Source organism: Lentzea flava (genome assembly GCF_014648475.1).
GTDB classification, from domain to species: domain Bacteria; phylum Actinomycetota; class Actinomycetes; order Mycobacteriales; family Pseudonocardiaceae; genus Lentzea; species Lentzea flava.
The window spans coordinates 1-57671 of sequence record NZ_BMRE01000003.1 but is presented as its reverse complement, the minus strand read 5'-3'; the positions used below and the strand labels follow the sequence as shown (position 1 = coordinate 57671).

Sequence of the window (57671 nt, the reverse complement as noted above, 5' to 3'; positions counted from 1 at the left end):
TGCTCGCCGTACGGGTACCAGTTGAGGGTCAGCGTGACCTCTTTGGCCTCACCGCTTTGCGCGGTGCCACCGCCGCCACCACCGCAGGCGGCAACCACCAGCAACGCGGGGAGAAGGCCTGCGAGCAGTTTCTTCATGTCCCACCTTTCGCGAGAAGGGTTGTGACGGCGGCGCCACGCCTGCTGGAGTGCCACGGCAGCATCAGCTGCTCGGCGAGGTCGAGCAGGAGGAAGAGGAGGATGCCGACCACCGAGATGACGATCAGGCCTGCGAACAGCATCGGGGTGTCCATGTTGCCGTTGGCCTGCAGGATCACGTACCCGAGGCCTTCGTTGGAGCCGACGAACTCGCCGACGACGGCACCGGTCACGGCCAGCGTCACGGCGACCTTCAGCCCCGCGAACAGGTGCGGGAGCGCGGCCGGGAAGCGGATCTTCACGAACGTCTTGACCGGGCCGCCGCCCATCGTGGCCGCGAGCTCCAGCATCTCGGCGTCGACCGACTTGAGACCGGTGACCGTGGAGATGACGACCGGGAAGAACGCCATCAGCACGGCGACGATCACCTTGGGCTCGAAGCCGAAGCCGAGCCACACCACGAACAGCGGCGCGATGGCGATCTTCGGGATGACCTGCGCGAACAGCAGGATCGGGTAGGCGGTGCTCTCGACGGTCCGCGAGTAGACCATCGCGACGGCCACCAGCACGCCGAGGACGCCCGCGATGACGAAGCCGAGGATCGTCTCGTACGTGGTGACCCACGTGTGGCCCCAGAGGTAGGACCACTTGTCGACGAGGAGGTCGAACGTCCTGGCCGGCGACGGCACCAGGTAGGCCTCGACGAGGCCGGTGACGGTGATGAGGTGCCAGATCACCAGGCAGGCGGCGAGCAGCGCGGCCGGACGCCACGATCGCTCGGCCACACCACGCCAGCGGTCCCCCGAAACCGGTTTCACGGTGCTCCCTACGTCGGAAAGCGCTTTCCCGTACGCTATGTCCGGCTCGCTGACCGGTCAAGGTGGAGGATCGATCCAGCTGGATCAGACCATTCTCCTGTCAGGGCACCGGGGCGTAGACGTTGCCCGCGTGGTCACGTCCGCGCGCCAGATAGATCCGATGATCGCCCGCCTTCAGGAACCGGACGGTGGTCGGCACGTACCGCATGGTGTAGCCGCAGCGGCGCTTGGTGCTGTGGTTCGGCGGGCTGCCGTGCACGAGCATGGCCGAGTGGATGCTGCACGCGCCGCGCTCCAGCTCCACGTCCACGGCGAGCGACTCGTCGACCGAGGTCTCTTGGTTGAAGAACCAGTCGTCGGTGCCGTGGTGGGAGACGGCCGCGAGGTGGCTGCCGGGGATCACGCGCAGGCAGCCGTTCTCGACCGTCGACGGGTCGATGGCGAGCCAGACGGTGATGGCGTCGCCCGCCGGGTCGATGGTGTCGCGCCAGAAGTGTGCGTCCTGGTGCCACGGCACGGGCTTGCCGTCGCCGGCGGGCTTGCAGATGAAGTGCGACGAGAAGAGTGCGATGTCCGGGCCGATCAGCGACTCGACGAGGTCGAGCACGTCCGCGTCCAGCAGCCACTCGAACAGCGCCGGGTCGGTCAGGTGCGGCACATCCATGTGTTCCGGCCGCCGCCCTGCGGGCAAGGCCGCCAGCTTGGCCTCGAAATGCGCCGCCAGGGCCTCGAACTTGGCCGGGGCGAGCACGCTGGAGTGCGTCTCGTAGCCGTCGTTCTGGAACATCGCGTCACCTCACGAGTAGGCCGGTCTCCTTGTCATAGCGCAGAACGCGTGCGGGCGGGGCGTCCACCGTCACCACGGTGCCGATCTCGGGCTCCTCGTCCTCCGGCACGACGTAGCCGATCTGGTCCTCGCCGCAGTCCAGCGTCACCAGCGAGGTCACGCCGAGGTTTTCCACAATGGACACCGTGCCGGTGAAGAGACCCTCCGCGGCGGGCTTCAGGTACTCGGGCCGCACACCCACGATCTCCGCGCCGCGCGGCACCAGGTTCATGGGCGTCGAGCCGATGAAGTTGGCGACGAACGTGTCCGCGGGGCGCTGGAACACCTCGCGCGGTGTCCCGAGCTGCCGGATCCGCCCGGCGTCCATCACCGCGATCCGGTCGGCCAGCGCCAGCGCCTCGGCCTGGTCGTGCGTCACGAACACCGTCGTCAGCTCCAGCTCCCGCTGCAGCTTCTTCAGGAACGTCCGTGCTTCCAGCCGCAACCGCGCGTCCAGGTTGGACAACGGCTCGTCCAGCAACAGCACCTCGGCCGAGGCGGCGACGGCACGGGCCAGCGCCGCCCGTTGTTGCTGCCCGCCGGAGAGCTGGCCCGGCCGCCGGTCCAGCAACGCTCCCAGGCTGAGCCCGCCCGCCGTGCGCACCGCGGTCTCCTGCTGCACCGGCTTCGCGACACCCCGCACCCGCAACGGATAGGCGATGTTCTCCGCCACCGTCATGTGCGGGAACAACGCGTAGTCCTGGAACACCATCGCGACCCGGCGGTCACCGGGCGGCAGCCGCGTGACGACCCGCGAGCCGATCGACACGTCGCCTGCGGAGGCGCCTTCGAGCCCAGCGATCGTGCGCAGCAGCGTGGTCTTGCCACAACCCGACGGGCCGAGCAGGGCGAACAACTCGCCGTCGAGGATGTCGAGGTCCAGCGCGTCCACCGCCCGCACCCCGTTGGGGTACACGGTGGACAGACCGGCGATCGTGATGCCCGCCATCAGCTCTTGATGCCTCCGTGGAATCGGAACCCGTACCGCTTGCTCACGAACAGGTACAGCACGACCACCGGGATCGAGTACAGCAGCGAGAACACCGGGATCACCCTCAGGTTGGCGCTGCCGCCCTCGTCGTACAGGGTGCGCAGCAGCACCGCCGCCGGTTGCTGACCGACGTCGCGCAGCAGCAGGAACGGCAGCAGGAAGTTGCCCCAGGCGTTGACGAACGCCCAGACGAAGATCGTGGCCACCCCCGGCCGCGCGACGGGCAGCACGACGTGGCTCAGCACCTGGCGCGGCGAGGCGCCGAACACCCGCGCCGACTCCTCGTACGAGCGCGGCACGGCGTCCATGAAGTCCTTCAGGATGAAGATGGCGGCGGGCAGCATGCCGCCCGCGATCACCAGCGCCGTCCCGAACTGCGAGTTGATCAGGCCGAGCTGCAGCATCATCACGAAGATCGGCACCATCGCGGCCGTGCCGGTCACCACGGACGACAGCAACAACAGCAGGTACAGCAGCAGATCCCGGCCGGGCATCCGCACCCGCGACAACGCGTAGGCCGCCAGCGCCGCGAGCACGGTCGTCACCACCGTGGCGACCGAGCACAGGATCAGCGAGTTCACCAGCGACGACAACGTGAACGGGTGGTCGAAGGTCGCCGTCACGTTGCGCAGTGTCCAGTCCGGCCACCGCAACCCGAGGCCGGGCTTGGAGTCGAACGGCGCAGAGGCCAGCCACAGCATCGGCACCGCGAAGAACGCCAGCACCATCGTGATCAGCACGTAGAAGCCGATCCGCCGCACCATCCACAGAGGACTCACGCACGCCTCCGCAACAGTCGCAGGTACACCAGCGCGATCACCAGGTTGCCCACCAGCAGCAGCAACGACATCGCGGACGCGTACCCGAGCTCGCCGCCCTCCAGCGCCTGCCGGTAGATGAGCACCGGCAGCACCTCGGACCGGTGGTTCGGGCCCCCGGAGGTCAGCAGGAACGGCGTGAAGTCGTTGGCGGTCCACAGGCTGATCAGCAACGTGTTGGTGAGCACGTGCCCGCGGATGTGCGGGAACACCACGTCCCGCACGGTCTGCCAGCCCGACGCGCCGACCAGCCGCGCGGTCTCGAGCTGCGAGGGCGGCACCGCGGCCAGCGCCGAGGTGTAGAGCAGCATCGAGAACGCCGTGCCGCGCCAGACGTTGAAGATGATCAGGCTGGTCATCGGGTACTCGACCAGCCACGACGTCTCTGGCGAGCCCAGCAGCACGCCGAGCGTGCCCGTGTCGCGGCTGAGGACGGCGAACCACAGGAAAGCCACGACGGTGCCGGGCAGGATCCACGAGAGCAGCACGAGCCCCTCGATCGTCCGCCGCAGCCACCGGTTCGCCGGCCGCAGCAGCCACGCGAGCCCGAAGCCGAGCGCGTTCTGCCCGATGACCGCGGAGAACAGCACGAACAACGCCGTCAGCCACACCGAGTTGGTGAACAGCGGGTCGCGCACGGCGTTGAGCACGTTCTCCAGCCCGACGACCTGCGGGTTCGCCGCCGCGGGCCCGGTGAGCTGGTAGTTCGTGATGCCGATGTAGAGCGTCCACAGCGCGGGGAAGACCAGGAAGATCCCGATCAGCACCAGCGCGGGCGCGACGAACGCGAGGCCGCGCCGGACGCCCAGGCCGGCGCTATCCAACGTTCTCCTCGCCGACCGCCTTCACCAACGCCTCGCGGTAGGCGCGTGCCGCCTCGTCGGGACTCCTGCCGGCCACCACGTCCGCCGTCGCCTGCTGCAACGCCGCCGACACCTTCGGGTAGTTCGCGAGCCCCGGCCGGTAGCGGGTGATCGGCAGGACCTTCTCCGAGATGAACGTCAGCATGGGGTCGCCCTTGAGCACCTCGTCGTTGACGTCCTGGCGCTGGGTCGTCTGCGCGGTGCCCGCGAGCGACTCCTTCACGGCCTCCTTGGAGTTGAGGAACTTCATGAACTCCCACGCCTGCTTCGGGTACTTCGTGTTCGGGTTGATCACCCGCACGCCACCGCCGGACATGCTCACGAAATCCTGCCCGCCCACGCCAGCACCCGGCTGACGAGCGGGGACCAGCGCCCAGCCCACGGCGGTGTCGCGGTCGGCCATCTTCGCCACGCCGTTCTTCGGTTCCACGACGGAACGCCAGAAGTAGTCGCTCTCCAGCAGGATGCCGATCTTGTTCTCGCTGAACAGCTGGAACGACCGCTGGCGCCCGCCCGCCTCCTGCTGCAGCACCGGATCGCCGAGACCGCCGCCGTAGATCTTCTGGTACAGCCCCAGAACGTCCTTCAGCCCTGGCGAATCCCCCTGCCACTTCCCGTTGTCGTAGATGGGCTTGCCGGTGCCGGCCAGCGCTGGCAGCACACCCTGCATGGTCGTGGCCTCGCCCATCGCGGTGCCGGCGTTGAGCTGGATGGGATATACGCCCGGCAACGTCTTCAGCCGCGCGCCCGCGTCGAGCACGTCCTGCCACGACTTGGGTTGCCAGTCGGAGGGCAGCCCCGCCTGCGCGAACAGCTTCTTGTTGAAGAACAGCACTCGTCCGTCCGTGCCCATCGGCACGCCGTACCGCTTGCCATCGAACTCGCCGAGTCCCTGCACGGCCTTGGGGATCTGGTTCCAGCCGTCCCAGCCGGTGTCGCCGACGACCTCGTCCAGCGGCTTGATCTGGCCTGCCTGCGCGAACTCGCCGAGCCAGATGCCGTCGATCTCGATGATGTCGCCACCACCGCCGGTCTTGAGGTCCAGCGCGACCTTGGTCTTGTAGTCCTCGTCGCCGGTGCCGTTCTGCTCGAACCTGATCGTCGCGGTGACGCCCTTGGCCTTCTGCTGCTCGGTGAACTTCGGGATCACCCAGTTCCGCAGCCAGTTCGCCCCTCTGGCGTTCTTCCCGCCCTCGGCCGCGTTGGCGACGATCGTCAGCGTGATCTCCTTGGCGTCGGCGTTTCTCGCCTGATCACCCTCCTGCGACTGCCCCAGACACCCCGCCAGCAACCCGCACACCGCCAGCAGCCCGAACCCCGTTGTTCGCCGCATCCGTGATCTCCCCACCCAGAGGACCAGCTGGTACGTCAGACCCCAACATGGCACTCGATCACGGGCGCCACAAGCTCTCAGTCCCCTCTCAGCGCGCGCCTGGGAGGCTCACGCGGGAAGGGGGTAGATCATCAATGCAACTGCTCATGGCGGCCGTCCTCGCCGCCTCCACTCTGGTGTCGCCGCAGCTCAGCGGCCCGTTCCCGGTCGGGACGTTCGACGCCCACCTCGTCGATCCCACGCGAGCCGACCCGTTCCAGCCGTCGAAGAACCGGGAACTGATGGTCACCGTCAGCTACCCGGCCAAGCGCAAGGGCGAGCAGGCGCCGTGGCTGGGTCAGGGCCTCGCGACGGCCGTCGACCCGATCATCTCCAGCCCGGACTACCTCGACATCCCCGCCGGGTCGGTCGACTGGTCCGGCACGCCCCGGCAAGCTCGGGTGAATGCTCCGGCGGTGCCGGGCAGATGGCCGGTCGTGCTGTTCTCGCCGGGTCTTCAGACGCCGCGCGAGTTCTACGAGGGCACCGCCGACGACCTGGCGAGCCGCGGCTACGTCGTGGTGACAGTGAGCCACACCCACGAGACGGTGGCCGTGGAGTTCCCCGGCAACCGCGTCGAGTGGGGCCTGATGGCCGACGCCAAGCCCGAAACGATGAAGAAGGCCATCGACGCACGGGTCGCCGACATGCGGTTCGTGCTGACGCAGCTGCCTCGGCTGCACAAGTGGATCGACACGTCCAAAGTCGGCATCGCCGGGCACTCCTACGGCGGTTACACGGCCGGCGAGACGATGGTGCACGACCGCAGGTTCGACGCGGGCATCAACATCGACGGCGCGATGGAGCACACCGGCGAGGGCGGCACCTACGCGCCGGGCGAAGTGGTGAAGAACGGACTCGACCGGCCGTTCCTGCTGTTCGGCGGTGACCTCGGCGAACGGGAGCTGTCGCACGTGGACACGAGCCTGACCAGGACGTGGGCCGACTTCTGGCCCAACCAGCGCGGGTGGAAGCGGGACGTGCACCTCGACGACGGCGCGCACCTCGGCTTCAGCGACATGCAGTGGTCGGTGCCGCAGATCGCCCAGATCTCCCCGGAACGCCGTGCGGGTCTGATCGGAACGATCGATCCGCGGGACGCGCTCGCGGCCCAGCACGACTACGTGGCCGCGTTCTTCGACCTGCACCTGAAGCACCGGGCCACGACGCTGTTCGACCGGCCTCGCCATCCGGGGATCCGGCTCGTGAGATCAAATACTGTGGGGGCGTGACTGCTCGACGCACCCTGCTCAAGACGTTGACCCTGCTCCCCCTCGCCGGTTGCGCGGCCCGGCCCGCGCCACCGGCGACCGCTCCACCGGCGACGACGACCAGCGCGGCACCCGTCCGGCACGAAGCCCTGTACGAGCTGGAGAAGAAGTACGACGCACGGCTGGGCGTCTACGCGGCCGGCGTCGGCACGATCGAGCACCGCGCGGACGAGCGGTTCGCGTTCTGCTCGACGTTCAAGGGTCTCGCCACGGCGGCCCTGCTGCACCGCAACCCGATGACGTACCTCGACAAGGTCGTCACCTACACCGAAGCCGACCTGATGAAGAGCTCGGCGATCACCAGGAAGAACGTCCAGACCGGCATGAAGCTGCGGGACCTGTGCGACGCCGCCGTGCGCTTCAGCGACGGCACGGCGGGCAACCTGCTGCTGCGCGAGCTCGGCGGCCCCGCGGAGCTCACGAAGTACCTGCGCGAACTCGGCGACAACGAGACCCGCATGGACCGGACCGAGCCCGCCATCACCGAGGCCACGCCCGGCGACCCGCGTGACACCGCGACGCCGCGTTCACTCGGCACGGACTACCAGCGGCTCGTTCTCGGCAATGCGCTCGACCAGGAGAAGCGAGCGTTCCTCACCGACCTGCTGGAGCGCTCGGTCACCGGCGCCAAGCGGATCCGGGCAGGCGTTCCGCAGGGCAGCAGGGTCGCTAGCAAGACCGGCACCGGCGACTACGGCACGGCCAACGACATCGCCGTCGTGTGGCAGCCGAATCGGGAGCCGATTCTCATTTCGATCATGTCGAGCAGGTCAGCGGCCGACGCCAAGTACGACGAGGCCCTCATCGCCGAAGCCGCCGCCTACGTCACCAAGACCCTCACCTGACCGAGGACACGTCCGCCCACACGGTCTTCGAGTCCGGGTACCGGTTGTGTCCCCACACCTGTGCCAGACCGTTGACCAGCAACAACCCCCGCTGCCGCCGCCCGAGAAACCCCATCCGTCCAAGTTGGGGGAACCGTCCGGGCGTCCCGTCGTCGACCTCGACCCGCACAACCTCGCGTTCCGGCAGGCGCAGGATTCTGGCACGGCGCGGCGGGGCTGCGTGGTGGTACGCGTTGCTCACGAGCTCCGTGGCGACGACCATCACGTCGACCACGACGTTCTCGTGCATGCCCCTCAACAGGCGGCGAACCTCCGCCCGCACGTCCGCGAGCGGCAGCATTCCCTCCGGTAGGACGAGGTCCAGACGTTCGCTGGACCGTCCTGCTACACCCATCAGCATCTCCCCGTGCCCTGTTAGTTCAAGGCAGGAGGTTCCGTACCCAGTGGCGCGCACATCGAAACCCATCGAACTTCACTCACAACTCCCTCGGCAGATCCGCCCACACCACGGTGCCGCCGTGAGCACGGTCGACACCCCATCGTTCGGACAGCCGCGCGACCAGGACCAGGCCGTATCCCCGCTGCGGACGGGAGACCTTCCGCAGCGGCGGATGGGCGCGGGCGTCGTGCGCGATCTCGATCCGGATCTTCGACTTCCCGATGACGACACGCAGGAACGACGGCTCCGACGTGTACCGGTAGGCGTTGCTGACCAGCTCGTTCACCACCAGCAGCACGTCGGCGACGCAGTCGGCGTTCTCCCCGGTCAGCTCCACCCGGACCCAGCGCCGGACGGTCGCGAGACTCGGCCGCTGCCTGCCCAGGGGCAGGTGGGCCGCCTCACTCTTCCTCGCTGCCTGGTCGCGCGCCAAACCGCTCCTCGAGCTGGTGTTGATCAGTTCTGGCGCGGAGTACCCGAGTGCATCGGCCACCAAACCATCTAGATCGCACCCTCCTCGACGTCCGCGTCGAGCACCTCCGCGACGGCAGCGACCGTAGGCGCGGCGAAGAACGATCGCAAGGAGACGATCGGCCCGTGTTTTCCACGCAGAACTTCGACGAACCTGGTGGCCTTGAGGCTGTCGCCACCCAGGGTGAAGAAGTTCTGATTCCGGCCGACCTCGTTCAGCCCCAGCAGATCCGCCCACAGTGCGGCGATCTCGGCTTCCAGTTCTCCTTGCGGCGCTGCCACTTCCGTGCAAGGTGTGACGAGCGTCGCAACGGCGGTGCGGTCGACCTTGCCGTTCGCGCTCAACGGGATCTCGTCCAGCAGTTCGACGTGGTCGGGAATCATGTGTGCGGGCAGGCGTCCTGCCACGACCGCCGGGTCCACTTCGGACCCCGTCACGGCCGCGACGAGCCGTCCCTGTGCCACGGCGGCCACCGCCTGCGTGACGCCAGGAGAGGCCAGCAGCGCGGCCTCGACCTCGCCGAGCTCGACGCGGTGGCCGCGGATCTTCACCTGCTGGTCGGCGCGGCCGAGGAACTCGAGCGTGCCGTCCGGCCAGTAGCGGCCCAGATCGCCGGTGCGGTACCAGCCGCCGGCGAACTTCTCCGCGGTGCGCTCGGGGTCGTTCCGGTACCCCCGCGCCACACCTGTGCCCCCGATCCACAGTTCACCGGCGACCCAGTCAGGACAGTCCCTCCCGGCACCGTCGACCACGCGGAACCGCTGATTGCGCAACGGGGTGCCGTACGGGATCGAACGCCAGCCCGGTTCCGGGCTCTTCAGTTCGACGTAGTTCGACCAGATCGACGCCTCGGTCGCGCCGCCCATCGCGACGAACCTGGCCTGCGGGAAGCGTTCCGGCAGATCGAGGCCGACCCAGTCGCCGGAGACGAGGACCAGGCGCAGCTTCGTGTCGCCGACGATCGACAGCATCTCCGCCAGTGCGGGCACGGTGTTCCACACGGTCACGCCGAAGCGTTCGACGAGTTCGTGCCACCTCTGCGCGTCGCGGCGCTCGTCCTCGGTGATGGTGACGACCGTGCCGCCCGCACTGAGCAGGCCGAAGATGTCGTACACGCTGAGGTCGAAGTCCAATGCGGACACCGCGAGCACGCGGTCGTCCTCGGTGACGCCGAACTTCTCGTTGATGTCGTCGATCGTGTTCAACGCGGCCCGGTGGGTGATCTCCACGCCCTTCGGTTCACCGGTCGAGCCGGACGTGAAGATGACGTAGGCCAGCGAATCCGGGTGTGCGTGCACCAGCTCGGCGGGCTCGGCGCCGAGGTCGAGCTCCGTGATGACCTGGCCGATGCCCCGCAGCATGCGTTCGCGACGTGCGGGTGGCTGGTCGACGCCGATCGGCACGTACGCCCTGCCCGCGGCCAGCACACCGAGCACGGCGACGATCTGGTCGGGGCCCTTGGGCAACGACACCGCGACCGGTTCCTCGCCGGGGCCGATGGCGGCCGCGGTGCGGAGTGCCCGGTCGGCCAGTTCGCCGTACGTGAGCCGGCCGCCGTCCCATTCGACGGCCACGCGATCAGGGGTTTGCTGAGCACGCCGGAAGAAGTCGGCGTGCAGCGCGCGGTCGGGAACCGGCCCGTCGGTCGCGTTGACCCGCTCGCGCACCTGTCGTTGCGATGAAGGAAGGAGATCGGGGATTTCCGCCCAGTCGCCGGTCGCCAGGTGGTCCACCAGGGACAGGTAGGCGGCGAACATGTCGTCCAGGACGCCGTCGGGGAACAGTTCGTCGACCGCGTCCCAGTTCAGCTCGACACCGCCGGCCGACTCGGTGACCTGGTGGTCCAGCCACACCTGCGGGGTCTGCGACACACCCCAGACCTGCCGGTCGAACAACGAGCTCGGCTGCTCGACCCCCACGCCCAGCGCGCTGGTGAACACGACCGGCATGCCCTCCGGCAACGACCGCATGACCTGCACGGCCGAGACGTCGCGGTGGTCGATGGCCTGCCAGAGCCGTTCGTGCGCGAACTTGGCCCGGTCCAGCCACGTCTCGCCCTCACCGCAGGCCACCAGCAGCAACGACGTGAAGTCGCCCATCACTCTGGTGATGTCCGGGTGGACTTCGGCGCGGTCGAACAGCGTGACGTTCAACGTGAGGTCGTTGCGCCCGCTCCACCTCCCGAGGACCTCGGCGAACGCGGCCATCAGCACCGCGGACGGCGTCAGGCCGTGCTCGCGTGCCCGTTCCACGACGGACTTCCAGCGGCCGGAGTCGACGTGCGCCGCCCGGCGGCTGAAGACCGGGGTGACGTCCGCAGGATCCTTGGCCAGCGGCAGTTTCGGTGCCGGTGGCAGCTCCAGCTCGTTCCAGTAGTCCTGTGAGGACGGTTCGGGCAGGCTCAGGACGTAGTCGCGGAACGACACGCCGATCGGCGGCAGCTCGGTGTCCGGCCGGTCGTAGAGCGTGCCCAGCTCGGCGTAGAAGATGAGGATGCTGAGCGCGTCGAGGATCAGGTTGTCGATGCCGATCGCGACGCGGTCGCCGTCGACGGCGACCGAGAACAGCGGCCACTGAGCAGGGTCGAACACCTTGCGCGACTGGGTTTCCCTGGTGAAGCCTCGTTGGACCTCGAATCGGGGAACGCTGTCGAGGATCCGCTGATCACCGTTCTCGTCGAAGACCGCGCGCAGCATCTCGTGGCGCGCGATCAGGGCGTTGACGGCGTTTTCGAGGCGTTCGACGTCGAGGCCGGCGACCTCGTACTCGCGGTAGAAGTGGCAGCCGACGCCGCCGAGCGTGAACGACTCGTCGCGGCCGAGCCAGTACGCGCGCTGGACGTCGGTCGGCGGGAACGGTTCGTGGCGCTGGTCCGGGGCCGCGTTCAGCTGCCAGGGGGCCGTTGTGCCGCCGGTGGCGAGGGTGGCGGCGAAGTCCTTCAGGACGGGGTTGGCGAACAACGCGCTGAGCGACATCCCGTCGAGGCCTGCCTCGCGCAGCCGGACGATCAGGCGGGTGGCCAGCAGGGAGTCGCCGCCGAGGGCGAAGAAGTCGTGCTCACGGCCCACTTCCCCGACGTTGAGCAGGTCCGACCAGACAGCCGCGACCAGACGTTCGGTCTCGGTCGCGGGTCGGGTGAGGTGTTTCGGGGCGGTGCCGCGCAGTTCGGTGGCGAGGCGCTTGCGGTCGATCTTGCCGTTGGGGGTGAGAGGGAGTTCCGGCAGCACGGTGACGGTGTCGGGGACCATCGCGGAGGGAAGCCGGTCGCGGAGGAAGCCGAGCACGCCGTCGCTGTCGCCCGTGACGGCCGCGGCGAGCCTCCCTTCCGCCGTCACCACGACAACTCCGCCCTGCACGGCGGGATGCGAGGTCAGCGCCGCCTCGATCTCCCCCAGCTCGATCCGGTGCCCGCGGATCTTCACCTGGTGGTCCGCCCGCCCGAGGAACTCGAGCGTCCCGTCCGGCCAGTACCGCGCCCGGTCGCCGGTCCGGTACCAGCCGTCGGTGAACTTCGCCGCCGTGCGCTCGGGATCACCCCGATACCCGCGCGCGACACCCGCACCCCCGATCCACAGCTCACCGGGAACGTGGTCGGGGCAGTCCCGCCCCAGCGCGTCGACCACGCGGCACCGGACGTTGCCGAGCGGCACCCCGTACGGCACCGAAGTCCACTGTGGATCGACGGTGACGACCTCGCAGACCGTCGAGTGGATCGCGGTCTCGGTGGTGCCGCCCAGTCCGGCGAACGTGCAGCCCGGCGCGCGTTCCCAGAGCCTGCCGGGCAGATCGGTCGTCACCCAGTCGCCGCCGAGCAGCACCAGCCGCAGCGGCAGTTCCTCCTCCGCGACCGTCAGCACCATGTCGAGCAACGCGGGCACGCAGTTCAGCACCGTGGCCCGGTGCCGCAGCAGCAGCTCGACCCACTTCGAGGCGTCACGGTGTCCGGTGTCGCGCACGCAGACCACCGCGCCACCGACGGCCAGCGGCCCGAACATGTCGTACACGCTGAGGTCGAACTCCAGCGCGGACAACGCGAGCGTCCGGTCACCCGGCCCGATCGCGAAGCGTTCGTTCAGGTCGTCGATCGTGTTCGCGGCAGCGGAGTGGGTGATCTCCACGCCCTTGGGCTCACCGGTCGAGCCGGACGTGTAGAGGACGTAGGCGAGATCGCCTCCCGTCACCGGATCGATCGGATCACCGAAGACGAGTTCGGTGAGCACGTGTGCGACGCCCGCGGTGGCGAGGATGCGGTCCTTGCGCGCCTGCGGTTGCGTGCCGAGCGGCAGGTAGGCGGCACCGGCGGCGAGCACGCCGAGCACCGCGACGACCTGCTCCGGGCCCTTCGGCAGGTCGATCGCCACGAGATCGCCCGGCTGCACGCCCTGCTGCCGCAGGTGTCCGGCGATTCGCTTGGCCTGGTCGGCGAGTTCGCCGTACGACACGACACCGTCCGACAGCAGTGCCGGTGCGTCCGGGGTCCAGGCCGCCTGGGCGAAGAACGGGTCGTGCAGGCCGCGGGGTTCGCGGTGCACGGCCGTGTTGTTGACCTCGGACCGGATTTCCCGCTGTTCAACGGGAAGCAGCGCGGGCACCGGCGTGGTCCAGGCTTCCGGCGTGACGAGCAGCCAGTCCAGCAGGCCCGCATAAGCGTTGAACATCGCGTCCGGCACGCCCGGCGTGAAGGCGTCCTCGCGGATGTCCCAGTTGACCAGCAGGCCGCCGTTCAGCTCGGTGACCTGCGCGTCCAGCCACACCTGCGGGCCCTGCGAGATGATCCAGGACGCCTCGCCGAAGCAGTCCCTGACCTCCTCGGAGAACAGCTCTCCCAGGCCCAGCGCACTCGTGTACACGACCGGCGCGAGCACGCGTTCGCCGTGCAGCCTCGACAGGTCCCGCAGCACCTCGACGCCGGAGTACGCGCTGTGCGCCACGTCGGCGTGGAACTGGTCCTGGAGCCTCCGCGCGCGCTCGGCGAACGTGCCGGGAAGGCCGCCCTCCCAGGCCAGCAGGATCGATGAGGTGAAGTCGCCGACCAGCTCGTCGACGTCGGCGTGCAGCGGTTCGCGGTCGAACAGCGGCAGGTTCAGCAGGAAGCGCGGCTCGGCGCTCCACGCGGTCAGGGTCTCGGCGAAGACGGCCGCGAGCGCCATCGCCGGGGTGAGGCCGTGGCGGGCGGCGTTCGTCTCCAGCGCCCGCACCTCGTCCGGGGCGAGCCAGCGGTGCCTGCGCAGCACGACGGCCGTGTCCGCGCCGGTCACCGGGAGTTCGGGTGCGCCGGGCAGGCCGGCGAGGCGTTGCCGCCAGTACTCGACGTCCTTCTCGTCCGCGGTGTGCGAGCGTTCCGCGAGATAGCGCGGGAAGCTGTAGTCCAACGGCCGCAACTGCTCGCCCCGGTACGCGCGGGCGAGGTCGCCGAGCAGGCCGCGCAGGCTCAGCGCGTCCGCGGCGATCATGTCGAGGTTGACGTGCACGCGCGTGCGGCCGTCACCGAGCAACGACAGCTGGACGTCGAACACCTCGCCGTTCGCGATGTCCATGTTGCGGTGCGACAACATCTTGCGCAGTTCGTCCACATCGGAGTCCCGGTGGACCGTCAGCCCCGGCCAGCGATCCTCCCCGATGACCTGGGTTCCGTCGTCGAGGATGCGGACCCGGAGCATGCCGTGGCGGGCGATCACCGCGCGCACAGCGCGTTCCAGGCGTTCCGGATCGACGTTCTCGCCGTCGAACTCGTGGTAGAAGTGCGCGGCCACGCCACCGAGCTGCTGGCCGGGCGCACGGCCGACCCAGTAGGCGTGCTGCATCAGCGCGAGCGGGAACGGCGCGGTCTCGTCGACGTCGACCCGGCGGACGTCGTTCGCTGTCGTGGCGCCGAGAAGCGACTGCCACGCGCCGAGTGTCGGGCTGGCGACGAGGTCGGCGAACTTGACGTCGACGCCTTCCTTCCGCCACGCCCCGGCCAGGCGCATCATCGTGATCGAGTCCATGCCCAGCTCGATCAGGTTGTCGTCGGCGCCGACGTCGTCGATGCCGAGCAGGTCCGCGATCCGCGCGGGAAGGTCGTTGTGCACAGCGGGTTCCTTCAGAACGAGACGGGAACGGACAGCGGACCGCGGAAGAACGTGTTGGTCTTCCACTCGACGTCACCGGCGATGCGCAGGGTCGGCGCGAGCGTCACCAGGCCGCGCAACGCCTCCTGCAGCTCCAGCCGGCCGAGTGCCGACCCGACGCAGTGGTGCAGGCCGTAGCCGAACGCGAGGTGCCCCTGCGCGTCCCGGCAGATGTCGAGGTGATGGGGGTTCTCGAACCGGGTCTCGTCGTAGTTGGCCGCACCGATCGACACGAGCACCGGATCGCCCTCGCGCACGAGATGCTCACCGACCTGGACGTCCTCCATCGCGTAGTGGGCGAACATCGCGCTGGAGGCGAGCGGCACGAACCGCAGCAGTTCCTCCACGGCGTTGTCGACGAGCGACGGGTCCTCGACGAGCCGCGCGAACTGCGCCGGGTGGTCCAGCAGCGTGATCAGGAAGTTCGGGATCTGCGCCGACGTGGCCTCGTAGCCCGCGACGAGGATCGCGATGCACAGCAACACGAGCTGCTGCGGCGGCAGACCGCTCTCCGCGAACGAGCTGAGCAGGTCGTCCTTCGGGTGTTGCACCCGTTGCCCGATGAGCCCGCCGATGTACTGCGCCAGCTCCTGGATCTCACGGGCGGAGTCGGTGGACATCAGGGCGTCGTTCCAGGCGCGGAACTGCTCCTGGTCCTCGACGGGCACGCCGAGCAGCTCGCAGATCACCGAGACCGGGATGGGCAACGCGAAATCCCTGACGAGGTCCGGGTTTTCTTGGTGCCGCATCTCGTCGATCAGCTTGCGGACGAGCTGCCGGACGTGCTCGCGCAGGCCTTCCACACGGCGTGCGGTGAACGCCTTGGCCGCGACCGAGCGGATCGCCGTGAGCTGCGGCGGGTCCATCGACACGATCCCGGCGGGCACGCGGTCGAACACCCTGGGCGCGTCGCGTTCGTGGGCGAGCGCGCGGCTGAACCGCCTGTCCCCCAGCACGAGCCGGGCTTCGGCGTGCCGGGTGACGAGCCAGGCGGGTTCGCCGTGCGGCAGCTCGACCCGCGTGAGTCCGTCGGCGTGCAGCGCTTCGGTGTACTCGGGCGCCAGTGCGAGGTTCGTGAACTCGTTGAACGGATACTTCACAGTGCTTTCCTGTCGACTTTGCCGACCGCTGTGCGGGGGAACTCGGTCACGATCCGCACCCGGTCGGGAAGCTTGAAGTCGGCCACGCCGAGGGCCTGGAGGTGTTCGACGAGGTCCCGCCGGGTCGGCGCGGTGCCGTGCGGGATGACGACCGCGCAGGTGCGTTCGCCGAGGTACTCGTCCGGCACGCCGACGATCGCGACGTCGTGCACGCGGGGATGGCTGAGCAGGAGGTTCTCGACCTCCTCGACGGGGATCTTGTCGCCGCCGCGGTTGATGACGTCCTTCTTGCGGCCGTCGACGACGAGGTTGTCGCCGACGAACTTCACCAGGTCGCCGGTCTTGTAGAAGCCGTCCTCGGTGAACGAGCCGTGGTCGCCGTCGAAGTAGCTCGTGATCGTGTACGGGCCGCGCACCTGGAGTTCGCCGTCCACGACCCGGATCTCGTCATCCGGTGACATCGGCCGTCCCTGCGTGGTCACCTTGACCTCGTCGGGATCGTCGAGCCTGGTGAAGTTCAGCAGTCCCTCGGCCATGCCGTAGACCTGCTGGAGATCGCAGCCCAGCTCCGGCCTGATCCGCCGCGCGGCCTCCTCCTTCAGCCGCGATCCGCCGACCTGCAACAGCTTCAGCCCGGTGCGGCCGCCGTGGTCCAGCCAGACCAGCGCGAGCGGCGGCACCAGCGCGGTGACGGTGACTCCTTCCCGCTCGATCAGCGGGAACGCGGTCTCGGGATCCGCGCTGGTGGTGAGCACGACCGTGCCGCCGGCGTGGAACGTGCCGAGGATTCCGGGGCACGCCAGCGCGAAGTTGTGCGCGATCGGCAGCGCGGCCAGGTAGACGGTGTTCTCGTCGAGACCGCAGAGTTCCGCGCTGGCCCTCGCGTTGTAGTCGTAGTCGTTGTGGGTGCGGGGAATCAGCTTCGGCAGCCCGGTCGTGCCACCGGACAGCAGCATCAACGCGACGTCGTCCGGGTCGGGGCCGTCGAGGGTGACGGGATCGGCGTCCGGGACGTCCTGCGCGCTCCCGAAGTACCCGGCGGGCTCGGCGACCCTGGTGAGGTGCTCGATCTCGGTCGTCTTGTGCTGCGGCAGCGCGTAGACCGGGACCGCACCGACGCGGAACAGGCCGAACGACAGCGCGACGAACTCCGCGACGTTCGGCAGGTGCACGATCACCCGGTCGTTCCTGCTGATCCCCTTGCGGTGCAGGCCTGCCGCGACGCGATCGGCCCACCTCTCCAGCTCGGCGTAGGTCCACCTGCGGTCGCCGTCGACGAGGGCCGTGCGGTCAGGCCACTTCTTCGCGCTGTCCGTGAGCAGCTGCCCGAGCGTGCGGTCCCGCCAGTAGCCCTTGGCGCGGTAGTCGGTCAACGCTTGTCCTTTCTCGCGACGAACACGCGGTGGCCCAGCGCGTGCAACGGATGGTCTTCGTGCGGCAGGTCGAGCACGAGCTCGAACTGGCTCCGCAAGGCCTCTCGCCACTGGTCGTGGGTGAGGAACGTGCTGCTCTTGCGCGCGTCCGTCGGCTTCGCCATCAGGAACGCCTGGGACATCAGCACCCACGGCTCTTCGACCGTCGGCTCGCTGATGATCAGCCAGCCTTGCTCTGCCATCAGGTCCTTGAGGCGCTTGAGCGACGCGTCGGTGTCCTTGGCCGCGTTCAGCACGCCGCCCGCGATCACCACGTCGAACTCGCCGGGATCCTGACCGTCGGCGTCGATGTCGAACGTGCCGTACCTGTTGCCGGGGAAGCGTTTCCCGGCCTGGTCGACGAAGTACCTCGACACGTCGGTGATGAGGTAGTCGGTGAGCGGGTGGAGGTTTCCGAGGACGTGTTCGGTCGTCGCTCCGGTGCCGGCGCCGATCTCGATGATCCGCAGCGGCCGGTCCAGTGCCCGCACCACCGCCGCCACGGTCGCGTGCTGGTAGCGCCCCATGACGTTCTCGCGGTACAGCGCGTCCGCCAGGTCCATCCGGCCCTCGGGGAACATCAGCGTCGTCGGGTCCACCTCCCCGCTGAACAGCTGTGGCAGATGGTTGGCGCACCTGCGTGCGTATTCGATGGTGCCGGTGCCACCGGTGGCCGCCCGCCACGCCTCCTCCGCCTCGTCCCAGCTGGCGCCTCCGGGGTTTTCGAGCGCCTTGTGCCAGCGTTCGAGAACGTGTTCCTGTTGGGGCAGCACGGTTTCGATGTGCGGCAACGCGTCCCGCATCGCCTGCAGCGCCGCGTTGCTGAACGTCCTGACCGCTTCGACGGCCGTCGTCCAGTCCTGTTCTTCGGTTTTCGGCTCTGGGACGTCTTCTTCTGCGTGGACGAGCTCGATCGGCGGCCAGTGCAGGTCGAGCTTCTCGCCGTGGTAACGGATGGTCTTCAGGTTGCTGAGGTCGGTCAGCATCGCGCTCGGGTCGTCCGGCAAGGCTTTCAGGATCGTTGCCGGGAGCGTGATTTCCGTTGTGCGCTCGCGTTCGAGGTAGGCGAGGACCTTGGCCGGGTTCATGTGCGCCTCCTCGCCACGAACAGCTGCTGGCCCGACTCGTCCGGGGTGCTCGGCTCGGTGTCGAAGCCCGCGGCGGACAGCTCCGCGCGCCACTCGTCGGCGGTCAGGAAGATCCGTTCGCGGGTGGTCGGTGGGCTGAGCAGGAACTGCATGCCGGTCAACGTGATCGCGCTGTCCCTTGTGGATTCGGTGAACAGGAGCAGGTCTGCGGCCCGATGGATGCGTTCGAGCGTCTTGCCGATGTGGGTGGCGTTGTGCAGGACGTTGCCTGCGATCACCACGTCAGCCTGCTGGTCGAAGTCCTCGTTGATGTCGAGGATGGCGGTCTTCACGCCGAACCTCTGTTCCGCGGCTCTCGTGAAGACCGTGGAGACGTCGGTGAACAGGTAGCCGGCCCGGAGCGCCTTGGCTGTGGTCAGGCCCGCGCCGCCGCCCAGTTCGAGCACGGTGGCTCCGGCCGGGATGCGGTCGGCGAGCTGCTGGTTGAGGCGGTCGGTGAAGACGTTGGTCTGGTAGGCGGCCAACGCGGCCAGGACGTCGCCGTCGTGGAACAGCAGCTGCTGCACCCCGATTTCCGCTCTGAGGAGCTGCGGCAGCTTGGCCAGGGCCTGGCGGTGGAAGCGGGCCATCCTCGGTGGGAAGCCGAGATCGTCGTAGGCCTCCTCGAACTCCAGGCCCGGTGGCGTCGGGCGGCGGCCGGACGGTTCGGTGATGGCGTTCCAGCGGTCCAGGAGCCAGCGGTACCGCGGGGCCGCGTCCTCGAACGGCAGGTGGGCCGCGATGGCTTCGACGCAGATTTGCTCGAGTGTTTGAAGCGGGGTCACAGCACGCCCTCCACCAGGTCTTCGTACGGGTGGAGGTGCTCGACGACGCCGGGCTTCAGCACCTCGGCGGCGAAGTGACAGCCCTGGGGGACTTCGCTTTCCGCGACCGCCTTGACCGCGTGGGCAACCACCGTGCCGGTGAGTTCGCCGTTGCCGCGGCCTTTGACGACGACCGTGCGGTCGCCGGTGTCAACGGCCACGAGGGCGAACGGGTCGCGGCCTGCCAGGTCGAGGTGGCTTGCCCGGCACAGGGCTTCGACCGCTTCCGACTCCGGGAGGGTGTGGACGCGGTCGAACGCCTTGAGGACGTGGTCACCGGATATTGCGCTGTACCAGTCGCCGTGGTCGAGGCCGAGGGCTTGGGCGGTGCGGCAGGCTTCGTCGTCGAGGTACGGCAGGAGGGTGACCTCGCCGGGGAGGAACGGGAGGTCGGCTCGGCGGCGGGTCGCGGCACGGGGCCGGGGGCCGTTGCGCCAGGCTGCCAGCGGTTCGTTCCGGCCGCGGAGGAAGTCGGCGGCCGCGGTCGGGGTGAAGTGGTCGAGCACGGCCAGGTAGACAGACATCGAGGTCGGGCCACCCGCCCCGCTCAGCGAGCCGATCTTGTCGGTGCTGCCCGGTAAACTGAAGATCTGGGGGTCCCCCAGGCGAGGGGACGCCTGCGCAAGCGTGCGGCCGGCGGCAGGTAGCCGGTGCACCCACCGCGGCAAAAGCCCGGTCAGGCCCGGCTGCAGCCCCGCGCCCACGACGGCGGTTCGCTCCGTCGCCCAGATCTCGCCCGAGGCGTCCACGTAGTCCGCCCCGGCCCGTTCCGCCGCCCGCAACACCCGATCACCGATCTCGTGCGACGGCCCGGCGCAGTTCACCACGATCCGGCATCCGCTAGCGAACCCGTCGAGCGAATCCCTCGAACGGAAGTCCACGCCCGTCCGCCGCCCGGCCCGCAGCACCGGCCCCAGCCCGAGCTCCTCCACCACCCGAGCCGCGTGCCACCCGACATCCCCGAACGCACCCAGGACCCCGATCACGCGACCAACCGCCAGCCCTGGGTCCGCTGCCGCTCGTTCCAGAACGCCGTGTACCGCCCACCGGACGCAAGCAACGCGTCGTGCGTCCCGCGCTCGGCGATCCCGCCGCCGTCCAGCACGAGGATCTCGTCCGCGGCCACCACGGTCGGCAGCCGATGCGCGATCACCAGCAGCGTCGAGCGTTCCCGGAGGGCCTGCAAAGCGTTCTGCACGAACCGCTCGTTCTCCGGGTCCAATGCGGCCGTGGCCTCGTCCAGGATCACGATCGGCGCGTCCTTCAGCACCGCCCGCGCCACGGACACCCGCTGCCGCTCGCCGCCGGACAGGGCCGCGCCGCCCTCGCCCACGTGCGTCTGCCAGCCGCGGGGCAGGCGCGCGACGATCTCGTCCACGCCCGCGAGCCGGGCGGCTTCCCGCACCTCGTCGTCGGTCGCGTCCGGGCGGCCGACCCGGATGTTGGCCTCCAGGGTGTCCGCGAACAGGTAGACGTCCTGCATCACGATCGACAGCTGCGACATCAGGTCCTCAGTGGACAGTGAGCGGACATCGACGCCGCCGACCGAGACCGAGCCTCCGGTGACGTCGAAGAACCGCATGATCAGGCGGGTGATCGTGGTCTTGCCGGAGCCGGACGGGCCGACGATCGCCGTCATCGTGCGCGGCGGGACGACGAACGACACGTCCGACAGCACCGGAGTGGAGCCGTAGGCGAAGTCGACGTCGGTGAACTCGATCGAGCCCGGCGTCCGCACCGGCAACGACGAAGGCGGTTCCGGCAAGGGCTTCTCGTCGAACAACGTGGCGAGGCGGCGCAGGTCGTTGGCCGCCATCCGCAGCATGCCGCTCTGCCCGGCCAGTTCCGCCAGCGGGCCGGTGAACCGCGCGATCAACGCCAGCAGCGCCACGACCAGCACCGGTTCCAGCGGCAGCGACAGGGCGAAGAAGATCAGCGCGACGAACGCCAGCTGCACCGACAGGCCACCGGCCAGCAGGCGGGGCGCGGAGGACCACAGCATCGAGCCCCACGCCCGGCGCTGAGCCTCGATCGCGTCCTCCAGCGGCGGGTAGCCGTCGGTGGTGCGGCCGAACGCGCGCAGCACCTGCTGATTGCGGGCGAACTCCACGACGCGGTTGCCGGCGAGGACCGTCGCGTCGTGCGTGCGCGTCTCTCCGATGCCGACCCAGCGCGCAGCCCAGCGGTGCACGAGCCACAGCACCGGCGCGCACACCAGCACCGCGACACCGAGGCGCCAGTCGAACCACAGCACGGCCAGCACGACGGTCAACGGGGTCACGACACCGGTCACGACCGGCGTGAGCATGTGCGCGGTGACGTTGGTGACCATCAACGTGCCGGAGGTCGCGCTGCGGGAGAGCTTGCCGACCTTCTCCGACGAGAACCAGCCGAGCGGCAACCGCGCCACGTGGTCGCCGAGCCGGGTGTGCAGGCTGGTCAGCGTCACCAGCGCCAGCGCGAAGCCCTTCATCGTCTGCACGTACCGCGCCACGCAGGCCAGCAGAACCACCACAGCCGTGGTGATCAGCCACGACGAAACCGCTTGCCCCGTCAGCAAAGCGGTCAGCAACGGCACGAGCAGCGCCATCGCGACGCCTTGCAGCACGGCATAGGCGACCAGCCAGGCCAGGTAGGCCCGGACGGACCGGCGGTGCTCCGGTCCCATGATCGTCATCAGGTCCCTGATCACAGCGCCACCTCCGCGGACGCCTGCCACATGCGGGCGTACCGGCCGTCGAGAGCCAGAAGTTCCGAGTGCGTGCCGAGTTCCGACACGCGTCCGCCGTCGAGGACGGCGATCTGGTGCGCGCCGGAGATCGTGGCGAGCCGGTGGGCGATCACCAGGACCGTGCGGCCGCGGCACAGCACCGACAGAGCGTCCTGAATGGACGCCTCCGACTCCGGGTCGGCGTACGCGGTGGCCTCGTCGAGCACGAGGATCGGGGTGTCCGCGAGCAGCGCGCGGGCGATCGAGACGCGCTGGGCCTCACCACCGGAGAACACCGGGTCGACCGTGTCGTACCCGTCCGGCAACGAGAGGATCTTCTCGTGGATCCTGGCGGCGACGGCGGCGGCGACCACTTCCTCGTCCGACGCGGAGGGCCGTCCGAGCCGGATGTTCTCGAACACCGTGCCGTGCAACAGCTGCACGTCCTGGAGCACGAACCCGACCTTGCGGTACAGCACGTCCGGGGCGATGTCGCGCACGTCGACGCCACCGATCCGCACAGCGCCGGCCGAGACGTCGTAGAACCGCGGCACCAGCTTGGCGAGCGTCGACTTGCCCGCACCCGACCCGCCCACCAGCGCGGTCACCGTGCCCGGCTCACACACCAGCGAAACGCCGTCCAGCACCGCCTTGGAGCCGTCGTAGCTGAACGAGACGTCGTCGAACTCGACCAGGTGCCCGTCCGGCTCCACCGGGTCGGCGGGCAGCGGCAGCTCGGGCGTGTCGAGCAGCGCGACGATCCGCTCGGCCGCGGCCACGGCCCTGCGCTGCGCGGTCAGGCCGTTGTTGAGCGTCAGCAGGGTGGTCGGGATGACCATCGCGACCAGCACCTCGGCCAGCAGGTCGATCGGGTCGACAGCCAGCGCGACACCGCCGGCCAGGCTCACCAGCGCCACCACCGGAGCGGCCAGCGCCATCGAGGTCAGCGCTTCGAGCCGCAGGATCGGGCGCACCCAGCCCGCGTAGCGGTTCCCGTACTCCCCCACGGCCTCCAGGTAGCCCCGGTGCGCGCGGTTGGCCTGCCCGAACGCCTTCACGACGGTGATGCCGTGCACGAACTCCACGATCGCCGCGCTGACCCGCGCGAACCCGGAGTCGAGCTCCCGCATCTTCTCCGCGAAGCCGCGCATCATGAACGCGTAGGCCACGAGGTAGATCGGCAGCGTCGCGACGGCCAGCAGCGCCAGTCGCCAGTCCAGCCACACCAGGTAGGCGATGCCGCCCAACGGCAGCACGATCGCGCCGGTGACCTCGACGTCGTGGTGCGCCAGCAGGTGGTGCAGGTCCTCGATGTCGTCCTGCGCGGCCTTCCGCACGGCACCGGAGGTCGTGTCGGAGTACCAGCCGAGCGGGACCTTGCCGAGCCGCGCCACGATCCGGCGCCGCAGCAAGGCCTGCAGCTTCGCGTCGGCGACGTGCGTCAGGCCGAGCGCACCGCCGTTGCACAGGAAGCCGACGACGAGTGCTGCCGCGATGATCACGGCGGTACCGGTGGCGTCCTGGCCAGCGATCAAGCGACGGCCCAGCTCGGCGATGCCGATGAACGGCACCAAGGTGGTGAGCGCTCCGACCGCGCCCAGCACCACCCCGGCACGCGTCCACCACACCACTGGTCGGCGGAGTTCCTTCAGAGCGCTCATCGCAGTCCCTCCGCCAGATGCGCCGCCACGACATCGACGTGCGGCGGTTCGATCACGCTGAAGTGGTTGCCCGGCACGTCGATCACCTCGAACGCGCCGACGCACGTCTGTTCCCAGAACGGCGCTGCCAGGTGGCCGACGCCCGCGGTGATGCCGAAGTCCTGTTCCTCGGTGCAGCGCAGGAACCTCATGTCGCCCGCGTACGGTTCGGGGTCGAAGCGCGCGGCCTGCATGCTGTGCCGGCACACCCGGAACAGCGACGGGATGAGCTCCGGCCCGACCGGAAGCCCGGCCTGCCGGGCGGCCAGCGCCGTGTACTCCGCGAGCCGTTCGTCCTGGGTCAGCTCGTGCCGCTTCCGCACGGCTTCGGCGACCGGCGCGAACTCGCCGGACAGCGCGGCCATCGCACCGGCCGGGACGTTGCGGTCGTGGTCGGCCATCAGCTTCTCGATGGCCCGGTACACGAGATCGCTGTCCACATCGGACCCGAACACCGCGGCCACCGGGTCGAGACCCAGGTTCGGGGCGAAGATCGCCTCGAACGCCAGCTCCTCGCCGGTCTCGATGAACATCGGGATGCTGTCGACGAGCGTCAGGTCCGCCACGTCGGCACCGCGTTCCAGCAAGCGCCGCGCGACCTCGGTGGCGAGCAGGCCGCCGAGGCAGTAGCCGATGAGCTGGAACCGCTGGTAGCCCTCGTCGAGGAGCCGTTGCGCGTACTCGTCGGCGATCCGCGGGATCAGCTCGCGTGGCGGGATCTTCAGGTATTCCTCGGCGTCCGCGACCGCGACACCGACGACCGGGCCGAGGTTCTGGGCGGCCAGTGCGTTGCCCAGCGAGTGGAAGTAGTCCATGGTGCCGAGCGCCGCGTGGAACATCACCCGCGTGGTCCCGCCCTCGCCGCCGAACGGCACGAGCAGCGAGTTCCCTCGTTGCACGGCAACGGGTTCCTCCTCCTCGGCCGCGGTGCGCAGGGCACGGGCGAGCGCGGACACCGTCGGCTCGTTGAGCATCTGGCGCAGCAGGGTGTCGTAGGCGAACGGCGCGGCCTCCTGCACCTCCTCGCGGAGCTTGCCCGCGACACGCGCCAGGATCAGCGAGTCGGCGCCGCGGTCGTAGAAGTTGTCGTCACGGCCGATGCTCGCGAGACCGAGCGCGTCGGCCCACAGCGCGCACAGCCGCCCTTCCAGCTCGTCCGGTACGCCCGACGCCGCTTCCGGTTCGGGCTGCGTGATCTGCCACCGCACGAGCTGCTTGCGGTCGACCTTGCCGTTTCCGGTGAGCGGCAACGCGTCCACGACCTGCACGACCGGCACCATGTGGCCGGGCAGGCGATCCGCGACGAACCTCGTGAGCTCGTCGGCCCGCACCGGCTTGCGGTCGGTCTTGAACCGCGCGGCGAACACGTGCATGTCGTGCGGCGCAAGGACGTGGTCCGGTTCGGGCAGGCACAGCACCTCGTGACCGCCGGCCGTGTCGATGATCTCCAGCCACTCCGCGCGGCTCGTGAACGACCTGGGCTGCATCATGAAGCCCTGCGTGAGCAGGATGTGCGGCAGGTCGGCCGTGGGCTCGGTGAAGATCAGCCAGCCGCCGGGCGCGAGCAGCTCGACGGCGTTGCGCAACGCCTCGGCGGGGTCCTGGGTGCTGTTCAGGACGCCCGCGCAGAGGACGACGTCGAACGAGTTCGGCGCGAGTCCCTGCGCGCGGTAGTCCTGGTCGATGTCGAACACCGCGAACCGCGCCTCGAACCGCTGCTTGGCCTCGGCCAGGAAGAACGGCGTGATGTCGGTGTAGAGGTAGTCGACGTCGAACCCCGCCAGCAGCGGCAGCACGGCCTCGGTGGTCGACCCGGTGCCCGCGCCGACCTCCAGGACCCGCAGCGTGCCCTCGTGCGCGGCGGCGATGCGGTTCATCAGCGCGGCGACGGCGTGGTTGAGGTAGCGCGAGATCTCGTCGTCGCGGTAGATCGCGCGGGCGGTGTCCAGGCCGCCCTCGGGAAAGAGCAGCTCGAACGGGTTCTGCTCGCCGTTCAGCAGCGCGTGGACGCGTTCGACGTGGTCGAGGTGGTAGCGGACGAAGGCCTCGGACGCCTTGACGTCGTCCCAGGTCGCGTCGCCCCCGGCCAGCGCGTGCCACTTGCGCACGAGCCAGCGGTGGCGTTCGTGCACACCCGGCAGGATCTCTTCGAGCGAGCCGCCGCGTTCCTCCAGCGCGCGGCGCATCGACGCCCTGGCGGCGGCGTGCAGGGCGGCGGGGTCGCTGCTGCCGTCGACCTGGCGTTCGGCGAACCGCTTCACCGGTTCGACGTTCAGCGGTTCCGGGGCGGTGGTGCGGGCCGTCTCGACGAAGCCGAGCAGCGCGTCACCCGCGACCACGACGGCCGCGCCGCCCGCGCTCGGGTGACCGACCAGCGTCGCCTCGATCTCGCCCAGCTCGACGCGGTGGCCGCGGATCTTGACCTGGGTGTCCTCGCGGCCGAGGAACTCGATCTCGCCGCCGGGCAGGTAACGGCCGAGGTCGCCGGTGCGGTAGAGCCGTTCACCGCCGACCGTGACGAACTTGCGCGCGGTCAGCTCCTCGTCGCCGAAGTAGCCGGTGGCGAGGCCCGCGCCGCTGATGCACAGCGCACCCGGTGTCCACACGGGACAGTCCTCGTCCTGCTCGTTCAGCACGCGGAAGCCCTGGTTGGTGAGCGGGCGGCCGTACGGGATGCTGACCCAGTCCGGTTCCACCCGCTCGATCCGGTGGTGGATCGACCAGATCGCGGCCTCCGTCGCGCCGCCGAGGCTGATCAGCTCCGCTTCCGGTGCGAGGGGCCTCAGCTGGGCGGGCAGGGTGACCGGGATCCAGTCGCCGGACAGCAGCACCAGGCGCAGCGAGGTCAGGTCGCCCTTCTCCGACTCCAGGTAGTTCGCGACCATCTGCAGCTGGGCGGGCACCGAGTTCCACACCGTGACGCCGTGGTCGTGGACCAGCTCGGCCCAGTGCGACGGGTCGCCCGGCCGGTCGGCGCGCGGCATCACGAGGGTGCCGCCCGCGGCGAGCACGCCGAAGATGTCGTAGACGCTCAGGTCGAAGCCCAGCTGGGCCAGCGCGAGCACGCGGTCGTTCTCGGTGACGGCGAACCTGCGGTTGATGTCCTCGACGGTGTTCTGCGCGGCTCGGTGCGTGATCATCACGCCCTTCGGGTCGCCGGTCGAGCCGGACGTGTAGATCACGTACGCGAGCTGGTCCGGATCGCCCGTGACGGCGGGGACTTCGGCGTCCGGCAGGTCGCTGAGCCAGTCCGCGTCGATCACGGTGCGGATGCCCGCGAGCATCTTTTCCCTGCGCGGCAACGGTTGTGTGGTGTCGACCGGCACGTATGCGCCACCGGCGAGCAGGACGCCGAGGACCGCGACGACCTGGTCCGGGCCCTTGTCGAGCACCACCGCGACGCGTTCGGCGGGCTCGACGTCGAGCTTGGCGGCGACCGCTGCGGCGCGGTGGGCGAGTTCGCCGTAGGTGTAGCTGCCGGCGATGGCTTCCTTGTCCGGGATGCGCTGTGCCTGGGCGAAGAAACCCTCGTGCAGCAACGCGTCGGAGAGCGGGGCTTTCGTGTCGTTGACTCGGGCGCGTTCCTCGGCCTGGTACCGGGGCAGCGGGACCGGGCTGGTGCTCTGCCAGGCCTCGTCGGCGGTCGCGAGGTTCGTGAGCAGCGTGGTGAAGGCCTCGAACATGTCCTCGACGAGACCGTCCGGGTAGATGCCCTCCCGGACGTCCCAGTTGACCTGCAGGCCGTCCGGGCCGTCGGTGACCTGGCAGTCGAGGAACACCTGCGGCGTCTGCGTGATGCCCTCGCCCGCCTGGCGGCCGCCGAGCCCGATGCCGCTGGTGAACACGACGGGCATGAGCGCGGCGTCGCGGCCCTTGCGGCGGGCGATCTCGCGGACCACCTCGACGCCGGAGAACAGGCGGTGGTCGAGGTCGTCGAACAGCTGCGCGGCGATCTGCTTCGCCTGCTCGGCGAACGTGCCCTTCTGCGTGACCGCGAGGAGGCTGACGCTGGTGAAGTCGCCGACGAGCCGGTCGACCTGCGGGTGCAGCGGAGTGCGGTTGAGCAGCGTCAGGTTGATGCTGAACTCGCTCCTGCGAGACCACTTGCGCAGCACGGCGGCGTAGGCGGCGAGCACCGCGGACGAGGCCGTGACGCCGTGCCACGTCGTGCGGTTGGTGAACTCCTCCCAGTCGGTGAGCGTGGTGCTGAGCCGGCGGAACCGGGCAGGCCCTGGGGTTTCCTTCGTCGGCAGGTCGGGTGCGGCGGGCAGCGTGTCGATCCGGCCGAGCCAGTACTCGCGGTCGCGGCGGTAGCGGCTGGTGTCGCGCAGGCCGCGTTCGGCGAGCAGGTAGTCGCGGAAGGTGATCTCCAGCGGCTCCAGGGGTTCGCCCTTCAGGAGCGCGTCGAGCTCGGTGAGCAGGACCGTGGCGCTGGCCCAGTCGGCGATCAGCGAGTCCATCGAGATGTGCAGCTTGTTCTCGCTGACGCGCAGGTCGTGCAGCGGCCACCGGTCCGTCTCGTACGTGCGGTGGGCCATCTCGGCGCGGGCGGTTTCCGCGTCCGACTCGTGCACGCGGAGGCGTGGCACCTCGGGGAGGACGTGCTGGTAGCCGTCGCGTTCGACGACCGCGCGGAGCATGTCGTGCCTCTGGATCAGCTGGTTCCAGGCGTCCTCGACGTTCTGTGCTCGGACGCCGGGCATCTCGACCTCGAGGTAGCCGTGGCAGCCGACGCCGCCGTAGCCGAACTCGTTGTTGCGCCCCAGCAGGTAGGCGGTCTGCACGTCGGTGAGCGGGAACGGCTCGTGCCGGCTCGCCGGATCGGGTTTCACCTCCGGCTGGGCGAGCAGCTCGATGATCTCGGTCTTGTTCGCCCTGAGTGCCTGCTTGTGCTCGTCGGTGAGCACGCCGCGGGGTGCGCGGAACCGCAGCTGCCCGTCCTCGGTCCACAGCTCGACCCCGAGCCCGCGCAGACTCGCGACGATCTCGTGTGTGCTCATTTCGCTCCCAGCTCGAAGACTCTGTCCGAAGTGGACTCGACGACGTTCGGGTCGTGCGTGATCAGCACGACGGCGAGGCCGAGTTCCGCGCGCAGTTCGTTGATCAGCCCCAGCACCCGCGCCTGCGTGCCCGCGTCGAGCGCCGACGTGACCTCGTCGCAGACGACGACGTCCGGCCGCGCCGCGAGCGCCCGCGCCAGCGCCACCCGCTGCCGCTGCCCGCCGGAGAGCTGGTGCGGATACCGGTCCGCGATCGCGGGGTCCAGGCGCACGGCCGCGAGCGCGCCTTCGACGTCCGGCCCGCACCGGCTGATCGAGGTGCGGACGGTGTGCATCGGGTGCAGCGCCTCGGCGGGGTTCTGCGCGACCCAGCCGACGCTGCCGTTGATCTCGATCCGCCCGCCGCTCGGCCTGTGCAGCCCGACGAGGCAGCGGGCGAGCGTGCTCTTGCCGGCCCCGGACGGTCCTGTGATGGCCAGGCATTCGGACCGGCGGACGTCGAAGCCGATCCCGTCGAGGATCGTGCGCTTGCCGTGCTTGGCCATGAGGTTCGTGGCTTTGAGCACGACCTCACCGATCTCGACGCGCGGCCTGGCTATCTCGGGAACGTCCGTGTCGGCGAGCGTGATCACCCTGTCCACCAACGGCTTCACCGTGTCGACGTCGTGGCTGATCCACAGCAGCGCGACCCCCTGCTCCCGGATCCGCTCGATCTCCGCGAGCACCTCGGCCTTCGCCCGCGGGTCCAGCGCCGCGGTCGGCTCGTCGAGGACCAGCAGCCGCGGGTCGCGGGCGAGGGCGATCGCGAGCACCACCCGTTGCTGCTGCCCGCCCGACAACTGGTGCGGGTACCGGCTCGTGAACTCCCCCGGCAGCCCGACCCTGCCCAACAGCTCCGCCGAAACGACCTTGCCGATCTTCCGGTAGGGGTTGAGCGCGACGCCGGGATCCTGCCCGACGTACCCGGCCACGCCGCGCCGCGTAACCCGCCCGGCCTCCTTGGTGACGCCGGGCCGCTGATGGCCGAGAACGGAGAGCGCCAGCGTCGTCTTGCCGCACCCGGACGGCCCGACGAGCGCCACGGCCTCGCCTTCCGCGATGGTCAGGTGCGCGTCCTCGACGACCGCGCGCCCGCCTGCTCTCAGCGTCAGTCCTTCGACCTCGACGAGTGTCATGCCCACTCCCCGACGCGATCGGCGACTCGGTTGGCGGACACGGCGACGACCGCGATCCCGACCACAGGGGCCAGCAACGCCACCGGCTGCAGCGCGGCACCCGGCAGGGCTTCGACGACGAGCAGCCCCCAGTCGGACGACATGGTGCTGAGCCCGAGGAATCCCGCCGCCGCCACGAGGTAGACGGCCATGACGAACCGCAGCCCCAAATCGGCCAGCACGGTCGTGCCGATCAACGGCAGCACCTCGCGGCCGAGGATCCAGGCCGTCCTTTCGCCGCGCACCTTCGCGTGCTCGACGTGCGCCTTGCCGATGACCTGCGCGGCCGCGGCGTGCACGACCCGCGCCGACAACGGCACGCTCGCCAGCGCGACCGCGAACACGATGCCGGCGCGATTCGGCATGGCGGTCAGCACGAGCAGGAGCACGAGGATGCCCGGCACCGCGGCGACCGCGTCCCACGGCCGCAGGACGAACGGGCGCCACCAGGCGGCGACCAGTCCGATCAGGGTGCCGGCGCCGGTGCCGAGCGCGGCCGCGGCCAGGCTGGTGAGGACCATGGGGCGGCCGCCGTGCATGAGTCGGGACAGGACGTCGCGGCCCAGGTGGTCGGTGCCGAGCAGGCCCTGCGTGGAGTACGGGAGGCCGACCACGTCGGTGGCGGCGTGGGGTGCGAGCTCCGGTGCGATCAGGATCAGCGTGAGGAGGGCGAGCGGCCACCAGCCGCGCTTGAGGCCAGCCACCAGGCGGCGCTGCCAAGCCTTCCCGTCCTGCTCAGGCCGAGCCGCCCGATCTTGTCGGTGGCGCCGGGTACGTTGGGTCGCGGGGGATCCTCCATCACGGGGGACCTCTGCGCCAGCTTGCCCGTCCCTGCTCACCGCGCCACCAGCGCGCACCTCCGGGCTCACCGCGCCACCAGCGCGCACCTCCGGGCTCACCGCGCCACCGGCAACCGAGACGGCACCCGCGCGGTCGGCGTCACCGGCAACTGAGACGACACCCGCACGCCCGGCATCACCGGCACTCGCTGCATCCCTAGCCAGCCCGTCCCGGCCCGCCGCGCCACCCGCGCCCAGGCCCGCCGCGCCACCCGCGCCCAGGTCCGCCGCGCCACCAGCGCCCACGTCCCGGCTCACCGCGCCACCCGCAACCGAGGCGTCAGCAGCACAACGGCCCAGTCCGCCAGCACCAGCGCGCCCAGCATCGCCGCCCCGATGATCAGCACCAGCGCCTGCACCACCGGCAGGTCGCCGGTCCGCACCGACGACACCAGCAACTCCCCGATCCCCGGATACCCGAACATCTTCTCCACCAGCACGGCCCCGCCCACGAACCCGACACCGGTCACCAGCCACACCTGCACCGCCACCGGCAACACCGCGGGCAACACGGCCTGCCGCAGTACGTCACGCCGGGAAGCACCGTTGAGCCACATGAACTCCACGTGCGGCGAAGCCAGCACCCCCACGGCCGAAGACCTGATCACCCGCACCGCGTAAGCAAGTCCGACCAGCAGCAACGACAACACCGGCAGCACCAGCACCGAAGGCGTGGAAAGCGGCGACGACCCGACCGGCACCAGCGACACCGCGGGCAGCCACCGCAACGACACCGCGAACACCAGGACCAGCGCACCGGCCACCACGAACTCCGGCACCGACACCAGCAGCAGCGCGCCACCGGAGATCACCCGGTCCGCCGAGCGCTGCCAGGCCGCCCACACCGCGAGCCCGAACGACAGCGGCACCAGCAACACCAACGTCACCACGCTGAGCAGCACCGAGTTGCCGACGCGATCCGACAACATCGAGGCAACCGGCCGGCCCGACGCCGAGACACCGAGATCTCCTTGCAGGACACCGACAACCCACGAGCCGTAGCGCTCCAGCACCGGCCGGTCCAGGCCGAGGTGTGCGCGCACCTCGGCGATGCGCGCGGGTGAGGCGGTGGCGCCCAGCCGGGCCGTGACCGGGTCGCCCGGCAGCAGGTCGACGCCCACGAACACGGCGAACGACAGCAGCACCAGCAGACCCAGGCTGGTCAGCAGCTCTCTCACGCCAGACCGGCCTTGCCCAGGTACGGGTACTTGGGCTGGTCGCGCACGTCGACGCCCGCGACTTCGCGACGGGCCAGCGACAGCACGTCGGCCAGGCCCCAGACCACGGTGTTGCCGCGGTCGTACATCACGTTCTGCGCGGTCTCCCAGGCGGAGGCGCGCTCGGCCTCCGAGGCGGAGGCGATCGCGCGGCCGAAGGCGGTGTCGAACTCCTTGTCGCCCAACGCGAGCGGCGGGAACCCGCTGATCCGGCCGTAGATCACGGCCAGCGCGGAAGGGCCGCTGGAGAACGCCACCGCGTCCGCCGCCGCCACCGCGGACGGCTCGAAGAACTCGGCGGGGCCGACGATCTGCGGCTTGACCGTCAGCCCGATGTCCTTGAGCTGTTCGGCGACCAGCTGCGTCGAGGCGTTGTAGCCGATCTCCCACTCCGCCGACCGGAACGTCACCGAAGCACCGGACAAACCCGCCTCGGACACCAGCTTCCGCGCCTGGTCGACGTCGCGCTTCAACGGTTCGCGCGCGGTGAAGTACTTGGCACCGGCGCACAACAGGTCGTTGCCCACCGTGCCGTAGCCGAGCAGCACCGAGTTCACCAGCGCGGCGCGGTCGATGCCCAGCCGCACGGCACGGCGGGCGCGCGGGTCGTTGAACGGGGCCTTGGTCGCGTTCAGCACGAAGCCGAAGCTGGTGCGGGCGGAGGCACCCGCGGTCCGCACCTCGAAGCCCGGCACACCGGTTTTGGCCGTGGTGAACGGGATGTCGCCCGCGAAGTCCGCCTGGCCGGTCGACACCGCGTTCACCTTCGCCGCCGGGTCGCTCAACGACAGCAGCACCAGGGAATCAGCGGGCGACGACCCCGCCCAGTGGCCCTCGAACCGTTCCAGCCGCGCTTCCCGTCCCGCCTCGAACGCGGTCACCCGGTACGGGCCGGTGCCGACGGCGGAGGCACCGGTGAAGCCGTTGGGCACGATCTTCGCGGGGAACGCGGCGAGGAACAGCGCCGGATCACCGACGGGCCGCGAGGTGGGCACCACCAGGGTCAGCGGGTCGACCACGCGGACTCCAGCCACGTCGAAGTACGCACCGAGCTGCGTCGGGTACGGGCGGTCCGGCGAGCACATGTACTTCAGGCTGTAAGCGACGTCCTCGGCGGTGAAAGCCTTGCCGTCGTGCCACTTCACGTCCGGGCGCAGCTTCAGCTCGAACGACGACGGGCCGGGCGTGACCGACAACGCCAGCGCGGGCTCGACCGCCGCACCGCGCAGGGCGAACAGCGCGTCGTAGATCACGTCGTTGCGCACGAAGTCGACCGGGGATCCGCCCGCGAACGGGTCGATGCTCTCCGCGGCCCCGCCACCGGTGAAGACGGCGCGCAGGGTGCCGCCGCGCCGAGCCTCCACGACGGCGTTCTGGACGGGCGCCGCACCGGGTGCGCCACCGCAGGCGGTCAGCAGGGCACCGACGCCGGCCAGGCGCAGCACGTCACGACGGTTGAGCGACATCACAGGTCCTCGTCTTCGGTGAGCACGGTGATGCCGTGCAACAGGGATGGATCAAGAGCGGAAGCAAGCCCGGCCAGGCGGATCGCGCGCACCCGCGTCACCGGGCCGGCAGACACCTCGAACACCGGATCACCGGCCACGATCTGGTCGAACACCGCGCGATCGGCCGGCGCGACGTCCATCAGCACGCCGATCAACTCCGAAGCGCCGTTCGGATGCGTGACCGAGGCCGGGTGCTGCGGCGGGTCGTACGGCGTCACCAGGAACGGCACGGAAGGGTTGCGCGGATACGCGAACGAGAACCGGATCCCGTCCCGCTCCCACGGCACGACCTTGCCGATCGGCACGCCGGCCGACGACGGCGAATCCACCAGCACCGCGACGTCGCAGAAGCCCTCTCCGGCCACCGCCCAGCCCGCCATGCGCGTCCCGGATCCCTTGCCCCACAGCAGGTTCAGCGGAATCCGCGAGAACCGCGCACCGGCGGGCGTGGTGACCAGCTCGATGATCGGCCCCTTGGCGAACCACACGTGGGCGTGCCGCGAAGAGGCGGGCTTCACCTCGAAGCCCAGCGCGCGGAAGTCGGCGACGGCGCGATCCAGCGACGCCACCTTCACCAGCACATGACTGCAGCTCACGACACCGCCAAAATCTCGTCGAGGGGAATGACACCGGGTTCGGCCGGGCGAATCAGTGCGGGCAGGCCCAGCACGGCGCTCAGCTCGCGCCACGCGGTCGACACGCTCAACGCCCACTGCCGACCGGCCGGGTCGTGCAGGTCGGCCAAAGCACGCGACACGGCCTCTGGCCACAACTTCGCGAAGACGTCCACATAGGACACAGCAGAGCCGAGCACGACCACGTTCGGCGTGGACAGGCGCTCAGCGTCCATGATCAACCGGCCGGCGGAGTCGCGCGGCGAGTGCAGGCGCGGGTTCCACAACACGGGGCCGTGCGTGTCGGCGAGCTCCAGTACCCCGCCCTCGCAGCCGATCGTGATGCGGTGCAGGAAGAACGAGTGGTTGTCCGGATCCTCGGGGTGCACCTCGTTCTGCACCCGCAACGTCAGCGGGATCCCGCCGATCCGCCCGTGCAGGCTCACGAACGGCCCGCCGCGCGAAACCGGCCCGAACTCCCACGGCCGCAACCCGGCGATCCGGCCGAGCACGTCGATCAACGGGTACAGCACCTGGCTGTTGCAGGCCGCGTCGATGAACTCGATCCGCTGGTGCCGCTGCAACACCTGGGCCACCGCGAGAAACCTCCGCACCGGCGAGAGGTTCGGATACAGAGTGTTCACCGCATAGGAAACACCGGCGGCGCGGGCCTCGCGCAACAACGACGCGATCTCGTCGGCGTGCACGGGATGCTCCTGCAACACGTGCACGCCACGCTTCAGAAAGGCCCGCGCGATCTCGGTACCGGGCCCACCCAGAGCACCGGACTTCAGGACCACGCAAGCGACATCGACGTCCGGGACCTCGTCGACCGAGGTGTACAGCGGCACTCCGCGCGAGGCAGCGCACTCCGCCGAGTAGGCGCTCCCCCGAGCCAGAATCCCCACCAGATCGGAACCCACCGCGTCCAGGTAGACGCGGCCGAAGGACGTACCTGCGACGACTACGCGCACGACGGCACCAGGAACCGGGAGACGCTGCGCAGCTTCTCGACCGTCTCCTCCAGCTCGCGCTCGGGCGTCGACTGCGCCACGATCCCCGCGCCCGCCCGCAGCCACGTCACACCTTCGCGCCGGAAGACGCTGCGCAGCACCAGAGCCGCGTCCAGCGATCCGTCGGCGTCGATCCGCACCACCGCGCCGCTGTAGAGCCCGCGCTCCGGCTCGACCCTGCCGATGAACGAGCACGCCTGCGCCTTCGGGATGCCCGACGCCGTCACCGCCGGGAACAGCGCGGCCAGCGCGTCCCACGGCGAACGGTCCGGCGCCAGCACCCCGGTGACCTCGGACGCGAGGTGCTGCACGCTGCCGCGTTCCTTGACCGACATGAAGTCCGCGACCTTCACCGACCCGTGCCCGCACACGCCGGTCAGCTCCGCCGCAGCGAGCCGCACGGAGATCGCGTGCTCGAAGACCTCCTTGGCGTCGCGGTAGAGCTCCTCGCGCCGCGCCACGTCGAACACCGCGTCGTTCAGCAACGCCCGCGTGCCGGCCAACGGCTGCGTGACCACCTCGCCCAGGCCGTCGACGCTGGTCACGACCTCCGGGCTGAAACCGAGCGCCTCCCAGCCGCCGAGCCGCAGCAGGAACGACCGCGCCGGGTCGTTGCCGCGCCTGCCCACCAGGTAGGTCGCGGGGAAGTCGAGGTCGGCGGGCAGCGGCACGACCCGCGACAGGATCACCTTCTCCAGCAGCCCTGCCCGGATGTCCGCGACGGCCGCGGCGACCGCCGTCCGGTAGTCGTCGGCGCCACACGTCTCGATCGGCGCCTGCACCCGTTCCTCACCGACGGTCAGCGGCGAGATCGCGGCCAGTCGTTTCTCCAGCAGCAAAAGGGATTCCTCGTCCACCGACCGCAGCACCGCGCTGCCGTCGCCGAACCGGATCTCGTCCCGCGGCACCGCCAGATGGCCGGTGCGCTCGAACGTGACCCAGCCGTAGGCGGTCCGCCCGTGGAACGCCGCCAGCTCCTCGATCCCGCCGCAGACGGTCTCGATCTCCCCCTCCGCGAACCACACCACGCCCCGGTTCTCGTAGACCACGTGCGGTTCGACACTCGCGCGCGCCAGCGCCGCGGCTGTCTCCAGCGGGTCGGCAGTCCACCGGACGCGCCGCTCAAACGTTCTCAAGGTCCCTCATCTCCAGGGTCGCTGCGACGATGCTCAGGACGGCGTCCACTTCGGACACCAGGTAGAAGTGCCCGCCGGGCAGCACGTGCCGCGCGAACGGGCCGGACGTGAACCGCGCCCAGCGCAGCGCCTGCTCCGGCGTCACCTCGCTGTCCGCCGACCCGAGCACCGCGGTGATCGGGCAGCTCGGCACCGGGCCGGGGCGGTACGCGTAGGTCTCGGCGATGCGGAAGTCCGCGCGGATCGGTGGCAGGAACACCGACCGTGCCTCGGGTTCGGCCAGAAGTGCGCCATCCGTGCCACCGAGCCGCACGACCTCACCGACCAGCTCGGCGTCGGGGAGCTGGTGCACCCGGCCGTTCTCGCGGCCGTCCGGCGCCTGCCTGCCCGAGACGATCAGGTGAGCGGGCGGTGTCCCGTGCCGGTGTTCGAGCACGCGCGCCGCCTCGAACGCGGCGATCGCGCCGAGCGAATGGCCGAACAGCACGAACGGCTTGTCCTTCGGCACCGCGTCGGCCACCGCACGGGCCAGCTCCGCAACGCTTGCGGCACAAGGGTCTCCGATGCGATCCGCCCGGCCGGGGTACTGCACCGCGAGCACCTCGGCCGGAAGCGCGCCCCAGCCGTGGAAGAAGCTCGCCGAGCCTCCCGCGTGCGGCAGGCACACGAGTCGCACCGCGGCACGTGGCCGGGGCGCGCGGCAGCGCAGCCAGGTTTCACTCTTCACGAACATCCCCCACTTGCCTCACCCGATAGAGTCATCGTGAGCACTACTGACAATGATTGTCAACGTCGCATAGAACTGACCCACCCCTGGCCGTTAAGTTAGGCTAACCTAACTCGGACGGTCAACCAGCGTCTCGACTCGAGGGGAACCCTGTGCGCAAGTCCTTGGCGCCCTTGCTGATCACCGTTCTGGTGATGTACTCGGCGCAGCAGCTGCTCACTCCGATCCTTGCCCCGCTTTCCCGTGAGCTGGCTCTCACCGAGACACAGCTGGGGCTGGTGATCACGATCGCCGCGGCGGCACTCACCGTGTCGAGCCCGCTGTGGGGACGCGCGCTCGACACCATCGGGCTACGCCGCGTGCTGCTCGCCGGACTCGCTTTGTGCACAACGGGACTGGCCGGTTTCGCGGTGGTCTCCAGCCTGGGCCTCGACGAGACGCTGACACCCGGACCGACGTTCACGCTCATGCTCGTGTTCCGCAGCCTGATCTTCGGCGCCGGTCTCGCCGCACTGCCCGTCGCCGCCCTCGCCGTCGCCGGCACGGCCACGACCGACGAGGCCGAACGCACCAGGGCCGTGGGCCTCGTCGGTGCGGCGCAAGGACTTTCCATCGTCATCGGCCCGGCCGCCGGTGGTGTGCTCGCCGTCTTCTCGTTGCTGCTGCCGCTCTACCTCGCCCCCGCGATCGCCGCGGTGCTCGCGCTCTGGGTCGGCATCGGCGTGAAGCCGGCGGCGGTCGAACGTCCACAGCAGACAGTCCGATCGCGACCGTGGGAGCTGTGGCCTGTCTTCGGCGTCGGGTTCCTGATGTACCTGTCGCTCGGACTCGTGCAGGTGATCGTCGGGTTCCTCGTCGCGGACCGGCTGCACCTCGATTCCCGCGCCACCGCGGGAACTGTCGGCGTCGTGCTGTTCGTCGCCGGCATCGGGCTCGTCGCGACGCAGGGCGCGCTCGTGCCGAAGCTGAAGTGGCCGGCGGCCAGGCTGATGCGCGTCGGCGCACCGATCGCGCTGGCAGGCTACGGAATTCTCACCTTCGCGTCGACGACGTGGCTGATGGCCGCGGCGTTCCTGGTGACCTCCGTCGGCCTCGGCCTCGCGGTGGCGGGCTTCGCCGCCGCGGCCTCCCTCGGTGTCGGCCGTGAGCACCAGGGCTCGATCGCCGGGCTCGTCAACGCCACCACGGGACTGACGTTCATCCTCGGACCGCTGCTCAGCACCGCGCTCTACGAGGTCGAGCCGGTCGTCCCGGTGATCGCGGCCGCGGTGGCCGCCGCGCTCGCGTTCGTCCTGTCGCTGCGCAAGCCGCGGTCAGCGGATCTGACGCTGGTCGAACGCCCGGCGTAGCTCGCACAACGCGTAGTGGGTGCGGGACTTCACCGTTCCGGCAGGCACGCCCAGACACACGGCGACCTCGCTGTACGTGCGGTCGTTGTAGTAAAGCTCGGTGAGCACGCGACGGTGTTCATAGGACAGTGATGCGAGCACCGCCTCCATCACCAAGGCGTCGACGACCCGCTGAGCGTGATCAGGAACTGGTTCCGGTTCGTGCTCGCGGGTCTCGTGCGGCCGCACCGTCCTGGCCCGCATTCGGTCGATGACCACGTTGCGCGCCACGGTGATGAGCCAGCCGCGGGCGGAGGATCCGTCGGCAAAGCATTCGGGGTGGCGCCACGCCCGCAGGAAGGTCTCCTGGACGACGTCCTCGGCGGCCGCGCGGTCTCCGGTCAGCCGGGTCGCGAAGTTCAGCAGACTGTGGTGATGATCTTCGTAGAGCACGCGGAGGAAGTCGTGCATGCGGGCCAGTGAAATCCCCGGCGAGCCGGTGGACAACGACTCTGTCCAATCCGACAGGAAACCCCGTACAGCGAGTGGGCCACTACGCTGCGCACGTGAGGCGTTACTTCAGCGCGCTCGTGCTGGCACTGCTCGCCGCGACGGCTGTGGCCGTCCCCGCGCAGGCCCATGCCGAGCTCAAGAGCAGCAACCCGGCGTCCGGTGCGGCACTCGACGCGCCGCCGCAGCAGATCGAGCTGACGTTCAGCGACACGGTCAGCCTGCCCGACGGCGACGCGGTCACGGTGACCGGCCCGGACGGTGCCAAGTGGCCGGTCACGCAGACCCACGCCGTCGACAGGACCATCACGGCGAAGGTGGACGGCGCCGCGGCGAAGGCCGGTGCGCACACGCTGGAATGGCGTGCTCAGGCCGACGACGGCGACATCATCAGCGGCAAGTTCACCTTCACGGTGAACGTGGCCGCGTCCTCCGCGGCACCGACGTCGTCGGTGACCATGAGCGCACCGGTGTCGAACACCCCGGTGTCGACCACGCCGTCAGACTCCGGTGGCGTTCCCGCGTGGCTGTGGGTCGTCGTCGGGCTGATCGCCGTCGTCGGCGCGATCCTGCTCGTCCGCCGCAAGGCCTAGCCGTTTCCGCAGGAGGTCGCGTTCGGCCGGGTGCTCCGCCCGTTCGAGCGCGGCCTCCCACGCCGCCGTCGGGTCTTCACCGAGCCGTTGCAGCAGATCAGCGCGGACGGCGTGGAACAGGTGGTACCGGTCGAGATCGAGCGCCTCGACCTCCCGCAGCGCCACGGCAGGTCCGTCGACCTCGGCAACGGCGACGGCACGATGCAGCGCCACGACCGGGCTGGGTGTGATCGCCAGCAACTGGTCGTAGAGCGCCACGACCTGATGCCAGTCGGTCGGCGGATCGCTGTGCACGGCGTTGATGGCGGCCTGAAGCTGGTACGGCCCCGGCCGGTTCCAGCGCAGGCACCGCCGCACGATGTCCTGGCCCTCGGCGATCAGGTTCGCGTCCCACCGCGACCGGTCCTGCTCCGCGAGCGGCACCAGCGAGCCGTCGACCACCCGAGCGTCCCGGCGTGAGGCGACGAGCAGCATCAACGCGAGCAGCCCCCACACCTCTGGTTCGTCCGGCATGAGCTGGGCCAGCACGCGGCCGAGCCGGATCGCCTCGCCGGCCAGCTCCTGCTTGTCCAGGTAGCCCTCGTTGAAGATCAGGTAGACGACCGCGAGCACGGCCTTCAGGCGTTCGGGCAGGTCGGCGTCGCGCGGCACCCGGTACGGGATGCGGGCCGCGCGGATCTTGCCCTTCGCCCGCACGATCCGTTGCGCCATCGTGGGTTCCGGCACGAGGAACGCCCGCGCGATCTCCGCCGTGGTGAGACCGCCGAGGAGCTTCAACGTCAGCGCGACCTGGGCCTGCAGCGCGAGCGACGGGTGGCAGCAGGTGAAGATCAGCCGAAGCCGGTCGTCCGGCACGTCTCCCACCTCCTCCTCCGGTTCGTGCTGGAGCAGCGCCGCCTGCGCGTGCTTCTCGTGCCCCTTGGTCTCGCGGCGCAGCCTGTCGATGGCGCGGTTGCGCGCGGTCGTGATGATCCAGCCGGCGGGCGCCGGTGGTACGCCCTTCACCGGCCACTGTTCGGCGGCCGTGGTGAAGGCGTCCTGCACCGCCTCCTCGGCGAGGTCGAGGTCGCCGAGGACGCGGGTCAGGACTGACACCGCGCGGCCGTACTCCGCGCGATAGATCTCCTCGATCATGCGAACGCGATCGGCCTGACCTCGACCGACAGCGGGTTCAGCACGGTGGCGAGCTTGCGCCCCCACTCCAGCGCCTCGTCCAGGTCGGCCGCCTGGATGATCGTGAAGCCGCCGATGTGCTCCTTGCCCTCGGTGAACGGACCGTCGGTCATCAGCACGTCGTCGTCCTTGGCCCTGAGCACGGTCGCGGTCGACGGCGGGTGCAGGCCGACCGCGAACACCCACGCGCCCTTGGCCCGCATCTCCTCGTTGAGCGTCTCGAGGTTCGCCATGATCGGGTCGAGGATCTCGGGCGGCGGGACCTCACCGTCGGGCTGGTAGATGCTGAGCAGGTACTTCTGGGTCATGGTGGTCTCCTTTCGCCCTTTGTACGAACGAGGACGACCCGTTTCGACAACTATGGCGACATGATCCCGTTGATCCTCCCGCTCGACGACCCGGCAGCCGACCTGGCGGCGGTGGGCGGCAAGGGCGCCTCGCTGGCGACGCTGACGAGGGCGGGGCTGCCGGTGCCCGCCGGGTTCTGCCTCACGACCCGCGCCTACCGGGAGCGGTCGATGGAGGGCCTGCTGGAGGCGTTCCGGCAGCTGGGCGGGCCGGTGGCGGTGCGGTCGTCGGCCACCGCGGAGGACCTGCCGGGACTGTCGTTCGCCGGGCAGCACGACACGGTGCTGAACGTGTCCGAGGACGGGCTGTTCGACGCGGTCCTGCGGTGCTGGGACTCCCTGCGGTCGGCCCGCGCCGTCGCCTACCGCGAGAACAACGGGATCGAGTCCGCGGAGATGGCCGTCGTCGTGCAACGGATGGTGCCCGCAGACGTGTCCGGCGTGCTGTTCACGGCGGATCCGGTGACCGGGCGGGCCGAGCCGGTGATCAACGCGGTGCGCGGGCTCGGTGAGGCGCTGGTCAGCGGGGAGGCGAACTCGTCAGACCTGCTCACCGACGCGCAGAAGCGCGAGCTGATCGAGCTCGGCGAACGGATCGAGAAGCTGTTCGCGACGCCGATGGACGTCGAGTGGGCGTTGACCGGCGACAAGGTCTGGATCCTGCAGGCACGGCCCATCACGTCGTTGCGGGTCGAGTGGAACGACACGCTCGACGGCGACTACCTGTGGTCCAACGGCAACGTCGGCGAGGCGATCCCCGAGGTCATGACTCCGGTGACGTGGTCGCTGGTCGAGGTGCTGTCGAACATGACGATCGGGCCGCACCGGATCTCCGGCAACATCGGCGGCCGCTTCTACCTCAACATCAGCACCTACACCGCGCTCGGCACGGCGATCGGCAAGGCCGAGCGGATGCTGCGGTCCGGAGAGGAGACGTTCGGGCGCATCCCGGCCGGGGTGACGGTGCCGCCGCTGCCGATGTCGCGGCTCGCGATCCTGGCCGCCGTGGTGCGCGGCGCGGGCGGGCCGATCAAGCAGCAGTTCCTCTACCGGACCCGGCTGCCGCGACTCGTCCGCGAGAACCCCGCGCGCTGCGCCGCCGCCCACGAGGCCATCGCCGCGTGCACCACGCCGGACGCGTTGCTCGGCCTGTGGCGCAACGACCTCGACCAGCTGCTGCGGTACGTGTGCCCGATCCTCGACGCCGGCGCGCGCATGATCGCGGGAGGGCCCGCAGCGTTCCGGCGCGAGCTCGTCGCGCTGGTCGGCGAGGAGGACGCGACCACGTTGCTGACCGGGTTCCACGACGGCGCCGGGCTCGCGAGCCTGGGGCCGCTGGTCGGCCTCGCCCGCCTGCGGTCCGGGGAGATCGGCACCGAGGAATTCGCGCGGACCTGGGGTCATCGCTGTGCCGGCGAGTTCGAGCTCTCCTCGCCGCGACCGGCGGAGGATCCGGAGTGGATCTCACGGCAGCTGGAGACGCTGGCCGACCCGGAGGCGTTGCTCGCGCGTCAGGCCTCCGCTCGTTCGGCCGCGTGGGAACGGCTGGTGGCCGCGCATCCCGCGAAGGCCGCCAAGATCCGCAAGCAGCTCGACCGGATCGGCGCGGGCGCTCGGGCGCGGGAACAGGCCCGGTCGGAGATGGTGCGGGCGTTCTGGGTCATGCGGGCGTTCGTGTTGCGCGCCGGCGAGCTGACGAAGTCCGGTGACGACCTGTTCTTCCTGCCGATCGACGACGTCCTGCGCGTGCTGGGCGGCGACACGTCGTTGCTGGACCGGGTGCACGCGCAACGGCAGGCCTACGAGCGTTATCGCGCGCTGCCGCCCTACCCGGCGGTGATCCGCGGCCGGTTCGATCCCGAGTCCTGGGCGGCCTCACCGAACCGGCGGGCCGACCTGTACGACGCGACGACCGACGTGCCGATGCCGTCGGACGTCACCGGCTTCCCCGGTTCGGCTGGTGTGGTCGAGGGTGTCGCGCGGGTGCTGGCACGGGTCGAGGACGGTGAGTCGTTGCGGCAGGGCGAGATTCTCGTGACAACGGTGACGAACATCGGCTGGACGCCGTTGTTCACCCGTGCCGCGGCAGTCGTGACGGACGTCGGCGCGCCTCTCTCGCACGCGGCGATCGTGGCGAGGGAACTCGGGATTCCGGCGGTGGTCGGGTGCGGGAACGCCACCACGAGGATCGCCTCGGGAGATCGAATCCAGGTGGACGGGGCACGGGGAACCGTGAAGAAGGTGTGCTGAACCCGCCACCCGTCCGCCGCCGGGTGGCGGGTTCCGCGCACCGAGGTCAGTTGTGCGCGGGCACGCAGTCGTGCATCGAGACGAGCTGACGCCGCATGCGTTCCCGCAGCAGGTCGATCACCTCGGTGACGGTGTCCGCCTCCGCGTACGCCTGCACCTCGACCCACTTGAGGTCGAGCCGGGCGTGCGCGTGGATGACGGACTTGTCCGAAGTCAGGTTGACCCAGGCGAAGTCGACCCGGTCGGGCGCGTAGCGGTCCAGCGAACCAATGCGCGCAGACGCGTAGTCCCTGGCCTGCTCGGGGATGGCCTCCGCGAGCGAGACCTGGATGTAGTCCATCGACACCTGCCTCCTCAAGGCCACGCGGCATCGCCGCGCCGCCAGTTCGACGGTACGAAAGCGATCGCAACGCCGAACCAGGCGTTGGTCCCGACAGCGCAGGGTCTTTCTGCAGGAATGATGCGGCTGCGGGACCTGGGGATGTCACTGGACCAATGCGGAGACCCGCTGGTCGAGCTGTTCCTCGGTGGGCGCGCCGGTGAGGAGCTCCACCGAGCCGTCGGCGCGGACGAACGCGAACGTCGGCTGGGCGGTCACCCCGAACCGCTTCCACACCGAGCCGTCCAGGTCGGCCAGGTGCGGGAACCCGCTCATCTCGTGGTCGGAGACGAACTTCTTCATCGCGTCGAGCTGGTCCTCCGCCGCGACGCCGACGAACTGGACCTTGTTGTGCCGCTTGGCCATCGCCGCGACCTTCTCGGCCTCGGCGTTGCACGACGGGCACCACGGCGTCCAGAACCACAGCACGGCCGGCTGGCCGACGAGCTTGTCACCGCGGAACTCCGCGCCCTCCAGCGTCTTCGCGGTGAACTGGAACTTCTCCGGGGTGGGCGCCTTCTCGGCGCACCCCGCGAGCAGCAGCACGACTCCCAGCAGTACTCCGAGGATGCGCATCGGGCTCCTCACCTCCTGCCTGGGCGTACGGCCTTGCGCCTTCCCCGGTTCAGCCGTGCCGCACAAATCCGACGACAATTACCAAAGCGGACATAATGGCGCACGGTAGTGTTGCCGTGTGCCGATCGAACAATGGCTCGAAGCCATCCCGCCTCTGCTCGTGTACGTGATCGTCGGCCTGGTGATCGGTTTCGAGTCGCTCGGCATTCCGCTGCCAGGTGAGATCGTGCTGGTCACGGCCTCGCTGCTGGCGTCGCAGCACGACCACCTGAGCCCGTTGTGGATCGGTGTGTGGGCGAGCGCGGGCGCGATCATCGGCGACAACTTCGGCTATCTCATCGGACGGCGCGGCGGGCCGCGGTTGTTCGCGTGGATGGGCAGGAAATTCCCCAAGCACTTCGGCGAAACACAGCTCGAGCACGCCCGCCGGGTGTTCCAGAAACGCGGTGCGTGGGCCGTGTTCTTCGGCCGGTTCGTCGCTCTGCTGCGCATTCTCGCCGGTCCGCTGGCGGGGTCACTGCACATGAACTACGGCAAGTTCCTCGTGGCCAACGCTCTCGGTGGCGTGGTGTGGGCGGGCGGTACGGCGGCGGCCGTCTACTACCTCGGCGTGGTGGCCGAGAAGTGGTTGAAGGGCTTCTCCTACGCGGGCCTGGCGATCGCCGTGGTGGCCGGCGTCACGGGTGTCTTCGTCGTGAAGCGGCGCCTGGCCAAGGCCGCTGAGGAGGAGCTCGAAGGAGAGGAAGAGGTCACGCACGCGTAGCCCAGGCGGCGATCTGTGCGCGCGACCGGACGCCCAGCACGGTCTTGAGGTCGCGCACGTCCGCCTCCACGGTCCGCAGCGACACGTGCAGACCGTCCGCGATCTGCCTGTTGGTCAGTCCTTCCGCGACCATCGCCGCGATCTTGAGCAGTCGTTCCTCGCGCCACGACAACGGGCCGAGCGCGATCTCCTCCGCCTCACCGCCCTCGTCGTGCGCGGCGACGAGACGCTCGTCGTCCGGCATGAGCTTTGCGGCGTAACGGATGTTGCCGGCTTCCACCGCCCTGAGCGGTTCCGGCAGGGCCGCCAGAACGTCGAGCAGCCGGTCGCGGACGGCGATGGAGTCGTGCTGCAGCAACGCGTCGAAAGCGAACAGCCGCACCGACTCCAGCATCGTGAACCGCTCGCCGCTTTCGAGAAACGACCGCGCGTTGAGACTTTTCGCGATCTCCCACCCGTGGGGCACGAGCGCGTCGGCGACCTCTTCGCCGATGCCGCCGGGCAGCAAGGAGAACGCCCGGAGCGCCGCGCGTTCGACCTCGGTGAGCAGCACGTAGCCGCGGTCGATCGCCGCGTGCAGCGAGCGGTGGTGGGCAGGGGCGTCGCGCGGGCCGCCGGTGAGCACGGCGAACCTGGTGCCGAGCCTGGCCGCGATCTCCTCCGCCGTCAGCACGCGCACCAGGCGCGCGGCGAGTTCGAGCGCGAGCGGCAGCCGGTCGAGCCGCTCGCACACGACGTCGAGCAGGTCGGGGTCCCCGTCGAACTCGCTGTCGACCGCCGTTGCCCTGTCGCAGAACAACCTCGTCGCCTCGTGCGGTTGGAGGGGCTCGAGCCGGTACACCTGCTCGCCGGGGACGTCGAGCGCCCGGTGGCTCGTGGCCACCACCCGGCGGGCCGGGTGGCGTTGGACGAGTTCGGCGAAGTCGTCGAGGGCGTGCTCGCAGCCGTCGAGAACGAGCGGCGCCGGGTGCCGGCGGTGCGCGACGGCTTCCTGGACGAGCCGCGACTTGCCGACGCCGGGCGGGCCTACCACCGTGACAATTCGGTGGCGTGCAAGAAGTCTGGTGAGGTCGGCCAGTTCGGCGTGGCGGCCGACGAACGTGTCGAGGCGCGGCGAGCGCGGCGAGGCTTCGCGGGCGCGGCGGCGGTAGGCGCGCTGGCGGCAGGCGCCGGAGCAGTACTTGGCGGGGGCGGCGAGCGGGGCTCCGCACTCGTCGCAGGTCATCGTGCGCGCGCCGTTCGCGCCGCCAGCTGGGTTCGCGAGGTCAGGCCGAGCCTGGCCAGCATCTGCGTGACGTGCGACCGCACGGTCCCGGTCGAGATCCCCAGCCGTGCCGCGATCTCCGGGTTCGTCAGCCCCTCCACCACGAGGTCCGCGATCTGCTGCTGCCGCACGGTCAGCGGCTCCTCCCGCTCGGCCCTGCTCACGTACTCCAGCAGCCCGGCGTGGTCCAGCCGCTCTCCCCGTCTGCGAGCACGCGACGCCCTCCGCTCCCCCACCTCCGCCACGGCGAAGTCGCACGCGTCCGCGACCATGCGTTTCCACGGTGCTTCCTGCCGGGACGTGCGGGTGGCGGCCGCGGCGGCCATCAGCACGACCGCGCGCTCGCTCTGGTGCCGGCGGGCCGCCACCACGCCGAGGCCTTCCAGCACACCCGCCAGCGCCACGCTGGACGGCGCGCCTTCCCGCAGTGCGATGGTGAAATGCCGTTCGGCCAGGTCGACGTCACCTCGTTCCAACGCGATCACACCGGCGGTGTGCCTGATCGCCATCAACCGGTAGCCGTCGGGAATGCGGAACGCGAGCGATTCCTCGACCGCGGCCGAGGCGCCGTCGAGGTCGCCCAGCCGCATCAGCAGCCAGGCGTGGTTGTTCAGGAACGTCATCAGCAACGCTTCGTCGTTCAACGCCCGCGCACACGCGACCGATCGTTCGTTCGCCTCCCGCGCGCCGTCGAGGTCGTCGGTCACCGTGCGCGCGTAACCCAGGGTGTTCCAGGCCCGTGCTTCCCAGTTCGGTTGCCGGGTGGCCGGATGCGCCACCAACGCCTCGGCGAATCTGAGCGACTCCTCGCCGTCGCCCGTGAAGCCCGCGAGCCAGGCGGTGCGGAAGAGCAGCATCTCCGAGTGGTCGGACGGTGAACCGAACGCCAGGGTGTCGAACGCCAGGCGGAACGCCTCCCGGTAGGAGCCGCGCAGGTACCAGACGTGCACGATGCCCGCGACGAGCCAGGTGTGGCGCGGGTCGGTGCGCGGCAGGCGCGCGAGGGCGTGCAGCAACTGGTGTTCCTGGCCGCTCAGCCAGGCGTTGGCCTCGGTGCCGATCGACGGTGCGGCCGCGACCATGCGGATCATCCGCGTCAGCGCGGTGACGAGCCGGTCGACCGTCGCGCCGGTCTCGCCGCACTCGTCCAGCCGCGCCAGCCCGAACAGCCGGATCGACTCGAGCACGCGAAACCGCGCGCCGGACGACGAGTGCGAGCGGACCACCAACGACTTGGCGCGCAACGACCCCATCAACCGCACCACGTCACCGGGGCACGCGCACACCGCGGAAGCCAGGTCGAGGCCGAAGTCGCCGATCAACGCGCACAGCCTGCGCAGCGCGGCCTGTTCGGCGGGGCTCAGCAGGTCGTAGCTCCACCTGATCACCGCGTCCAGCGTGCGGTGGCGTGCCGGGACGTCCGTCCTGGCCGCGGCGAGTTCGATCGCCAACGGCAAATGGTCGAGCACCGAATCGGCCATTTCCGCCGAACCACCGCATTCCACGAACAACGCCCGTGCGTCGCCGGGAGAAAGCGGCCCGACTTCGACGCACATCTCGCCGGCCACATCGAGCGGCTCGCGACTCGTGACCAGCACTCGCAATCGCGGGCACCGCGCGAGCAACTCCGTGACGACCTCGCACGCCTCACTCAGGAGGTGTTCACAGTTGTCCAGCACCAGCAACCGGTGATCGGCCAACGCCGCGACAACCGTCTCGCGCAGCGGTTCGTCCCACACGTTCAGCGGGAACGCGACCACGTGCCACAGCAGGTCTGGCCGGTGCACCGACTCCAGTTCGACGACGACGGTGCCGGGCTCCGCGGGGCAGAGCTCGGCCGCCAGCCGCGACTTTCCCGCGCCGCCGGGCCCGGTGAGCGTCACCAGGCGGTGCTTGCGCAGAAGGCGTCGTGCGGCGGCCAGCTTGCGTTCCCGTCCCACCAGACGAGTCCGCGAGCTGACCGGCGACCACATGCGCGGGATTCTAGGAGCGAATGCAGCGCAAACAAATGTCATACAACCGCTGTTCACAGGGATTTGCCATAAACCCCAAGCGAATTGAGACGAACGAGCCCGCGTCTCACTTCAGGTGCCGGTCGAAGAACCGGTTCACATCGTCCGCGGCGAACTTCGGGACACCGGTGTGCCCGCCCGTGTTGGCCTGCAACGTCTTCTCCGCCGAGCCGAAGGCGTCGAACAGGTCCAGGGCCATCTGCCGGTCGTTCCCCTCGTCGTCCCACTGCAGCAGGACGTGCAGCGGAATGGTGACCCGCCGCGCCTCCTCGAACATGCTGCGCGGCACGTAACTCCCGGCGAACAGCACCGCCGCCGCGATGCGCGGCTCGACCACGGCCAGCCGGATGCCGATGGCGATCACCCCGCCCGCGAACCCGACCGGCCCGCAGAGCTCTGGCAGCTTCAGCAGCTCGTCCAGAGCGGCCCGCCACTCCGGGACCGACTGCTCGACCAGCGGCAGGACGAGCCGCGTGACGACGTCGTCGCCGACCGGCTCACCGGCCTGCACCGCCGCCCGCAACTCGGCGCGGGCCTCGTCCGCTTCCGGGGACCGGGGCCGCTCCCCGGCCTCGGGCAGCTCGATGGTGGCCGTGGCGTAGCCGTCCGCCGCGGCGTGCCGGGCCCTGGCCACCAGCCGGGGGTACATCGTGCGCAGTCCGCCGGGGTGGCCGGCCAGGATCAGCCGGGCAGGTGCGGTGGCGGAGGCGGGCGTCCACAGGATGCCGGGGACCTCGCCGAGGGTGAACTCGCGCTCGAGGACACCGTCGTCGAAGCGCTGTTCGGAAGTGAATTCCACGGTCGTGCCTTTCGGGAGTGCTCTGCAACGGCGCTCCCGGACGACCTATCGCCCGACCGTGACCCCTGAGGGGAGCACCCACGTCGACATGTTCACGGGTACCACCTCCTCGGTCTCTCGCACGGCAGCCGGAAACCTAGCAGCGATCTTCGCAAGCCGCCAACGCCTTTTTCGGACAGCTGCTGTGAGAAAGTTGGTGCGTGGGGGAACGCGAGATGGACGACGAGCAGCGCGCGCGGATGCGCGATCTCAAGCGGACGACGTGGCGCGGAGTGGCGACCGGTGTCGTGACGCTGGCCCTCGCGATCGTCACCGGGGTGGTCCTGCGCGACGACTGGACGGCGTACCTGTTCTTCGGGTCGGCGGGCCTGGTGATGACCATCGTCGTGTTCGTCTCGCACTGGCGCTACATCCGGCGCGGACCGTTTCCCCGGTTGCCCGCGAGCATGCGCAGGTCCGACGCGTCCAGCGACTGATCGTCGGCAGCGCGGAGCACGCGCCAGCCGTCACCTTCCAGCGATCTGTCAGACACACCTTGTGGCTCCCCGATTACGCGCGGTATGGTCTAGACCTTAAACCGCCGCCGCGATGTCATGCACATGAGCAACATCAAGGCAAAGGAAGTCACATGAAGCATCGACCCAGGCTGGCTGCCGCTCTGGCAGGTGTTCTGGCTGCACCGTTGGTCCTCGTGGCTCTCCCCACCGGCACGGCGTTCGCGCACGGTTACGTCTCGTCGCCCGCCAGCCGTCAGGCCCAGTGCGCGGCTCGCACCATCTCCTGCGGCGCCATCCAGTACGAACCCCAGTCGGTCGAGGGGCCGAAGGGCCTGCAGAGCTGCCACGCCAACCTGCAGCAGTTCGCCGAGCTCAGCAACGACAACAAGGGCTGGAAGGTGCACAACGTCGGCACCTCGGTGACGTTCAGGTGGACGTTCACCGCACGGCACCGCACCCGCGACTACGACTACTTCGTCGACGGCAGGAAGGTCGCGAACTTCAGCGGCAACAACCAGCAGCCGCCCGCGACGGTGTCGCACACCGTCAAGGTCCCGAAGGGCAAGCACAAGGTGCTGGCCGTGTGGAACATCGGCGACACGTCGAACGCCTTCTACTCCTGCGTCGACGTCAACGCGAGCTGATCAACGCTCGGTGCGCGAGGTCCCCTTCCGCTCACGCACCAGCTTCTCGACGTCGAACGGCATGAGGTTCAAAGGCGGACCGGACAACGGTTTGCGCAACGCGTCGAGGATCTTCGCGTTCATCGCCTCGATGATCGCGCGGGCCTCGTCGTCGGTCTCGGCCGCCAGGGCACGGGCCTTGGCGGTCTCGGCCTCCTTGCGCAACACCAGGGAAGGGGGCAACCCTGCCGTGCCCTCTTCCTCCCGGACCTTCTTCTTGAGCCACCAGTCCTCTTCGAGCGGCTCGCCCGCGCCGGGCAGCGGTTTGCCCGCGCTCGGCAGGTCGTCGAACTCACCGCGTTCCTCGGCTTCGCGGATCTGCCTGTCGATCCACGACTCGAAGCCCATCCCGGGCGGTTTCCGTTGCGTCACGGGGAAAACCTCCTGACTGCGGCCTGCACCGCCTCGGTGAGCGCGGGGCTGCCCTTGTGGCCGCTGTCGTCCACAAGGGTCAGTTCGGCGTCCGGCCACGCCTGCGCCAGCGCGTAGGCCGTGTCGGCAGGACAGCTCAGGTCGCGCCTGCCGTGGATCAACGCGGCCGGGATGCCCGCGAGCTTGCCCGCGTCGCGCAGCAGCTGGCCGTCTTCGTGGAAACCCAGGTTCGCGTAGTAGTGCGCGATGATCCGCACCATGGCGATCGCGTCGTCGTCCGCCCGGTCGCTGAACAGGTTCGGCCTTCCGAAGTCCTCCAGCGACAGCACGGTGTCCTCCCACCGGCACCACTCGGCGGCGGCCCGCTCGCGGACCGCGCGGTCCGGGTTCTCCATCAGGTCTGCGTACGCGCGCACCACGTCCGGCGCGTGGCCGACGTGCGCGCTGAACCTCTCCCACGCCTCCGGGAAGAACCGCGAAACGCCCTGGTAGAGCCAATCGAGCTCACGGGCCGACGCGAGGGTGACCGCGACGAGGACCATCTCGGAGACGCGCTGCGGGTGGCGCTGCGCGTAGGCGACGCCGAGCGTCGTGCCCCAGGAACCGCCGAACACCAGCCACTTCTCGATGCCGAGGTGCTCGCGGAGCTTCTCCATGTCGGCGATGAGGTGGTCGGTCGTGTTCACGCTCATGTCCGCGGCCGGATCGCTGGCGTGCGGAGTGCTCTTGCCGCAGCCGCGCTGGTGGAAGATCACCAGCCGGAACTTCTCGGTGTCGAGCGCCCTGCGCGCGCCGTTCGCCGGGGCACCGGGGCCGCCGTGGAGGAACACGGCAGGCTTGCCGTCCGGGTTGCCGACGACCTCCCAGTAGACCTGGTTGCCGTCGCCGACGTCGAGCATGCCGTGTTCCAGGGGCTCCATGATCTTCAGGGTAGCTACACCTGGACGAGCTTCCAGTTCAATCCGGCGTCATCGGTCCGATACACCTCGGCGAATTCCTGACCGGGCCCGCCGCGCACCAGCGTGGCGTGCCGGGCGTCGGAGAACGCCAGGTCCTCGAACGGCGGTCCGCCGAGCGTGAGCAGCGTGTCCCACTTCTCGCCGGGGCCGCGGTGGACGAACGACCAGTCGCGCCCGGTCGCGGCGACCAGTGCCGCCTCCGGTGAGATCGCGAAGCCCGTCGTGATGCCCTCGCGCGGCGGCACGCTGATCGTCTTGAACTGCCCGCCCTCCGCCTTGCGCAGCTCCTTCGTCATGTCCCCGAAGCCGGGATCGAAGCTGCACAACGCATAGTGGTCGGTGCCGACGGTGCCGAGCCGGGTGGCCGAGAAGATGTCGCACGGCGCGGGCTCCTCCGTCCAGCCCGCCGGCGACCGCGTCCAGTACCGGTTCTCCTCGCCGAACCGCGACAGCGAGACCTGGCCGTCCGCGATCTCCCCGTACGTCTGGCCCTTGATTTCGACGCCCGGCACCGGCTGCCACGAACCGAACCACAGCTCGCGGTGCAGCAGCCTGCTCGACGTGCCGTCGTAGATCACCGCGAGGAACCCGGAGTTGTCGAACCCCAGTGCCCCAACGGTTCCCTTGATGCCGGACGGTTCCCAGCGGGTGCCGCCGTTGCTGGTGACGAACAGCTGCTCGCCGTCGGTCACCATGCCCGCGGCGTCGTTCGCGAAGAGCACCCGCAGGCGGTCGGTCTCCGGGATCGACAGCGCCGGAGTCTTCACGCGGGTCCACGACCTGCCGCCGTCGAGCGTGCGGACGAGCTGCGGGCACTTCGCTGCCGGACAGAGCGTGTCGAGCCCCAGGACCCAGCCGCGATCAGCCGACACCCACGACGTCGACGCGGGCACGACCCCGGTACCCGCGTGCGCGACCGACGCCGTCGTACCGGCTAACAACAATGAAATGGCAATGACAGCAATGCGTTTCCCCCACATCGCCTTCTCCCCTCAAGAGGCTGATTTCCACTCAACACCTCTTGCGCGTGAAGCGGCAACCACCCATCCCGCCACCAGCACACCCGCGCCGCCGCTGAGGATGAACGTCAGCTCGGGCCCCACCGCGTCCAGCAGCAGACCACCGCCGATGTACGACACCGCCGCCGCCACACCGATTCCGCCGTAGAAGTTGCCGAACACCCTGCCCGTCCGATCACCGGGGGTGAGGCGCTGGATCAACGTGCTGTGCGCGACGTCCATCGCCGCGATTCCCAGCCCGCGCACCGCCTGCAGCGCGAACGCCGACGCCACTCCCCACGCCAGACCGGTGAACAGGTTGCCGGCGCTGCTGATCGCGAACCCGGCGACGAGCAACGCGACCATGCCGAACCGGGTCGATCCCCTGGCCAGCAACGCGTATCCGGTCAGCAGACCAATGCCCACCGCGCCGAGGATGACGCCCGCCACGCTCTCGGCCGCGCCGAACACCACCACGGTCAGCTGCAGCACCGCGACGTCGTCGATCGCCGTGCACGCCACGACACCGCAGAAGCCCACGAAGATGATCCGCAGCGCCCGGTTGCGCCAGATCTCCCCCAGGCCTTCCCTGGCGTCGGCGAACACGGACTCCCCCGGCTCCGCCGGCACCACGAGCCTCGGCAGCCGCAGCAACAACAACGCGGACAGACCGAAGCTCACCGCGTCGACGAGCAGCACACCCCTGGTGTCCATGAAGGTCAGCAGAGCGGCGGCGAGGAACGGCCCGATCACGTCGGCGCTGTTGGTGCCGAGGCCCAGCACCGTGTTCGCCTGCCCGAGGTCCTTCTCGGCCACCAGGCTCGGCACGGCGGCCCGCGAGGCGGGGATGAAGATCTGCCCCAGCACGGCGCGGAGGCCCACCAGCGCGAGCAGGATCGGCAGCGGCGGCAGGGTGAACGCGATGATCGCGAGCAGCACGCCCTGCGCGACCTCGCAGGCGATCATGACGGTGCGGCGGTCGAACCTGTCGCTGATGACACCGGTCAGCGGGCTGAGCAACGACGGCGCGAAGTCGCCCACGAGCAGCAGCGCGGCCACCGCGATGGCCTTCCCGAGCACGGACTGCACGTGCAGCATCAGCGTGACCAGGCTGAGCGCGTCCCCCACAACGGAAACGACCCGTGCGGTGCTGAGCACGCGCAACGGGCCGTTGTCCTTCAGCAGCGTCAGCACCCGGTCATCGTGCCAACACCTGTTCGAGCTGGTCAGCCAATTTATTCATGATCTTGGCGTAGGAGGCGAAGCTCAGCGGCGCCACCGCGTTCCACTCCACGAACCGGCCTGCCTGCACGGCGGGCAGCGCCTGGAAGACCGGGTGGCCCTCCTTCATCTGCTCGGGGTTGAGCACGTGCTGGCGCGTGTCCCACATGATCACGTGCTCTTTGTACGTGCCGGAGTTCTCCCACGACAGCGACTGGAAGTAGCCGCCGCCCTCGGTGTCGGGCTTGTCCGGCGTGAGCAGCGGAAGGCCCAGTTCCTTGGCGTACCAGTCGAGATCGGGGTTGCGGGCGGGCACCGCGACGTAGAAGAGCTTCGGGTCCGCGCCGACGACCTGGATCTTCTGGTTCGCGGCCGTCATCTTCGCGCCGACGGCCTTGAGCCGTTCCGCGGCCTTGGTGAACGCCTCCTCGTCCGCCTTCACCTTGGCCGACTCGGTGTCGGCGCCGAGCGCCTTCGCGAGCTCGCGGAAGCGCTTGATGCCGTCCGGCAGCTGGATCTTCGACTGGCCGATGCCGACGGTCGGGGCGACCTTGAGCACCTTCTCCTCGAACTCGGCCGTGAGATGCCAGAGCCCGGTGACCTCCGGGTAGTAACCCGCGACGACCAGGTCGGCGTTCAGCGCCGCGAACTTCTCGAAGTCGATCTCGCCGTAGCCGGGACCGGTGATGTCGGTGACCTGGCTCGGGTCGATGCTGCCCGCCTCCGGGTCGGTGCTGCCGTCCGGCCGCTTGAGCGGTCCGAACGTGCCGACGACGTTGATCCCGTAGTCCTTCAGCGCACCGGCCGCGGACACCTGCGCGACAACGCGTTCCGGCCGCTTCGGCGCGGTGACCTCCTTGCCGCGGTCGTCCTTGAACGACCACTGGCCACCTGCCTGCTCTGTTGGAGCGTTCCCACCGCACCCGGCAACTAGGCCGAGCAGCAGAACCGCGGCGACTGTCCTGCGCACCTGTCCACCTCCTGAGATTAGCCTTACCTAACCTAACAGGAGGCTTTACAAGATCCGCCACACCGGTAGGTTGGTGACCGTGCGGAACGAACTGACGACGGTGCGTCGTACTGCCGTCGCCATCGCGCTCGCGTTGTTCGCCGTTTTCGCGTTCCACCCGGCCTGTCCGCCCGAATCCGCCCACCACGGCGCGTTCACGCCCGGCATCTCCGGGGAGTTCTGCCACCACGGCGACACCCATCACCTGTCGGCCGCCGTGCCCACGCAGGCCGCCGTCCAGGCGAACACCACCGCCTCCCTCACCGCGCCGGACGCGGACGTCGCAGCCCTCCCGCGTCCCGCCACCACAGTCCAGCTGTGTCCGTGGCGCGCCGAGCACACCCGCTCGGGGCGCACCTTGCTGCACGACCTCGGCATCTCCCGAACCTAGGCCGACAGCCCTTTCGCGTGCTGTGGCAGGACTCTCGCGGTCCCGCCGCGCTGCCGCGCGCTCTCGAACCGGCCTGTCCCCATCTTTTTCCGAGGGAATCCCCGTGTCTGTTCCCGTTCTGGACCGCAACACGCCCGCGGGCATCGTCGGCAACACGCCCGTGCTGTGGATCGACGAACTCTCCCGCACGTCGTCGTCCGGTTTCTGGGCGAAACTGGAAAGCGCCAACCCCGGAGGTGGCATGAAAGACCGCGCCGCCCTGCACATGATCGGCCGCGCGCTCGAGCGCGGTGATCTCCTCCCCGGCGGTCACATCGTCGAGTCGACCAGCGGCACGCTCGGCCTCGGCCTGGCGCTCGCCGGGGTCGTGCACGGCATCCCGGTGACGCTGGTGACCGATCCCGGCCTCGAACCGATCATCCGGCGGATGCTGCGCGCCTACGGCGCCACCGTGGATCTCGTCGAGAGTCCGCATCCGACCGGAGGCTGGCAGCAGGCACGGCGCGAGCGGGTGGCGCAGCTGCTGGCCGCCCTGCCCGGCGCCTACTGCCCGGACCAGTACAACAACCCGGACAACGTGGCCGGCTACGCGCCTCTCGCCCACGAGCTGGCCGCGCAGCTCGGCCACGTCGACGTGCTGGTGTGCGCCGTGGGCACCGGCGGCCACTCCGCCGGTGTGGCTTCCGTGCTGCGCCGGCACTTCCCGTCGTTGCGGCTGGTCGGCGTCGACACGATCGGATCGACGATCTTCGGGCAGCCCGCGCGGACCCGGTTGATGAGAGGACTGGGGTCGAGCATCTTCCCGCGCAACGTCGACTACCCGGCGTTCGACCAGGTGCACTGGGTGAATCCCGGCGAGGCCGTGTGGGCCTGCCGGACACTGGCCTCGCGCCACTACGCGAGCGGTGGCTGGAGCGTCGGTGCCGTGGCGCTCGTGGCGTCCTGGCTGGCGCGGACCTCTCCCGCCGGCACGCGGATCGCCGCCGTGTTCCCGGACGGGCCGCAGCGGTACTTCGACACCGTGTTCAGCGACGAGTACTGCGCTGCGCACGGGCTGCTGGACGTCGTTCCGGCCGCGGATCCACAGGAGATCTCCTCGCTGGGAGAGCGTGAAGTGCTGTCGTGGACCATGTGCCGGTCCGTTGTGGACCCGCTGGCGGTGACGGCGTGATCACCCAGTTCCGCTCGTTCGACCGCAGCGTGCAGTTGTTGCTGCTCAACCAGTTCAGCATCAACGTCGGCTTCTACATGCTGATGCCGTACCTCGCCTCGCACCTGTCGGTGACGCTCGCGCTGGCCGGGTGGGCCGTCGGGCTCGTGCTGGGAGTGCGCAACTTCGCGCAGCAGGGCATGTTCCTGATCGGCGGCACGCTCGCGGACCGCCTGGGGTACAAGCCGTTGATCGTGGCGGGCTGCGCGCTGCGGACCGGCGGGTTCGCGTTGCTCGGGCTCGTCGACGGCCTGCCCGCGCTGGTGATCGCTTCGGCTGCCACCGGGTTCGCCGGGGCGTTGTTCAACCCGGCCGTGCGCGCGTACGTGGCGGCGGACGCGCGCGAACGGCGGGTCGAGGCGTTCGCGTTGTTCAACGTCTTCTACCAGACCGGAATCCTGGTGGGCCCGCTGATCGGGCTGGCGTTGACCGCGGTGGACTTCCGGCTGACGTGCCTGGTGGCGGCGTTGGTGTTCCTGGTGCTGACAGTGTTGCAGTGGCGGTCGTTGCCGGCGCGGGCCGGCACACCGTCGGGCGATTCGGTGCTCGCGGACTGGCGGACGGTGTTCTCGAATCGCCGGTTCGTGCTGTTCGCGGCCGCGATGACCGGGTCGTACGTGCTGTCGTTCCAGGTCTACCTGGCGTTGCCGCTGGCCTCGGGGTCGGCGGTGCTGACCGCCGTGCTGTTCGCGGTGTCGGGCGTGCTGGCGGTCGCGGGCCAGCTGCGGGTCACGGCGTGGGCGCGGGCACGGCTCGGTCCTGATCGGTCGCTCGCGGCCGGGATGCTGGTGCTCGGCCTGGCGTTCCTGCCCGCGGTCTTCGGCGGCTGGGCCGGGTTGATCCTGTGCGCGGCGCTGCTCGCGCTGGGCACGATGGTGGTGTTCCCGTTCGAGATGGACAAGATCGTTTCACTGTCGGGCGACCGGCTCGTGGCCACGCACTACGGCCTCTACAACACGGTCGTGGGCGTCGGGATCCTGCTCGGCAACCTGCTCACCGGAATCGCGTTCGACACCGCTGAGCGCGCGGGTGTGCCGTGGGCTCCCTGGCTCGCTCTCACGTCGGTGGGGCTCGGGTGCGCGTGGTCGCTGAAGAAGCTGGCGTCCCGCACTGAATCGGAGCTCGCTCTCTCGACGCCTTAGCCAGGGGCACGCGGGGACCTTTCGTACGATCCTGGCGGGTTCTAGCGATCCCCGCAACACCCTGGATTTCAGGGAGTTGCGGGGATCGTGGG

The 57671-nt window shown here is 69.8% G+C and carries 50 protein-coding genes (1 of these 50 running past the window's edge); 11 read left to right on the top strand and 39 right to left on the bottom strand.

What is annotated here, in order from left to right; genetic code table 11:
• From IEZ09_RS06910 to IEZ09_RS06880, 7 genes are all read right to left on the bottom strand, one after another.
• On the bottom strand, positions 1-137 hold the start of the coding sequence (locus IEZ09_RS06910; protein ID WP_189252746.1) for an ABC transporter substrate-binding protein. The gene continues 868 nt to the left of window position 1, outside the view; only the first 137 of its 1005 coding nucleotides appear in the window; it begins with the start codon at positions 135-137; its stop codon lies beyond the left edge, outside the window.
• Positions 134-955, bottom strand: a complete 822-nt coding sequence (locus IEZ09_RS06905; RefSeq protein WP_229812303.1) for an ABC transporter permease — start codon at positions 953-955, stop codon at positions 134-136. The genes IEZ09_RS06910 and IEZ09_RS06905 overlap by 4 nt, the downstream gene beginning before the upstream one ends.
• A 100-nt stretch (positions 956-1055) precedes the next feature.
• On the bottom strand, positions 1056-1742 hold the full coding sequence (locus IEZ09_RS06900) for a phytanoyl-CoA dioxygenase family protein (protein WP_189252745.1): 687 nt from the start codon (positions 1740-1742) through the stop codon (positions 1056-1058).
• A 4-nt stretch (positions 1743-1746) separates the two neighbouring features.
• A complete protein-coding gene (locus IEZ09_RS06895) occupies positions 1747-2730 on the bottom strand; it encodes an ABC transporter ATP-binding protein (protein WP_189252744.1) in 984 nt (327 codons plus the stop codon).
• Entirely contained in the window at positions 2730-3551 is an 822-nt protein-coding gene (locus IEZ09_RS06890) for a carbohydrate ABC transporter permease (RefSeq protein ID WP_189252743.1), read from the bottom strand. Before IEZ09_RS06890 ends, IEZ09_RS06895 begins: the two co-directional genes overlap by 1 nt.
• Positions 3548-4414 carry a carbohydrate ABC transporter permease gene (locus IEZ09_RS06885; protein ID WP_189252742.1) on the bottom strand — a complete coding sequence of 289 codons (867 nt, stop codon included), beginning with the start codon at positions 4412-4414 and terminating at the stop codon, positions 3548-3550. Before IEZ09_RS06885 ends, IEZ09_RS06890 begins: the two co-directional genes overlap by 4 nt.
• On the bottom strand, positions 4407-5786 hold the full coding sequence (locus IEZ09_RS06880; RefSeq protein WP_189252741.1) for an extracellular solute-binding protein: 1380 nt from the start codon (positions 5784-5786) through the stop codon (positions 4407-4409). The genes IEZ09_RS06885 and IEZ09_RS06880 overlap by 8 nt, the downstream gene beginning before the upstream one ends.
• A gap of 134 nt (positions 5787-5920) precedes the next feature.
• On the opposite strand from IEZ09_RS06880, the gene IEZ09_RS06875 reads away from it, so the two are divergent.
• Together IEZ09_RS06875 and bla are read left to right on the top strand one after the other, a co-directional pair.
• Positions 5921-7057, top strand: coding sequence for an alpha/beta hydrolase family protein (locus IEZ09_RS06875; protein WP_189252740.1), 1137 nt, complete (start codon positions 5921-5923; stop codon positions 7055-7057).
• Positions 7036-7941, top strand: a complete 906-nt coding sequence (gene bla, locus IEZ09_RS06870) for a class A beta-lactamase (protein WP_189252974.1) — start codon at positions 7036-7038, stop codon at positions 7939-7941. The genes IEZ09_RS06875 and bla overlap by 22 nt, the downstream gene beginning before the upstream one ends.
• Here the strand turns inward: bla and IEZ09_RS06865 are convergent.
• The 19 genes from IEZ09_RS06865 to IEZ09_RS06775 all read right to left on the bottom strand — a co-directional run bounded on the left by IEZ09_RS06865 (position 7934) and on the right by IEZ09_RS06775 (position 37103).
• Complete coding sequence (locus IEZ09_RS06865) at positions 7934-8335, bottom strand: ATP-binding protein (RefSeq protein ID WP_189252739.1); 402 nt, start codon at positions 8333-8335, stop codon at positions 7934-7936. The two genes, bla and IEZ09_RS06865, sit on opposite strands and share 8 nt — an antisense overlap.
• A gap of 82 nt (positions 8336-8417) precedes the next feature.
• Positions 8418-8873, bottom strand: coding sequence for an ATP-binding protein (locus tag IEZ09_RS06860; protein ID WP_189252738.1), 456 nt, complete (start codon positions 8871-8873; stop codon positions 8418-8420).
• Positions 8874-8881: 8 nt separating this feature from the next.
• Positions 8882-14923 carry an AMP-binding protein gene (locus IEZ09_RS06855; protein ID WP_229812301.1) on the bottom strand — a complete coding sequence of 2014 codons (6042 nt, stop codon included), beginning with the start codon at positions 14921-14923 and terminating at the stop codon, positions 8882-8884.
• An 11-nt stretch (positions 14924-14934) separates the two neighbouring features.
• Positions 14935-16062: a cytochrome P450 gene (locus IEZ09_RS06850; RefSeq protein WP_189252736.1), complete on the bottom strand. Its 1128-nt coding sequence runs from the start codon at positions 16060-16062 to the stop codon at positions 14935-14937.
• On the bottom strand, positions 16059-17435 hold the full coding sequence (locus tag IEZ09_RS06845) for a (2,3-dihydroxybenzoyl)adenylate synthase (RefSeq protein ID WP_189252735.1): 1377 nt from the start codon (positions 17433-17435) through the stop codon (positions 16059-16061). Before IEZ09_RS06845 ends, IEZ09_RS06850 begins: the two co-directional genes overlap by 4 nt.
• The gene (locus IEZ09_RS06840; RefSeq protein WP_189252734.1) at positions 17432-18562 is read right to left on the bottom strand and encodes a class I SAM-dependent methyltransferase; all 1131 of its coding nucleotides are present in this window, start codon (positions 18560-18562) and stop codon (positions 17432-17434) included. The genes IEZ09_RS06845 and IEZ09_RS06840 overlap by 4 nt, the downstream gene beginning before the upstream one ends.
• Positions 18559-19386, bottom strand: a complete 828-nt coding sequence (locus IEZ09_RS06835) for a class I SAM-dependent methyltransferase (RefSeq protein WP_189252733.1) — start codon at positions 19384-19386, stop codon at positions 18559-18561. Before IEZ09_RS06835 ends, IEZ09_RS06840 begins: the two co-directional genes overlap by 4 nt.
• Positions 19383-20411: a saccharopine dehydrogenase family protein gene (locus IEZ09_RS06830; protein ID WP_189252732.1), complete on the bottom strand. Its 1029-nt coding sequence runs from the start codon at positions 20409-20411 to the stop codon at positions 19383-19385. The genes IEZ09_RS06835 and IEZ09_RS06830 overlap by 4 nt, the downstream gene beginning before the upstream one ends.
• On the bottom strand, positions 20408-22117 hold the full coding sequence (locus IEZ09_RS06825; RefSeq protein WP_189252731.1) for an ABC transporter ATP-binding protein: 1710 nt from the start codon (positions 22115-22117) through the stop codon (positions 20408-20410). Before IEZ09_RS06825 ends, IEZ09_RS06830 begins: the two co-directional genes overlap by 4 nt.
• Positions 22114-23796 (bottom strand): ABC transporter ATP-binding protein, encoded by a 1683-nt coding sequence (locus tag IEZ09_RS06820; RefSeq protein WP_189252730.1) that lies wholly within the window; start codon positions 23794-23796, stop codon positions 22114-22116. Before IEZ09_RS06820 ends, IEZ09_RS06825 begins: the two co-directional genes overlap by 4 nt.
• The gene (locus tag IEZ09_RS06815) at positions 23793-28835 is read right to left on the bottom strand and encodes a non-ribosomal peptide synthetase (protein WP_189252729.1); all 5043 of its coding nucleotides are present in this window, start codon (positions 28833-28835) and stop codon (positions 23793-23795) included. Before IEZ09_RS06815 ends, IEZ09_RS06820 begins: the two co-directional genes overlap by 4 nt.
• The gene (locus tag IEZ09_RS47665) at positions 28832-30010 is read right to left on the bottom strand and encodes an ABC transporter ATP-binding protein (RefSeq protein WP_189252728.1); all 1179 of its coding nucleotides are present in this window, start codon (positions 30008-30010) and stop codon (positions 28832-28834) included. Before IEZ09_RS47665 ends, IEZ09_RS06815 begins: the two co-directional genes overlap by 4 nt.
• Positions 30007-31146, bottom strand: a complete 1140-nt coding sequence (locus IEZ09_RS06805) for an ABC transporter permease (protein WP_229812300.1) — start codon at positions 31144-31146, stop codon at positions 30007-30009. The genes IEZ09_RS47665 and IEZ09_RS06805 overlap by 4 nt, the downstream gene beginning before the upstream one ends.
• Positions 31143-32066, bottom strand: a complete 924-nt coding sequence (locus IEZ09_RS06800; RefSeq protein ID WP_189252727.1) for an ABC transporter permease — start codon at positions 32064-32066, stop codon at positions 31143-31145. Before IEZ09_RS06800 ends, IEZ09_RS06805 begins: the two co-directional genes overlap by 4 nt.
• Positions 32063-33571, bottom strand: a complete 1509-nt coding sequence (locus IEZ09_RS06795; RefSeq protein WP_189252726.1) for an ABC transporter substrate-binding protein — start codon at positions 33569-33571, stop codon at positions 32063-32065. Before IEZ09_RS06795 ends, IEZ09_RS06800 begins: the two co-directional genes overlap by 4 nt.
• The gene (locus IEZ09_RS06790; RefSeq protein ID WP_189252725.1) at positions 33571-34209 is read right to left on the bottom strand and encodes a VOC family protein; all 639 of its coding nucleotides are present in this window, start codon (positions 34207-34209) and stop codon (positions 33571-33573) included. The genes IEZ09_RS06795 and IEZ09_RS06790 overlap by 1 nt, the downstream gene beginning before the upstream one ends.
• Complete coding sequence (locus IEZ09_RS06785; protein WP_189252724.1) at positions 34206-35201, bottom strand: Gfo/Idh/MocA family oxidoreductase; 996 nt, start codon at positions 35199-35201, stop codon at positions 34206-34208. Before IEZ09_RS06785 ends, IEZ09_RS06790 begins: the two co-directional genes overlap by 4 nt.
• Positions 35192-36376 carry a salicylate synthase gene (locus IEZ09_RS06780; protein WP_189252723.1) on the bottom strand — a complete coding sequence of 395 codons (1185 nt, stop codon included), beginning with the start codon at positions 36374-36376 and terminating at the stop codon, positions 35192-35194. Before IEZ09_RS06780 ends, IEZ09_RS06785 begins: the two co-directional genes overlap by 10 nt.
• Positions 36363-37103, bottom strand: a complete 741-nt coding sequence (locus IEZ09_RS06775) for a thioesterase II family protein (RefSeq protein WP_370467651.1) — start codon at positions 37101-37103, stop codon at positions 36363-36365. The genes IEZ09_RS06780 and IEZ09_RS06775 overlap by 14 nt, the downstream gene beginning before the upstream one ends.
• Positions 37104-37255: 152 nt before the next feature.
• Between IEZ09_RS06775 and IEZ09_RS06770 the strand changes: the two genes are divergently transcribed.
• Positions 37256-38452, top strand: coding sequence for an MFS transporter (locus IEZ09_RS06770; protein ID WP_189252721.1), 1197 nt, complete (start codon positions 37256-37258; stop codon positions 38450-38452).
• Here IEZ09_RS06770 and IEZ09_RS06765 read toward each other — a convergent pair.
• A complete protein-coding gene (locus tag IEZ09_RS06765; protein WP_189252720.1) occupies positions 38417-38902 on the bottom strand; it encodes a sigma-70 family RNA polymerase sigma factor in 486 nt (161 codons plus the stop codon). The two genes, IEZ09_RS06770 and IEZ09_RS06765, sit on opposite strands and share 36 nt — an antisense overlap.
• 95 nt (positions 38903-38997) lie before the next feature.
• On the opposite strand from IEZ09_RS06765, the gene IEZ09_RS06760 reads away from it, so the two are divergent.
• Positions 38998-39534 (top strand): copper resistance CopC family protein, encoded by a 537-nt coding sequence (locus IEZ09_RS06760; protein ID WP_189252719.1) that lies wholly within the window; start codon positions 38998-39000, stop codon positions 39532-39534.
• On the opposite strand, the gene IEZ09_RS06755 is transcribed toward IEZ09_RS06760, so the two are convergent.
• Both IEZ09_RS06755 and IEZ09_RS06750 read right to left on the bottom strand, forming a co-directional pair.
• Entirely contained in the window at positions 39442-40668 is a 1227-nt protein-coding gene (locus IEZ09_RS06755) for an RNA polymerase sigma factor (protein ID WP_189252718.1), read from the bottom strand. The genes IEZ09_RS06760 and IEZ09_RS06755 overlap by 93 nt on opposite strands.
• On the bottom strand, positions 40665-41015 hold the full coding sequence (locus tag IEZ09_RS06750) for a YciI family protein (protein ID WP_189252717.1): 351 nt from the start codon (positions 41013-41015) through the stop codon (positions 40665-40667). Before IEZ09_RS06750 ends, IEZ09_RS06755 begins: the two co-directional genes overlap by 4 nt.
• A gap of 60 nt (positions 41016-41075) precedes the next feature.
• Here IEZ09_RS06750 and IEZ09_RS06745 point away from each other — a divergent pair, with 60 nt between their 5' ends.
• Positions 41076-43304 carry a PEP/pyruvate-binding domain-containing protein gene (locus IEZ09_RS06745; protein WP_189252716.1) on the top strand — a complete coding sequence of 743 codons (2229 nt, stop codon included), beginning with the start codon at positions 41076-41078 and terminating at the stop codon, positions 43302-43304.
• A 46-nt stretch (positions 43305-43350) separates the two neighbouring features.
• On the opposite strand, the gene IEZ09_RS06740 is transcribed toward IEZ09_RS06745, so the two are convergent.
• Complete coding sequence (locus IEZ09_RS06740; RefSeq protein ID WP_189252715.1) at positions 43351-43644, bottom strand: HPF/RaiA family ribosome-associated protein; 294 nt, start codon at positions 43642-43644, stop codon at positions 43351-43353.
• A 144-nt stretch (positions 43645-43788) separates the two neighbouring features.
• Positions 43789-44259: a redoxin domain-containing protein gene (locus tag IEZ09_RS06735; RefSeq protein ID WP_189252714.1), complete on the bottom strand. Its 471-nt coding sequence runs from the start codon at positions 44257-44259 to the stop codon at positions 43789-43791.
• A gap of 118 nt (positions 44260-44377) precedes the next feature.
• Between IEZ09_RS06735 and IEZ09_RS06730 the strand changes: the two genes are divergently transcribed.
• Positions 44378-45022, top strand: coding sequence for a DedA family protein (locus IEZ09_RS06730; RefSeq protein WP_189252713.1), 645 nt, complete (start codon positions 44378-44380; stop codon positions 45020-45022).
• Here the strand turns inward: IEZ09_RS06730 and IEZ09_RS06725 are convergent.
• The 3 genes from IEZ09_RS06725 to IEZ09_RS06715 all read right to left on the bottom strand — a co-directional run bounded on the left by IEZ09_RS06725 (position 45009) and on the right by IEZ09_RS06715 (position 49097).
• On the bottom strand, positions 45009-46247 hold the full coding sequence (locus IEZ09_RS06725; RefSeq protein WP_189252712.1) for a LuxR C-terminal-related transcriptional regulator: 1239 nt from the start codon (positions 46245-46247) through the stop codon (positions 45009-45011). The two genes, IEZ09_RS06730 and IEZ09_RS06725, sit on opposite strands and share 14 nt — an antisense overlap.
• Positions 46244-48259, bottom strand: a complete 2016-nt coding sequence (locus IEZ09_RS06720; RefSeq protein ID WP_189252711.1) for an ATP-binding protein — start codon at positions 48257-48259, stop codon at positions 46244-46246. The genes IEZ09_RS06725 and IEZ09_RS06720 overlap by 4 nt, the downstream gene beginning before the upstream one ends.
• Before the next feature lie 106 nt (positions 48260-48365).
• Positions 48366-49097 (bottom strand): dienelactone hydrolase family protein, encoded by a 732-nt coding sequence (locus tag IEZ09_RS06715; protein ID WP_189252710.1) that lies wholly within the window; start codon positions 49095-49097, stop codon positions 48366-48368.
• A gap of 200 nt (positions 49098-49297) precedes the next feature.
• Between IEZ09_RS06715 and IEZ09_RS06710 the strand changes: the two genes are divergently transcribed.
• Complete coding sequence (locus tag IEZ09_RS06710; RefSeq protein WP_189252709.1) at positions 49298-49573, top strand: hypothetical protein; 276 nt, start codon at positions 49298-49300, stop codon at positions 49571-49573.
• A 152-nt stretch (positions 49574-49725) separates the two neighbouring features.
• Positions 49726-50238, top strand: coding sequence for a lytic polysaccharide monooxygenase auxiliary activity family 9 protein (locus IEZ09_RS06705; protein ID WP_189252708.1), 513 nt, complete (start codon positions 49726-49728; stop codon positions 50236-50238).
• Here the strand turns inward: IEZ09_RS06705 and IEZ09_RS06700 are convergent, their stop codons facing one another.
• From IEZ09_RS06700 to IEZ09_RS06680, 5 genes are read right to left on the bottom strand one after another with little or no spacing between them, the layout of a single operon-like run.
• The gene (locus IEZ09_RS06700; RefSeq protein WP_189252707.1) at positions 50239-50649 is read right to left on the bottom strand and encodes a DnaJ family domain-containing protein; all 411 of its coding nucleotides are present in this window, start codon (positions 50647-50649) and stop codon (positions 50239-50241) included.
• Complete coding sequence (gene pip, locus IEZ09_RS06695) at positions 50646-51569, bottom strand: prolyl aminopeptidase (RefSeq protein ID WP_189252706.1); 924 nt, start codon at positions 51567-51569, stop codon at positions 50646-50648. The genes IEZ09_RS06700 and pip overlap by 4 nt, the downstream gene beginning before the upstream one ends.
• Positions 51570-51583: 14 nt before the next feature.
• Positions 51584-52549 carry a hypothetical protein gene (locus IEZ09_RS06690; RefSeq protein WP_189252705.1) on the bottom strand — a complete coding sequence of 322 codons (966 nt, stop codon included), beginning with the start codon at positions 52547-52549 and terminating at the stop codon, positions 51584-51586.
• Positions 52550-52600: 51 nt separating this feature from the next.
• The gene (locus IEZ09_RS06685; protein ID WP_229812299.1) at positions 52601-53800 is read right to left on the bottom strand and encodes an MFS transporter; all 1200 of its coding nucleotides are present in this window, start codon (positions 53798-53800) and stop codon (positions 52601-52603) included.
• A gap of 4 nt (positions 53801-53804) precedes the next feature.
• Positions 53805-54797 (bottom strand): ABC transporter substrate-binding protein, encoded by a 993-nt coding sequence (locus tag IEZ09_RS06680; protein WP_189252704.1) that lies wholly within the window; start codon positions 54795-54797, stop codon positions 53805-53807.
• A 79-nt stretch (positions 54798-54876) separates the two neighbouring features.
• Between IEZ09_RS06680 and IEZ09_RS06675 the strand changes: the two genes are divergently transcribed.
• From IEZ09_RS06675 to IEZ09_RS06665, 3 genes are all read left to right on the top strand, one after another.
• Positions 54877-55227, top strand: a complete 351-nt coding sequence (locus IEZ09_RS06675; protein ID WP_189252703.1) for a hypothetical protein — start codon at positions 54877-54879, stop codon at positions 55225-55227.
• Between the two features lie 103 nt (positions 55228-55330).
• Positions 55331-56398: a PLP-dependent cysteine synthase family protein gene (locus tag IEZ09_RS06670; protein ID WP_308202375.1), complete on the top strand. Its 1068-nt coding sequence runs from the start codon at positions 55331-55333 to the stop codon at positions 56396-56398.
• Positions 56395-57579, top strand: a complete 1185-nt coding sequence (locus IEZ09_RS06665) for an MFS transporter (protein ID WP_229812298.1) — start codon at positions 56395-56397, stop codon at positions 57577-57579. The genes IEZ09_RS06670 and IEZ09_RS06665 overlap by 4 nt, the downstream gene beginning before the upstream one ends.
• The last annotated feature ends 92 nt before the right edge of the window (positions 57580-57671 follow it).

Coding starts and splice junctions, on each gene's coding strand:
- IEZ09_RS06900 (WP_189252745.1), bottom strand. CDS start 1,742: ATGTTCCAGAACGACGGCTACGAGACGCACTCCAGCGTGCTCGCCCCG.
- IEZ09_RS06895 (WP_189252744.1), bottom strand. CDS start 2,730: ATGGCGGGCATCACGATCGCCGGTCTGTCCACCGTGTACCCCAACGGG.
- IEZ09_RS06880 (WP_189252741.1), bottom strand. CDS start 5,786: ATGCGGCGAACAACGGGGTTCGGGCTGCTGGCGGTGTGCGGGTTGCTG.
- IEZ09_RS06875 (WP_189252740.1), top strand. CDS start 5,921: ATGCAACTGCTCATGGCGGCCGTCCTCGCCGCCTCCACTCTGGTGTCG.
- IEZ09_RS06865 (WP_189252739.1), bottom strand. CDS start 8,335: ATGGGTGTAGCAGGACGGTCCAGCGAACGTCTGGACCTCGTCCTACCG.
- IEZ09_RS06840 (WP_189252734.1), bottom strand. CDS start 18,562: ATGAACCCGGCCAAGGTCCTCGCCTACCTCGAACGCGAGCGCACAACG.
- IEZ09_RS06820 (WP_189252730.1), bottom strand. CDS start 23,796: ATGAGCGCTCTGAAGGAACTCCGCCGACCAGTGGTGTGGTGGACGCGT.
- IEZ09_RS06815 (WP_189252729.1), bottom strand. CDS start 28,835: ATGAGCACACACGAGATCGTCGCGAGTCTGCGCGGGCTCGGGGTCGAG.
- IEZ09_RS47665 (WP_189252728.1), bottom strand. CDS start 30,010: ATGACACTCGTCGAGGTCGAAGGACTGACGCTGAGAGCAGGCGGGCGC.
- IEZ09_RS06795 (WP_189252726.1), bottom strand. CDS start 33,571: ATGTCGCTCAACCGTCGTGACGTGCTGCGCCTGGCCGGCGTCGGTGCC.
- IEZ09_RS06765 (WP_189252720.1), bottom strand. CDS start 38,902: ATGCACGACTTCCTCCGCGTGCTCTACGAAGATCATCACCACAGTCTG.
- IEZ09_RS06755 (WP_189252718.1), bottom strand. CDS start 40,668: ATGATCGAGGAGATCTATCGCGCGGAGTACGGCCGCGCGGTGTCAGTC.
- IEZ09_RS06750 (WP_189252717.1), bottom strand. CDS start 41,015: ATGACCCAGAAGTACCTGCTCAGCATCTACCAGCCCGACGGTGAGGTC.
- IEZ09_RS06745 (WP_189252716.1), top strand. CDS start 41,076: ATGATCCCGTTGATCCTCCCGCTCGACGACCCGGCAGCCGACCTGGCG.
- IEZ09_RS06740 (WP_189252715.1), bottom strand. CDS start 43,644: ATGGACTACATCCAGGTCTCGCTCGCGGAGGCCATCCCCGAGCAGGCC.
- IEZ09_RS06735 (WP_189252714.1), bottom strand. CDS start 44,259: ATGCGCATCCTCGGAGTACTGCTGGGAGTCGTGCTGCTGCTCGCGGGG.
- IEZ09_RS06725 (WP_189252712.1), bottom strand. CDS start 46,247: ATGACCTGCGACGAGTGCGGAGCCCCGCTCGCCGCCCCCGCCAAGTAC.
- IEZ09_RS06720 (WP_189252711.1), bottom strand. CDS start 48,259: ATGTGGTCGCCGGTCAGCTCGCGGACTCGTCTGGTGGGACGGGAACGC.
- IEZ09_RS06705 (WP_189252708.1), top strand. CDS start 49,726: ATGAAGCATCGACCCAGGCTGGCTGCCGCTCTGGCAGGTGTTCTGGCT.
- pip (WP_189252706.1), bottom strand. CDS start 51,569: ATGGAGCCCCTGGAACACGGCATGCTCGACGTCGGCGACGGCAACCAG.